The sequence below is a fragment of the Embleya sp. NPDC008237 genome (genome assembly GCF_042956465.1).
Taxonomy (GTDB): Bacteria; Actinomycetota; Actinomycetes; order Streptomycetales; family Streptomycetaceae; genus Embleya.
The window spans coordinates 153,116-210,786 of the sequence record NZ_JBIBGL010000012.1 but is presented as its reverse complement, the minus strand read 5'-3'; the positions used below and the strand labels follow the sequence as shown (position 1 = coordinate 210,786).

Here is a 57,671-nt window from a genome sequence, read left to right as displayed (position 1 = left end):
CGCCTGGACGCGCTCGCCGAGGACTCGGTGGCGTCCTGGTGGCTGCCGGCCGAACCCGCCGTGGTCTCCCGCGCCCGGGAACTCGGCCGCAAGACCCTCTCCGAGTGGGGCCTGGACGCCCTGATCGACATCACCGAGCTGCTGGTCAGCGAACTGGTCACGAACGCACTTCGGTACGGCGCCGGCCCGATCCGACTCCGCCTGCTGCGCGGTCGGGCGCTCCTGTGCGAGGTCGCCGACGCGGGCACCACGCTGCCACGGATGCGCGAGGCGGAGGACACCGACGAGGGCGGCCGCGGCCTCCAACTGGTCAACCAACTCGCGGAACGCTGGGGCAGCCGAAAATCCGGCCACGGCAAGACGGTCTGGTTCGAACTGCCGCTGCCGGAGTAGGGGCCGCGCCGGGGTCGAACCGGGGCTCGGATTCACCGCCGACACGTCACCCCTGTGGGTCGCTCATCGATCTTCCGGCATGTCCCGATCCCCGCCACCAGGCGTCGCCAAAGCGAATCAGTGGGTTAGCATCGGGCTCGATCGGGGGGTCGGCGCAAGGGAGTTCGCCAGCGTCGGGGTCGCCGCGGAGTCGCGCGAGGGAGCCGGAACGTACCGATGCCTTATACAGCCGAGATCAGTCGGACCAATCCCGGGTGCTTTCTCTTTCTGGTCGATCAGTCGGCGTCGATGAGTGACTCCATCGGCGGTGACGCGACCGGGCGGCGTGCCGACGTCGTGTCGGACGCGATCAATCGGCTTCTGACCGAGTTGTCCGTCAAGTGCGCCAAGGAAGAGGGCGTGCGCGACTACTTTCACGTAGGTCTGATCGGCTATGGCCACGTCCATGTCGGGTCGGCGTTCGGAGGACCGCTCGCCGGGCGCGATCTCGTCCCGTTGAGCGAGGTGGCGAACGGTCCGGCACGAATCGAGAGCCGGACCAAGAAGATCCCGGACGGCGCCGGTGGTCTGGTCGAGAGCACCGTGCGGTTCCCGGTCTGGCTGGACCCGGTGGCGAACGGCGGCACGCCGATGACGCAGGCCCTCGCACACGCCGAGCGGCTGGTGGGTCGCTGGGTAGCCGAACATCCGGGCGGCTTCCCGCCGATCGTGCTCAATTTGACCGATGGCGAGTCCACGGACGGCGATCCGACGGCGGCCGCCGGCTCGTTGGCCTCGCATTTCACCGCCGACGGCTCGGCGCTGCTGTTCAATCTGCACGTCTCGGGTACCGACGGCCGAGCGGTGACCTTCCCGGACAGCGACCAGGGGCTGCCGGACGACTACGCGAAGCTGTTGTTCGGCATGTCCAGTGTGCTGCCGGGCCACATGCGCTCGTACGCGGCTTCCCAGGGCCATCGGATCGGCGAGGCGGCCCGTGGCTTCGTCTACAACGCGGACATCACCTCCATCGTCGAGTTCCTCGACATCGGCACCCGAGCAACGGAACTGCGCTGACCGGGCGCGCACTCCTGGTGCCTCCCGGGTCGGCGCCTGTGGAGATACGGACTTTCCTGGTCCCCAAGACCGGCAGCAGCGACACCGAGTGCGAGGACGCGGTGTGCGTCTGGTCCGCCGACGACGCGAGTGTCGGTCATTTCGCGGCGGTCTGCGACGGGGCGTCGGAGAGTCTTTTGGCCGGCGCGTGGGCCCGCGTGCTCGCGGGCGACGCGATCGAGTCGATGAGCCTCGCGGACCGCTGGTGGGAACATGTGGGGCTGTTCGCCGAAGACTTGGTATCCCGGGCCGGTCGGCACTGGGACACGTTCCTCGCCGACTATCAGGCCGATCGCACGGCCCGGGGCCGACCCATCGAGTGGTACGAACAACCCGGCCTGGACAAGGGCGCGTTCGCCACTGTGCTGGCCGTGCAACTGATCCCGCGCGGGCACGGCTGGACCTGGCGGGCCTTCGCCTTGGGCGACAGTTGTCTGTTTCAGCTTCGGGACCACGCCGTACTGCGCTCGTTCCCGATCCAGGATCCGGCGGCCTTCGGCACCACGCCGGCGCTGCTCGGCAGCCGAAACCGGGATGGCGTGCTCGTCGCCGACCGGCTCGAGCTGAACCGGGGTCGGGTCCGCCCCGGCGATGAACTGCTCCTGGTCACCGATGCGTTGGCAGCGTGGTTGCTCACCCCGGACGGTGGATCCGAAGCGAGTCTGCGGGGCCTGGCGGCGGTGTCCGAGCTGGGCGTGGACGACTTCGCCGAGTGGGTCGTGGATCAACGCGTCCGCGGCCGGATGCGCAACGACGACGTGGCCATGGTCCGGCTGCGGGTCGAGGCGGCGCGCTGATGGCGGGTGCTGCGGCCGGCGGGCCGAGGGCCGGCCGGCGATTCCCCACCGGCGGGAACTACGTGGAGGCACTCCAGCACCCCGACCTGTGCTTTCGCGACCCGGATCTGCGACACGGGACGGTGCAGCAGAGTGCGGTATTGGGCCCTCGGGCGATCTCGGGCAACTTCGCGAGCGTCTTCTCGGTGACCACGTCCGACGGTCGACGGTATGCGGTGAAGTGCTTCACCCGGGAGATCGAGGCTCAGGAGGTCCGCTACCGGGCGATCAGCGCCCACCTCGCGGGCTTGGACCCGACCGCGCTGTCCCAGCCGTGGCCGGTGGGCTTCGAGTACCTGCCCGACGGCGTCATGGTGAACGGCCGGTGGTATCCCGTCCTGAAGATGACCTGGGTCGACGGAATCGGATTGATCGACTGGGTCGACGATCACCGGCGGGATCGCACCGCGATGGCCGATCTCGCTCGGCGATTCGCCGCGCTGACCACGGACTTGGAGGCGCACGGCATCGGGCACGGCGACCTTCAGCACGGCAACCTGCTCGTCGCTGCCGACGGGACGTTCCGACTGGTCGACTACGACGGGATGTACGTCCCGGCACTGCGCGGGTACCTCGCCAATGAAAGCGGCCATCGCAATTACCAGTCGCCGAACCGGTCGGCGGCCGACTTCGGTCCCGCCATGGACCGGTTCTCCGCGTGGGTCGTCTACCTCGCGCTGGCCGCGACCGCTACGGATCCCGAGGTCTGGGAGCAACTGCACGACAGCAGAGGCGAGTACCTGCTCCTGAGCGAGCCGGATTTCGCCGATCCGACCGCCTCCTTCGCGTGGGCGACGCTGCTCGGTCATCGCGACCCTGCCCTGCGCGACCTCGCGATGCGGGTCCAGGCGCACCTGCGATCGGCTCCGGAGGTGATCCCCGCGCTCCGAGCCGAATCGGTGACGATCCCCGCTCCCCGCCCGGGTGGCGCGAGCGCTCCACGACCCGCGTCCGGCACCGCGAGCGCGCCGGGCGGCCACCCGCTGCCCGCGTGGGTGGCGGACCGGGTCGTGGCGCCCGCGGCCGGCAACGGCGCTGCCCGGCCGGCCGACCCGATACCGACCGGCGTCGGCTTCACCGGTCGCCGGCCGGGCGACCTGGTCGCCGCCGCGACCGCGATGCTGCTCGCACTCACTCCGATGCTGCTGCTCGTCCTCGGCCTCCTGTCCGCGCTGCTCGGAGCGATCACCGAAGTCGGGGCACTGGGCCTCGCGTTCGGCTGTGTCGAGGCGAGTCGCCGCCGCCGGGTCGAATCGCGCGCCGCGCGCCACCGGATCAGGACACTGCGCGTGCAGGCCGCCCCGCTTCGGGCCGCGGCCGTGCTGCTGCGCGATCTCGACTCGCGGGCCGAGCGATTGGACCACGAAGACCGGGATCGCGACGCCACCACCGCCGCCGCGTTGCGCAACCTGCACGCCGATCAGCAGCGCGAGCAGGACAAACTCGCCACAACTCTGCAACGACACCGGACCGACACCGAGGCCCGCCTACGCGGCCTGCCCGCCCGCGAGGCGACTCTGTTGGCCGAGGCGTCCCGCGCCCGGGTCGAGGCCGCCGTCCGGGAAGCCCTCCGCAATGTCTCGATCCGCGACGCCGAGAACCTGACCAACATGGGAACCAAGACGGTGGGAGCCCTGGTGCAGGCGGGCATCCGGACCGCAGCCGACTTCACCGGCGTCAGGTATGCGAGCGGTGGCAGCTACAACACGGTGACGGCCGAGTTTCGGCTGGCCGGCGGCCGGTACGTCCGGGTGCACGGGATCGGCGAGACCCGGGCACGGACGCTCGAAACCTGGCGCGACGGCCTGGCCGCGCGAGCCCGTCGAGCCGCCGAAAAGGCGGTCGACCCGAGCATTCGCGCCCATGTGCGGGACCGGATCGCCACCGAGCGCGCCACGCTGAAGCGTGGGCTCCAAGAGGCCGAGGCCAGGAACGCGCAGGCGCGGACCGCACTACTCGAACGGATCACGGCCGAGCGGGTACGACTCACCGACGCGCGGGAGGCCGGGCGGGTGGACACCGATCTTCGGCGGACCGGCATCCGCCGGGAGCGGGTTCGACACCAGGGTTCGGTGGACGCGCTGGAGCGGTTGGCCGCCGTGTTGGCGAGTGAGCGGGACGCGGCCCGGTACGGGCTCGGTCGACGACGCTATGTGGGCTTCGTGCTTCGGGGACGCTGATCCGTTCGGGGGCGGCGGTGGTCGAGGCGCCGGGGCGGGAGCCGGGGCGGTTAGCCTCTGGGGATGGCTCTTACGACTTCTGCGGATGCGCCCCTGCCCGTGGCCGAGATTTCTCGGTTGATCGGGGGGTGGATCGATCGGCTCGGGGATGTGTGGGTCGAGGGGCAGATCACCCAGCTCAGTCGGCGGCCGGGGGCCGGGGTGGTGTTCATGACGCTGCGCGATGCCGAGCAGGACGTGTCGATCTCGGTGACCTGCTACCGGAAGGTGTTCGACGCGGTCGGCGACATCGTGACCGAGGGCTCGCGGGTGGTCGTGCACGCGAAGGCGGATTGGTACCGGGCGCGCGGGACGTTGTCGTTGCGGGCCGCGGAGATTCGGCCGGTGGGGATCGGCGAGTTGTTGGCGCGGTTGGAGCAGCTCAAGCGTGCGCTCACCGCCGAGGGGTTGTTCGATCCGCGACACAAGCAGCCGCTGCCGTTTCTGCCGCACCGGGTCGGGCTGGTCTGCGGGCGTGCCTCGGCCGCCGAGCGGGACGTGTTGGAGAACGCCAAACGGCGGTGGCCGGCCGTGCGGTTCGCGGTGCGCAACGTCGCGGTGCAGGGGGTCGCCGCGGTGTCCCAGGTGGTCGCGGCGATCCGCGAGTTGGACGCCGACCCGGACGTCGACCTGATCGTGGTGGCCCGGGGCGGCGGCAGTGTGGAGGATCTGTTGCCGTTCTCCAGCGAGGAGTTGGTGCGGGTCGTCTTCGCGTGTACGACACCGGTGGTGAGCGCGATCGGGCACGAGCCGGACTCACCGCTGCTGGACCTGGTGGCCGACTATCGGGCGTCCACGCCCACCGACGCCGCGAAACGGATCGTGCCGGACATCCGCGAGGAGCTGCATCGGGTGCACCAGGTGCGCGATCGCGGACGGCTCGCGCTGGGGGCCCGGCTCGATCGGGAGTACCAGGGCCTGCGAGCCGCCCGTTCGCGGCCGGTACTGGCCGATCCGCAGCGCATGGTGGACCTGCGCGCGGAGGAGGTGGCCGGGCTCGTGGATCGATCCCGGCGCACCCTGCGGCACCTCCTGGACCGCGCCGCGAGCGACCTCGTGCACACGCGCGCACGGGTCGTCGCGCTCTCCCCCGCGGCCACCCTGGAGCGCGGCTACGCGGTGTTGCAGCGGGCGGACGGGCACGCGGTCCGCGACCCCGCGGAGGTGGCGGCAGGCGACCGGCTGACCGCCCGCGTGGCGGCCGGACGCTTCGACGTGGTCGTCCCGAAGGAATGAAGGAACGAAGGACGGCAGGACGGCAGGACGGCGGGACGGCGGGACGGGCGGGAACGATCGGCGCACCGGTCGAAGGATGGATTATTTGACCCGTTCGTATGACAAGCAGTGACGTCTCACCCGATCGGCGGCGAAAACGGCTTAGTTTGCGCGTGTGTTGCGTCATCTGCTCGCCGCGTCCGCGTTGTTGCTCACCGGCGTCGCCACGTCCTCCGTGGCCGCCGCCGAGGACTCGCCCGCGCGGTGGAATCCGTCAGCCGCCGACTCCTACGTCAACTACGTCGCGCCCCGGGATCCGTTGCCACCCGACGGGCCGCCGGGCGTCTCCCCCGAGGTGCGTGAGCACGCGCTCGCGGCCGAGCGGCGGGCCCGGCACTACGATCGCAAGTTCGCCGCGGGCAACCCGGCCCCCGCCCGCCGACTCGCCCGCGCCGAGGCGACCGCGGCCAGGACCGGCACGAGCCCGCGCGCGCAGGACGGCGCGGCGAAGCGGGACGCGCGGCTGCTGACCGTCCTGGTCGAGTTCGACGACCGGGCCGACGACGACTTCTCCGGCTTCCGGCGACCGACCAGTGTCGCCGACCCGACCTGCGTGACCGAGCCGCCCGGCACGGTCAAGAACGGCCCGCGGCACAACCTGCTGCCCGATCCGGCGGTCGGCGGACAGGACAACAACACGCTGTGGGTCAAGGACTTCGACCCGAACCACTACGCCCGCATGCTCTACTCCGAGGAGGGCCTCACCGAGCGGGTCCGGCCCGACCTGACCGGCCCGGACGGCAGGCCCGGTGTCGACCTCGCGGGCCTGACCATGCGCAACATGTACCGGGAGATGTCGCACGGCGCGTACACGATCGGCGGCGAGGCGGCCGGCTGGGTGAGCGTCCCGCACTCCGAGGCCTGGTACGCCGCCGGCCACTGCGGCGCGATCCGCCAGGACAACAGCGGCAGCCCGGACAACCCGCGCGGCGTAAGGCAGTTCGTCACCGACGCGGTGGACGCGCTGGCCGCCGCCCGGCCGGACTTCCCGTGGTCCGACTACGACCGGGAGGACCCGGGCGACGCCGACAACGACGGCGACACCCGGGAGCCGGACGGGGTGATCGACCACCTCGTGCTGGTGCACGCGGGCAAGGACAAGTCGGCCGGCGGCGGCGCCGAGGGCACCTACGCGATCTGGGCGCACGCGAGCACCGTGCTGCGCGGGCACCCCGTCCCGGGCACCGACCTCAGGGTCGCGAACTACATCGTGCAGCCCGAGGACTCCGGAGTGGGCGTGTTCGCCCACGAGTTCGGCCACGACCTGGGCCTGCCCGACCTGTACGACAACTTCAGCGGCGGCGAGACGGACGTCGACTTCTGGGACCTGATGTCCTCCGGCTCGCACGCCGGGCCGCTGTTCCAGACCATGCCCACCCACATGGGCGCGTGGTCGAAGTACGTGCTGGGCTGGATCGATCCCCCGGTGGTCCCGGTCGGCGGCAACGCGCGCACCGTACTGCTCGGCGCCGCCGCCGACCCGCGAGCCGGCACCCGGGACGCGGTCCGGGTGAACCTGCCGAACGAGCGCATCCGGATCGGCACCCCGCACAGCGGGACGAGCATGTGGTACTCGGAACGCGACCAGGAATGGTCCGACGGCCGGATCGTCCGGGACGTCGCGGTGCCCGCCGGCGGACCCGCGACCTTCTCGATGTGGAACGACTACACCATCGAAAAGGACTGGGACTTCGGCTTCGTCGAGGTGTCCGCCGACGACGGTGCGACCTGGACCCAGCTCGCCGTGCACGACGACGCGGGCACCCTGGTCAGCACCCCGCCCGACTACCCCGACCCCAACCGCAACCTCTCCGAACTGCGCAAGGTCAACGGCCTCACCGGCGGCACCGGAGGATGGCGGCACGACAACGTGGACCTGACCCCGTACGCGGGCCGGAACATCAAGCTGCGGCTGGACCTGAACACCGATGCCGCGCTCATGGAGAAGGGCTGGTTCGCCGACGACTTCACCCTCACCGGCGGCGCCGACGGCGGCACGGTGTGGTCGGACGACGTGGAGAGCGGCGACAACGGCTGGACCGCGGTCAGGGGCACGAGCACGGTGACCCGCGGGGCCGGTTGGGGCCGCAGCTCCGGCGAGGTCGAGCGCGAGCAGTACTACCTGATGGAGTGGCGGGCACCGGTCGGCTTCGATCGGGGCCTGAACTTCGCGTACACCGCGGAGCGCAGCGACCGGCACGGCGTGCGGGTGCGCCGGTTGGGCTACGACGTGCCCGGCATGCTGGTGTGGCTTCGCGATGCCGAGTATCAGAACAACGGCGTGAACTTCAATCTGAGCGCACCGCCCAGCTACGGCGCCAAGGGTCAGACGCTGCTCGTGGACGCCCATCCGGATCCGCGTCGATGGACCGGCGAGGCGGGTGAGCACTACCGGGTGGAGAGAAACCCCCGGAAGAATCTGGACAGCCGGGCGCAGTCCGCGGACGCCGCGTTCGGCTTCCTGCCCACGCCGGCGTTCGGTGCGTGCCACGGCAACGGCGCGTGGTGCCAGGACTTCGCGGCCCGCGAACCGGTCCGCGCGTTCGGCGACGACCGCGGCTGGGCCCCGGGCGTCGAGTACGTCGACGGCGCGCCGGTGGACCGCTTCACCGACGGGTCCACCGTGGTGCCCGCGCGCGGCCCGTACAGCACCAGGGTCGTCACGCCGGACGGTGCGCCCGATCCGGCGCACCACGGCGTGCCGTACAAGGGCTCCGTGCTCGGCACCGGCGATCCCGGCCCCGACCTCGCCTACGGCGCCTCGGCCACCCTGGTCGGACCGCTGTCGCGGGAGAATCCGGAGCACGGGGCCGCCGTGCGGGTCACCGCGGCCCGGCCTTGATCCGTGCCCGGGTCCGGTTCGGGTCGGACCGGTTCGGGGACCCCGGCCGCGCGGGACCCCGGCCGCGGGGGACCTAAGCTGGCGGCATGAGCGAGCAGACCGCACCCGCGCCGGACGAGGCACCGGCCTACGAGCAGGCCCGCGACGAGCTGATCGAGGTCGTGCGTCGCCTGGAGACCGGTGGCATCACCCTGGAGGAGTCGTTGGCCCTGTGGGAGCGCGGCGAGCAGCTCGCCGTGGTGTGCGAGCAGTGGCTCGACGGCGCCCGGGCCAGGCTGGACGCGGCGGTCCGCGCCGAGCGGGCCGGTGCCGGGTCGGACGAGCCCGGCGAGGACGACTGATCCGAGCACGGCGGTTCGGCGAACGACGAAAGGGGCGCTCCCGGATTCGGGAGCGCCCCTCGCGTTTCACCCGGCCCCGACCACACCGTCACCGGGTGGTCGGGGGTGGGGCACCTACTTCTGAGCCGGCAGGATCCAGACGACCGCACCGGAGTTGCCCGGCAGCGGGAGCACCGGCAGCACGGTCACGCCGTAGCCCTTGTCGAAGCCCGGGTTGCCCGTGCCCAGTTCGGAGCCGTGGAACAACTTGCCGAAGTTGTCCCGGTCCAGCGAACCGTCCGCCTTGGTGATCTTGGTGGTGTACGGCCCCTTCGCCGGCACCACGGTCGAGCCGTAGCGGTCCTTCGGCAGGACCCGGCCCTTGTAGACCTCGGTACCCGGTGCCCAGCCGAGGGTGTCGGTGAACAGCGTCACCGGCGCCTGCGCCTGGAACGAGGTGCAGTAGGCCGTGCCGGGGATGCAGTCCGTGAACGGCGACGTCTTGACGAAGCCGAACGCCGCGTTCGCAGCCTGCGGCCGGGTCGGGAGATTGGCGAAGACGTTCCGCTTCTCGATGTTCGACACATTCGGGTCGGGCTGCGGGAACTGCGCCTTGGCCTCGCCGGTGTAGCGCAGCGGGTCCGGGTGCGAGTCGACGATCAACAGCTCGCCCTTGGGGCCCCACGAGGGCCCGTTGTCGATGTTGAAGTTGACGCCGTTGTTCTGGTACTGGTTGTCGCGCAGCCAGACCAGCATGCCCGGGGCGTTGTACGGGACCCGGTTGGTCTTGCCGTTGGGACCGGAGGTGTACGCGTACTTCAGGCCCTCGTCGAAGCCGGACAGGTTGCGCCACTCCAGCAGGTAGTACTGCTCCCGCTCGAAGGTGCCGCTGGTCCGGCCCCAGCCCGCGCCGCTGGTGATCGCGTTGGTGCCCTTGATCGCGGTCCAGCCGTTGTCGCCGCTCTCCACGTCGTCCGACCACACCGTGGTGGTGCCGTTGGTGAGCGAGAAGTCGTCGGCGAACCAACCCTTCTCCATGAACGCGGCGTCGGTGTTCAGGTCCAGCCGCAGCTTGATGTTCTGGCCCGCGTACGGGGTGAGGTCGACGTTGTCGTGCCGCCACCCGCCACTGTCACCGGTCAGACCACTGGTCTTGCGGAACGTGGCCAGGTTCTTCGTCGGGTCCGGGTAGTCCGGCGGCGTGCTGACCAGCTTGCCGGACTCGTCCTTGACCGCCAGCTGCTTCCAGGTGGCGCCGTTGTCGGTGGACACCTCGACGAAGCCGAAGTCCCAGTCCTGCTCGATGACGTAGTCGTTCCACATCCAGAACTTCACGTCCGAGCCGGCGGGCACCGCGATGTTCCGCTCGATCCGGATGTCGGACCAGGCCTGGTCCTGGCCGGAGTACCACATGTTCTGGCCGCCGTGCGGCGTACCGACCTGGACCTGCTTGTTCGGCAGGTTCACCCGGATGCCGCGCGAGGTGCCCTTGGGCGTCTTGGCGGCCTGGCCCAGGGTGGCGACCTTGGCGCGGTCACCGACCTTGACCAGGTCCGGGGTCAGCCAACCGAGCGCGTACTTGTCCCAGATGCCCATGTGCGCGGGCTGCGACTGGAACAGCGGCCCGGCGTGCGAGCCGGAGGACATCAGGTCCCAGAAGTTCAGGTCCGTCTCGCCGGCGCTGAAGTTGTCGTACAGGTCGGGCAGGCCCAGGTCGTGGCCGAACTCGTGGGCGAACACGCCCACTCCGGAGTCCTCGGGCTGCACGATGTAGTTCGCGATCTTGATGTTGCTGCCGGGCACCTGGTGGCCGAAGAGCACGGTGCTCGCGTGCGCCCAGATCGAGTAGGTGCCCTCGGCGCCGCCGCCGGCGGACTTGTCCTTGCCCGCGTGCACCAGGACCAGGTGGTCCACCACGCCGTCGGACTCCTGGGTGTTGCCGTCGTGGTCGGCGTCGCCCGGGTCTTCCTTGTCGTAGTCGGCCCACGGGAAGTTCGGCTGCTGCTTGGCCAGCTCGTCGACCGCGTCGATGGCCAGCTTCTGCGCGCCGAGCGGGTTGTCCGGGCTGCCGCTGTTGTCCTGCCGCGCGTTGCCGCAGGCACCCGCGCCGTACCAGGCCTCGGAGTGCGGCGCCTTGATCCACGGCGTCGCCTCACCGGAAACCGAGTACTTTCCGGCCGACATCTCCTCGTACATGTTGCGCATGGTCTGGCCCGCGAGGCTGATGCCCGGCTTGCCGTCCGGCCCCGTGAGGTCGGTGCGCATGCGCTCGGTGATGCCCTCCTTGGAGTAGAGCATCTTGTTGAAGTGGGTCTGGTCGAAGTTCGGCACCCACTGCGAGTTGTTGTCGTTCGGGTTCAGCGCCGGGTTCGGGATCCGGTTGTGCAGCGGCCCGTTCTTGATGGTGCCGGGGGGCTCGGTGACACAGGTCGGGTCCGAAACGCTGGTCGGGCGCTTGAAGCCGGAGAAGTCGTCGTTGGCCTGGTCGTTGAACTCGACCAGGACGGTCAGCAACTTCGCGGTCTGCTTGGCGTCGACGGGCTTGCCGCTGCGCTCGGCCTTGATCTCGGCCGGGCTCTTGCCGGTACGTCCGGCCTCGGCCTCCAGTGCCTTGATCTGCGCGGCGGCGCGGGGGTTGCCGTCGGAGTTCTTGCGGTCGGCCGCGGCGTTCTTGGCCTTCAGCGACGCGGCCACGGCCGGGTCGCCGGGCAGCGCACTGGTGTCGATCGCCGCGTCGACGGAGTTGACGTAGTGGTCCTCGGGGCCCGGATTCCACACCGCGCGGGTCGTGTCGACGCGCGTAGGCGCGGCCGAGGTCGAGGGGGCGGTCGTGGCGGCAAGTCCGGTGATCGCTAGCGCGGATACGGACAGCAGTGCCACACGGCGTTTCACCCGCCGGACGCCGTTCGCAGGCGTCGGGCCCCTCCCGGGTATCGCTGGACTCAACGTGCTCCCCTTTCCGACCGGGGAACGATCCCCGGACGCAAAGCGACGTCGCGTGGGATCTGATCAAGCGCACACGACGTCGGGCCGACTCGGAAAGCCCGACGGACACGTGGCGGCAACCATCGGGTCACGACGGTGCCGACACACGTTCGACCGGGCTTCCGGACCCTAGGGGTGGGAGTAACGCGCGGGGCAGAGGAAGGCGTGTGGTCTTTGCAGAGTCTTTACAAGCCCCTGTACATCCTGTGCAGCCGGATGCCCGAATCACCCGGATAGGTCCGGCGGATCCGCCGGCTTTCGGCTCAGCCGGCGGCAGTTCGCAGGGATGCGGCGAGAACGGTCAAATCCTCGAAAGTCGCATTGCCGGTGACCATCGTGGTCACGCCGTCGCGGACCCGGACCAGCGAGCGGTACTTGGGGCCGTCGTACGCCTTCCACTGCTCGCCGGCCACGTCCCGGTTGCCGATCGGCTGCCCGCGCTTGCCCTTGTCCCGGACGAGTTCGTCGGTGAAGCCGTTGGTCTGCTCGACCGCGGCGTAGGTGTCGTTCGGGTTGATGAAGCCGATGTGCCACGTGGTCCGGTTGCGGTCGACCCCCTCGAAGTTCACCGAGGTGGCCCGCCAGCGCTCGCTCAGCCCCTGCGGGGCGAGCAGCGGATACGGCGAGACCCGGGCCGCCTGCCGGAAGGAGAGTTCGTAGGGCACCCGCTTCACCGGATCCGCGCCGCTGTGCGGTGCCACCAGAAACAGCGCACCGACCACCAGGCCGCACGCTCCCAGGGAAAGAACCATGTCCCGAACGGTCTCTCGACCCGACTTCCTCGCCACCCGTACATGGTCGCATTGCGCGCTGTCTCGTTTTGCACGGGCTACCTGCACCGATACCACCGCTCACCGATAACATCGGGGCAATCCCGTTGGAACCAGTCCGGACTCGGGGCCGCGCAATCGCCGTGCCACCCGCAGCGATGACGCACGGCTCCGGGGGATCAGGGCACCCCTCGTGGTTACGGACCGGTTCCCCTACAGGAAGGCCCGCCCAGATGACGGACCAATCTGTACCTCCGCAGCTCGAAGTCGCACCGGAAGCACCGGACCGCAACCTCGCACTCGAACTCGTCCGGGTCACCGAGGCCGCCGCGATGGCGGCCGGCCGCTGGGTCGGTCGAGGTGACAAGAACGGCGCGGACGGCGCCGCCGTGAAGGCGATGCGCAGCCTGATCCACACCGTGTCGATGAACGGTGTCGTCGTGATCGGCGAGGGCGAGAAGGACGACGCCCCGATGTTGTTCAACGGCGAACGGGTCGGTGACGGCTCCGGACCCGAGTGCGACGTCGCGGTCGACCCGGTGGACGGCACCACGCTGACCGCCAAGGGGATGAACAACGCGGTCGCGGTGATGGCCGTGTCCGAGCGCGGCAGCATGTACGACCCCTCGGCCGTGTTCTACATGGAGAAGCTGGTCACCGGCCCCGAGGCGGCCGACGTGGTGGACCTGACCGCGCCGATCGCGGAGAACATCCGCCGGGTGGCCAAGGCCAAGCACAGTGCCGTCGAGGACGTCACGGTCTGCATCCTGGACCGGCCCCGGCACGACTCGATGGTCAAGGAGATCCGCGAGGCGGGCGCCCGGATCAAGTTCATCACCGACGGCGACGTGGCCGGCGCGATCATGGCGGCCAAGGACGGCACCGGCGTCGACCTGCTGCTCGGCATCGGCGGCACCCCGGAGGGCATCATCGCCGCCGCCGCGATCAAGTGCATGGGCGGCGTGATCCAGGGCCGGCTGTGGCCCAAGGACGAGGCCGAGCGGGCGAAGGCGATCGACGCCGGGCACGACCTGTCCCGGGTGCTGCTGACCGACGACCTGGTCCGCGGCGACAACGTCTTCTTCGTCGCGACCGGCATCACCGACGGCGAACTCCTGCGCGGGGTGCGGTACCGCTCCAGCACCGCGCTCACCTCGTCGCTGGTGATGCGCTCCAAGAGCGGCACGATCCGGCAGATCGACAGCCAGCACCGGCTCGCGAAGCTGCGGGCGTACAGCGCGATCGACTTCGACCACGCTCGCTGACCATGCAGGTCGGCCGTGCAGGTCGGCCGTGCAGGTCGGCCGTGCGGCCGGGGGTGAGCCGACCCGGCCTTCGGCCGAGCCGGCCGTGACCGCCGGCCGGGCCGATTTCGGCTCGGCCGGCGGTCGGTCCCCGGCTGCGTGCGGTGCGCGTCCCACTAATAGGTGCGGATTTTGTACCTGTTTGTGGGGACCCTCCTTGAGCATCGATCGAGGAGGCCACCGGATGACCGCGCGGCACGGCAGACCTGGCAGCAGCCCGACGAAGGCCGAGGCGGCGCCCCGGCTCGGGCTGATCCTGACCGGGCTGATGCTCGGGATGCTGGTGGCCGCGCTCGATCAGACCATCGTCTCCACCGCGCTGCCGACCATCGTCGGCGACCTCGGCGGGCTCAACCACCTGTCCTGGGTGGTCACCGCGTACCTGCTCGCGTCGACCGTGAGCACTCCGCTGTGGGGCAAGCTCGGCGACCTGTTCGGGCGCAAGAAGCTCTACCAGGCGTCGATCGTGATCTTCCTGATCGGCTCGGTGCTGTGCGGCATCGCCCAGGGCATGTTCGAGCTGATCGCGTTCCGGGCGATCCAGGGGCTCGGCGGCGGCGGCCTGATGGTGTTGTCCCAGGCGATCATCGGCGACGTGGTGCCGCCGCGGGAGCGCGGGCGCTACCAGGGCCTGTTCGGCGCGGTGTTCGGGGTCACCTCGGTGGCCGGGCCGCTGCTCGGCGGGTTCTTCGTGGACCACCTCAGCTGGCGCTGGGTCTTCTACATCAACCTGCCGATCGGCGTGATCGCGCTGGTGGTGATCGCCGCCGCGCTGCACACCAAGGAGATGCACACCCGGCCGAGCATCGACTACCTCGGCATCACACTGCTCGCCGGCGGCACCACCTGCCTGGTCCTGCTCAGCACCTTCGGCGGCACCACCTACCCGTGGGCCTCCGCACAGATCGTCGGACTGGGCGTCGCCGCGGTGGTGTTGCTCGTCGGGTTCGTCGCGGTCGAGCGGCGCGCGCCGGAGCCGGTGCTGCCGCTGAAGCTGTTCCGCAACCGGATCTTCTCGGTGACCGCGGGCATCGGCTTCATCGTCGGCTTCGCGATGATGGGCGGGCTGAGCTTCCTGCCGCTGTTCATGCAGGTCGTCAACGGCACCACGCCCACCGAATCGGGCCTGCGCCTGCTGCCGATGATGGGCGGCCTGCTGATCACCTCGATCCTCAGCGGGCAACTGATCACCCGGACCGGCAGGTACAAGATCTACCCGATCCTGGGCACCGCCGTGATGGCCGTCGGCATGTTCCTGATGTCGCGGATGGACGAGTTCACCACCACGGCCGCCTCTTCGCTGTACATGCTGGTCTTCGGCATCGGTCTTGGTCTGGTCATGCAGGTGATCGTGCTCGCCGTGCAGAACTCGGTGCCCTATGCGGACCTGGGTGTGGCCACCGCCGGCGCGACCTTCTTCCGGTCCATCGGCGGCTCGTTCGGCGCGGCGATCTTCGGCACGATCTTCAACAACCGGCTCACGGTGCACCTGCGCGAGGCCGCGGCGCGCGGCGAGGGCATGCCGCCCGGCACGACTGCCGGGTCGTCGTCCGCGATCAACCCGGCCGACCTGAACAAGCTGCCGCCCGCGTCCAAGTCCGGCTTCATCCACGCCTACGCCCAGTCGTTGCAGACGGTGTTCCTGGCCGCCTCCTGCATCGTGCTGGTCGCGTTCGTGCTGTCCTTCCTGCTCAAGGAGGTCCCGCTGCGCGAGGCCACCCGCGAGACCGAGCGCACCCCGCTGATGTCGCCGACCGCGCGCAGTTCGGTGGACGAGATCGAGCGCGCGATGTCGCAGATGGTGCGCCGGGAGAACGGCTGGTCCCGCTACGAACGCATGATCCAGCGCTCCGGCGTGGACCTGTCGGTGCCGTGCGCGTACGGGCTCGTGCATCTCGACCAGCTGAGCCCGATCTCGATCCCCGACCTCGCGGCCCGGCTCCACGAGTCCGAGGACCGGGTCCGCCGCTACGCCGACGAGCTGACCTTCGCCGGCTACATCGAGCGCCTCGGCGAGGGCACGATGCAGCTCACCGCCAAGGGCCACGTGGCGCTGGAGGCGCTGGTCGAGGCCCGTCGGCAGATCCTCACCGAGGTGATGGCGGACTGGTCACCGGAGCAATCCGAGGAACTGACCGCGCTGTTGCGCAAGCTGGCCCGGCTGACCACGGACACCCCGCGCGACCACATCGTCGGCGAGGCCGACCGGCATGCGAGTTGACGCCGGCTCGATGACCGGCGGGCGATTCGCCCCCGACTCAGTGGTGGGCGCGGCGTCGACGCACCGCGCCGCGCTCGTTCGGGGTCAGGCCGCCGCGGACGCCGACCGGGGTGGTCTCGGCCAGGGCGCTCGCACGGCATTCGAGCAGGACGGAACAGCGCGCGCAGACGCGCTTGGCGTCCTCCTCACGCGCGAGACGGGCGACGACGGGTTCACCGGGATAACCGAGAAACAACTGCCGATCCGCGGTCGCACACGCGCCGGCCACCGGGGGCGTCCAGGTCGCGGTGCGGGTTCCGCGGACTATGTCGATCGGTTCCGTCACGCTGCTCTCCTCGGGTCGGGTGTGCCAGTCGCCTACCCGAGTCGAACCGACACATGCGCACATCACGACAAGGCGACGACAAGTAACCCCAAGGAAATGTGGTGGACATCCGGCGCACGCCAAGGTCGGCCGTCTGCCCTTCGCCGGCACACCGCGCGCGTTCCGCGGATGCTCCGGCGTTTCTGTTCCGCCGACGCTCGGCGTGCCCGCGTGATCGACACCCACCGCACCCGCCGCGCCGACGCTCGGTCGATTTCCGCTCGGAACCGGGATAATCGCCCAATGATCTTCGGCATCCTGGGACCGGTGGACGTTCGACTGCCCGACGGCAGCCCGGTTGCCGTCGGCGGACCCGGAGCGCGGGCGCTGCTCGCGCTGTTGTTGCTGGACGCGGGACACGTCGTGCCCACCGAGCGACTGATCGACGGGCTGTACGGCGAGGACCCGCCGGCAGGCGCGGCGAACGCGTTGCAGTCGCACGTGTCCCGGCTGCGCCGCGGACTCCGACCGCATACCGGCGATGTCGAGCCGATCGAGTTCCACACGACCGGCTACCGGCTCGCGGTGGATCCGGAGGCGGTGGACGCGCATCGGTTCGAGCGACTGGTCCGGACCGGTCGGCAGGCGCTCGCGGCGGGCGAACAGGCGGACGCCGCCGCGTTGCTCGGCGAGGCGGTCGCGTTGTGGCGCGGGCCGGCGCTGGCGGACGTGCCGTACGCGCGGGCGCGGGCCACCCGCCTGGAGGAGCTGCGGGTGACCGCGGCCGAGGACCGGATCGAGGCCGAGATCGCGCTCGGCGGACTGCGCGCGGCGATCCCGGAGCTGCGCGTCCTGGTCGACGCGCACCCGCTGCGCGAGCGTGCGCGCGAGCTGCTGATGCGGGCGCTGAGCGGCAGCGGCCGGCAGGCCGAGGCGCTGGAGGTATACGAGGACCTGCGCCGGGTGCTGGCCGAGGAGCTCGGCGCCGACCCCTCCCCCGAACTGGCCGCCGTGCACGTCGCGGTGCTGCGCGGCGAACTCGGCGGGCCGCCCGCGCCGATGCTGCCGACGCCGCGTGCGCCGCTGGCCGAGGCGCCGCTGCCGGTCCCCGAATTCGCCGCGCCGCCCGGTCGGCTCACCGGCTTCGTCGGCCGCGAACACGAACTGGCCCGGCTGACCGCGTCGGCCGGCGCGCGGCTGGTCACGCTGACCGGGCCCGGCGGTACCGGGAAGACCCGGCTCGCCGTGGAGACCGCCGCGCGCACCGTCGAGCAGGTGTGCTTCGTCGACCTCACCCGGGCCGCCGACGACGCGGCGCTGCCGCATGTGGTGGCGGCGGCGCTGGGCATCCGCGAGCCGGGCGGCGTGAGTGCGCGGACCGCGGAGAGCGATCCCGGTGCGCGGATCGTCGCGGTGCTCGCCGAACATCGACTGCTGCTGATCCTGGACAACTGTGAGCACGTGGTGGAGGGTGCGGCCGTGCTCGCGCACCGGGTCCTGGACGGCTGCCCGGGAGTGCGGATCCTGGCCACGAGCCGCGAACCGCTGGGCATCACCGGCGAGGTGTTGTGCCCGGTGCCGCAACTGGCGCTGCCCGCCGCCGACGCCGACCTGGACATGCTGCGCGCGGCGCCCGCGGTCGAGCTGTTCGCCGCACGCGCCGCGGCGGTGCGGCCCGACTTCGCGGTCACCGCCGACAACGCGCCGGACGTGGCGCGGATCTGCGCCGCGCTCGACGGACTGCCGCTGGCCATCGAACTCGCCGCCGCGCGGCTGCGCACACTGCCGTTGGCGGAGGTCGCCGCGCGGTTGGACGACCGGTTCCGACTGCTCTCGCGCGGGAGCCGGACCGCGGCCCCTCGGCATCGCACGCTGCACGCGGTCGTCGAGTGGAGCTGGGACCTGCTCGATCGCGACGAACGCGCGCTCGCCCGCCGGCTCACCGTGTTCGCCGGCGGTGCGACGTTGGCCGCGATCGCCGCGGTGTGCGGTTTCTCCGCGGACGAGGCCGACGACCTGCTCGCCGGGCTGGCCGAGAAGTCGCTGGTCACCGTGGCGGACGGGGACGGCGGCCGGTTCCGGATGCTGGAGACGATACGTGCCTTCGGCGTGGCCCGGCTCGCCGAGGCCGGCGAGGAGGAGCGGCTACGGCGCGCGCACGCCGAATACTTCCTGGCTCTGGCCGGCGAGGCGGACGCGGGCCTGCGCGGCCCGAACCAACTCACCCTGCTGCGCCGGCTCACCGCCGAACACGGCAACACCGACGCCGCGCTGCGCTGGGCCATCGGCGCGGACCCCGAACTCGCCCTGCGCCTGCATGCCGTCCTGACCTGGTCGTGGTGGCTCGGCGGTACCCGCGGCGCCAACTCGGCCCGCTCGGCCGAACTCTTCACGGCGGTGACAGGCGGCAACACGGCGGACGGCGGCACGGCGGACGGAGACTTCTCGGCGGACAGCGAGTTGGCCGAGGAGTACGTGTTGTGCGTGGTGAACGCGGCGGCCGCTCCCGGGGCGGGTGGCCACCTGCTGGACGCGGCGCTGGATCGGGCCGCGTCGATCATGAGCGGCATCCGTCGTCCGCTGCGGCATCCCGCGCTGATGGTGCAGTGGGCCCTGGTCGGCGGCCCCGACCGAACCGACTTGCAGACGCACGCCGCGCAGGCCGCCGACGACCCGTGGGCGCGTGCGGTCGGACTGCTCGGGACCGGCTATCTCGCCCTGTTCACCGGCGACACCGAGGCCGCGGCCGGCCCGCTGTCGACGGCGGCCGACGGGTTCCGGACGCTGGGCGACCGCTGGGGGCTGGCCAACGTGCTCGAACCGCTCGCGCAACTCGCCGACTGGCGCGGCGACTCCGCCGGATCGGCCGAACTGATCGACGAGGCGATCGCCCTGGCCTCGGAACTCGGCTCGATCGAGGACCTGGTCGACTTCCTCAACTGCCGCGCCGACCTGGATCTGCGGGCCGGTCGGACCGCGCCCGCCCGATTCGGATTCGCCCGGGCCGAGGAGCTCGCCCGCCGCACCGGCGCGCCGATGAAGGTCCGCGTGGCGCTGCGCGGCCTGGGCGACGTGGCCCGGCTGACGGGCGACCCGGTCACGGCGAACCGGCTGTACCGCCAGGCGATCCACAGCGACCCGGAAGTCGCGTTGTGGTACCTGGAGACGCGTGCGCTCGCCCGGGTCGGCCTGGGCCGGATCGCCGCCGCCGAGGGCGACCGCACGACCGCGCACGAGCACTACGGCGCGGCCCTGGACGCCGCGCTCACCCCGCCGGTCAGCGCGGTGGGCGCCGCGGCGGCCGTCCTGGGCCTGGCCGAGTCGGCCGCACACGCCGGGGACGAACGGCGGGCCGCGCTGCTGCTCGGCGCCGCCGCCGTACTGCGCGGCGGCAACCGGGTCGACACGGACGTCACCGCGACCGAGTCCGCGATCCGGGCCGCGGTGGCCGGACCCGAATTCACCGAGCACTACCACCGAGGCACGACTTTGACCCGCGACGAGGCGATCCGCGCGGCCCGCACGATCGAGTGACGCACCCGGCACCCAAGCCGGCCCGGAGCCTGGAGAGCGCGGGCGTGATCGAGCGCACCCGGGACGCGCCGGGCGATCCGAGCCGGGCGCCGGCCCGGAGAGAGGGGATCCCCGAGCCGGTCGGGCTCACGCGCGCCGGTTGATCCGGAACGTCGGCGTGGTCACGTCGGCGAAGAAGTCCTGGCCCTTGTCGTCGACCACGATGAAGGCCGGGAAGTCCTCGACCTCGATCTTCCAGACCGCCTCCATGCCCAGCTCCGGGTACTCCAGCACCTCGACCTTCTTGATGCAGTCCTGGGCCAGCCGCGCCGCCGGGCCGCCGATCGAGCCGAGGTAGAAGCCGCCGTGCGTCTTGCACGCGTCGGTGACCTGCTTGCTGCGGTTGCCCTTGGCCAGCATCACGAACGAGCCGCCCGCGGCCTGGAACTGCTCGACGTAGGAGTCCATCCTGCCCGCGGTGGTCGGGCCGAACGAGCCGGACGCGTAGCCCTCGGGGGTCTTGGCCGGGCCCGCGTAGTAGACCGCGTGGTCGCGCAGGTATTGCGGCATCGGCCGACCCGCGTCGAGCAGTTCCTTGATCTTCGCGTGCGCGATGTCGCGGGCGACGACGACCGGTCCGGTCAGCGACAGCCGGGTCTTCACCGGGTACTTGGACAACTCGGCGCGGATCTCGCTCATCGGCCGGTTGAGGTCGATCTGCACGACGGAGTCGTCCAGGTCCTCGTGGGTGGTGTCCGGGAGGTACTTGGCCGGGTCGGTCTCCAGCTCCTCCAGGAACACGCCCTCGGCGGTGATCTTGGCCAGCGCCTGGCGGTCGGCCGAGCAGGACACCGCGATCGCCACCGGGCAGGACGCGCCGTGCCGGGGCAGTCGGATCACCCGCACGTCGTGGCAGAAGTACTTGCCGCCGAACTGCGCGCCGATGCCCATCTGCTGGGTCAGCGCCAGCACCTCGGCCTCGAACTCGACGTCGCGGAAGCCGTGGCCCAGCGGCGAGCCCTGGCCGGGCAGCGTGTCGAGGTAACGGGTGGAGGCGTACTTCGCGGTCTTGAGCGCGTGCTCGGCGCTGGTGCCGCCGACCACGATGGCCAGGTGGTACGGCGGACAGGCCGCGGTGCCCAGCGAGCGGATCTTCTCGTCCAGGAAGCGCAGCATGCTCTGCGGGTTCAGGACGGCCTTGGTCTCCTGGTACAGGTACGACTTGTTGGCGCTGCCGCCGCCCTTGGCCATGAACAGGAACTTGTACGCCTCGCCGGGGGTCGCGTACAGCTCGATCTGGGCGGGCAGGTTGTTGCCGGTGTTCTTCTCGTCCCACATGGTCAGCGGGGCCATCTGCGAGTAGCGCAGGTTCAGCTCGGTGTACGCGTTGGAGATGCCGCGGGACAGGTGCTCCTCGTCCCGCCCGTCGGTGAGCACGTGCTGGCCGCGCTTGCCCATCACGATCGCGGTGCCGGTGTCCTGGCACATCGGCAGTACGCCGCCGGCCGCGATGTTGGCGTTCTTGAGCAGGTCGAGCGCGACGAAGCGGTCGTTGGCCGAGGCCTCGGGGTCCTCCAGGATCCGCGCCACCTGGGCCAGGTGGCCGGGCCGCAGCAGGTGCGAGATGTCGCGCATCGCGGTCCGCGCGAGCAGCGTCATCGCCTCGGGTTCGACGTTGAGGAACCGGCGCCCGCCCGCCTCGAACGTGGACACGCCGTCGGCGGTCAGCAGCCGGTACGGCGTGGTGTCCTCCCCCAGCGGCAGCAGATCCGTGTAGGCGCTGAAGGTGTTCTCAGGGGCGGGCATCGTGATCCTCATTCATGCGGTAACGGGGCCTGGTCCAGGGTAGAGCGGCCCGAACCGATCACCGCGCCGAGGTCGCCGGCGGGGTCGGCGAGTAGCGGTTCGTGGGCGGCGGGCCCACGATTGTCGCGGGCTGCGCGGAGATTTCCTCGGCCGACCCCCGCAATCGGTCCGTTCCCGGTACCACCGGTACCGGCGGGATCACCGATCCCGCGGATGCCGCCGGTGCCACCGGCTCCGCCGGGTCCTCCCGCTCGGCCCGCATGCCCAGGACCACGCCCACGCCGACCAGGAGCGCGCCGCCGAACTGCCCCACGGTCGGCGCACCGGTGCCCAGGACCAGACCGGACAGCGCCGCGGTCACCGGCACCAGGCCCATGAACAGCCCGGCCCGCTCCGGCTCGATCCGGGCCAGCGCCGAGTACCACAGCAGGAACGCCCCGGCGGTGAGCGGCAACGCCAGGTAGAGCAGCGCGGCGAGCTCCGTCCCGGACGGCATCCGGATCAGCTCGGCGCCGTCGGTGAACGCCCCGACCACCAACATCTGCGGGATCGCCATCGCGGTCGCGTACGCGGCGATCCGCCAGGCCCCCAGCCGCGGCAGCAGCGGCACCGCGATCAGCGTGAAGCCCATCTCGCACAGCGCCACCCCGCATGCGAAGAGCAACCCGAGCGCCGTACCGCCACCGAGCCCCTGCACCACGGCGGCCCCCGCGACCACCACGAGCGAGGCGAGCAGCACCGACCGGCTCGGCCGCCGCCCGCCCAGCACCGGCGCGGCCAGCACCAGCAGCAGCGGCGTGGCACCCAGGATGCTGCCCACCGTGGCCGGATCCGCCCGGTCCAGCGCGGCGAACAGGAACAGGTTGAACAGGGTCTGGCCGCACAACGCGAGCAACCCCAACCGGAGCAGTTCCCGCCGCGTCGGCCGCAACAACGGGATCCGGCGCAGCCGCAGCACCCCGAACAGCACGAGCGCGGCCACCGCGTAGCGCAGCATCTGGCCACCGGTCACCGGATAGTCCGACAACACCGCGGAGACCCCGGCGGCGGCACCGATCAGCCCCTGCGCGGACGCCGCACACACCAGGCCGATCGAGCGGGGAGACATCGAGGAGGACTTCATGTGACGTAACGTTAGGAAGCCGGTGGAGTCCCCGGCAGAGCCACTTCCGGGCCGAAAAACCGAACCAATTCCGGATCGCCGACGGATCGCCGACGGCCACCGAAAGATCACGGCCCAACCGCCGACGACCCACCCGGCCCCGACGAACCCCGAAGGCAGGTGTCCCGAGTGCGCGAACTCCTCGTCCACCTCGACCGATCGGCGGGCCGGCTCGGCGCCCAGGTGCAGGCCGGCCTGCGTGCCGCGATCCGCTCCGGCCGACTCCCGGCCGGCTTCCGGATGCCGTCCACCCGGGCGCTCGCGGAAGACCTGGGCGTCTCCCGCGGCATGGTCGTCGACGCGTACGAGCAACTGGTCGCCGAGGGGTATCTGTCCTCCCGGCACGGCTCCGGCACCCGGGTCACCGCGGCGTGCACGGCGCCGCGGCCCGCCGACCCGGCCGGCTGCGATCCGACGATCCCGATCACCCACGACCTCAAGCCCGGCGTGCCCGACCTGTCCGCGTTCCCTCGCGCCGCGTGGTCGACCGCGACCCGGCACGTGCTGCGCACCGCCCCGCACGCCGCGTTCGACTACCCCGGCCCGTCCGGCGCGAGCGAACTGCGCGTCGCACTGACCGACTACCTGGGCCGGGTCCGCGCCGCGCAGGCCCGCCCCGAACACATCGTGGTGGTCAACGGCGTGGCCCAGGGCCTGTCTCTGGTCTCCCAGGCGCTGCGCCGACTCGGCCTGGACGTACTCGCGGTGGAGGACCCCTCCAGCGATCGCCAACGCGGCATCTTCACCACCCACGGCCTCACCGTCGCCTACGCCCCCACCGACGCCGAGGGCATCGACGTCGATGCCCTCGCCCGCACCGGCGCCCGCGCCGTGCTGGTCACCCCGGCCCACCAGTACCCCACCGGCGTGGTCCTGTCGCCCCGCCGCCGCGCGGCCCTGGTCGACTGGGCCCGCACGCACGACGGGCTGATCGTGGAGGACGACTACGACGCCGAGTTCCGCTACGACCGCGACCCGGTCGGCTGCCTCCAGGGTCTGGCTCCGGACCGGGTGGTGCACCTGGGTTCGACCAGCAAGGCCCTGGCACCGGGGATGCGACTGGGCTGGGCCGTGCTGCCCGCCGAACTCATCGAGCGGATCCACGACCTCAAGACCAACGCCGACCTCGGCTCGGCCACCCTCCCCCAACTGACCCTGGTGCGGATGCTGGCCACCGGGGCGTACGAGCGCCACCTGCGCACCATGCGCGCGCACTACCGGACCCGCCGCGACGCGGTGGCCGAGGCCCTCGCCGAGCACCTGCCGGCGGCCCGCGTGCACGGCATCGCCGCGGGCATCCACCTCTACGTCGAACTCCCGCCCGGCTCCGACGAATCGGCCACCGTGCGACGGGCCCGCGAGCACGGCGTACGGGTCGAGCCGATGGCCGGGATGCGCGCGTTCGCGACCGGCCCGCCCGCGGTGATCATCGGTTACGCCGGACTCTCGCCCGACCGGCTGCGCGAAGCGGTCCGACTGCTCGCCCGGTCCGTACTCCCGGCCGTTGCACCCCCGGGCCAGTGCCGCGGCGCTAGATTTACCTCGTGGACAACAGCCCAGAGCGTCGAGCCCAGCCGCCCACCCCCGAGCTGCGCGCCTCCGACGCCGACCGCGACCGCTACGTGAACGTGCTGCGGGACGCGCTCGCGGAGGGCCGGCTGACCGCCGACGAACACGCGGAGCGGGTGGACGCGGCGCTGGCCGCGAAGACGCTCCGCCAACTCGAACCGCTGATCGCCGACCTCCCGGCGCCCGGGCCGATCGGCTACGAGCCCGCGGCGGCCAACGCGGTGCCGCCCCGCCCGGCCCGGTCGAACATGTTCGCGTTCTGGAGCAGTTCCGTCCGCAAGGGTCGCTGGCGTGCGGGTTCGAAGCTGAACGCGGTCGCGGTGATGGGCGGCGTGGAGATCGACCTCACCGACGCGGTGTTCGACGAACCCGAGTTGGTGATCAACGTGTTCACGCTCTGGGGCGGCATCGACATCCGGATCCCGGAGGGGGTCACCGTCCGCGATCACGGGTTCGGCTTCATGGGCGGCTTCGAGGTGCACGAGCAGTACACCGACGATCCGCGCGCACCCGTCGTGGTGGTCAAGGGTCTGGCGATCATGGGTGGCGTGGTGGTCAAGGCGAAGCGCCGCAAGGAGCAGCGCCGCCGCGAGTTCGGCGACGATCCCCGCTTCCGCTCGGGCGCGGACCGACCGGAGGGCGACCGCTTCCGCAAGGCCCCGGAGCAGCCGGAGTACGACCGCTTCCGCAAGGACTCGGACTGACCCGTACGCGGCGGCTTCCGCGCTCCTGCGGCCCGAACCGGCGGCCCGTGCCCGCCCGTTCGCGATGTGCGCCGCGATGACGTGGGCATCCTCGGGCTGAACCGGGCGCACCGCGGCCCCCGCCCGTGCTCGGGGCGGGGGCCGGGTATGCGACCTGCGGATCAGTAGGCGTCGTACGGAATCACCGAGTACGGCAGCGGCACCGAGGCGCCCGCCGTCCACTGTTGCGTGGCCGAGGCGCCGGCCGGCTGCTGGGTGATCGCCCCGTTGCCCGCGGTCGGCGCGGTTGCGACCAGCCCGGAGACCCGGCTGATCAGTCGGCCGTCCGCACCCACGTCGAAGCGCAGGTTGTTCAGGTACGCGCCGTGCGCGTCGTCACAGCGCCAGATGCCCATGGCGCTGCCCGCCGCCGTGGCCCCGCGGTTGTCGAGGCAGAACGCCGGGTCCGCCAGGCTGTGCACCTGGCCCGTGGCGGCGTTGCGCCACCACTTCTGGTTGCCGTTGCCCGTGCAGTCCCAGGCCAGCACGCCGCGCCCGGAGGTCATCGTGCCGCCGTCCACGTCCAGGCACTTGCCGGTGCCCCCGGACTTCAGCTCGGCGAACCGCACCGCCTGCCCGGGCTCCTTCACCCAGCGCTGCGCCGCCGATCCGTCGCATCCGGCCAGCACGAGCCCGGCCCCCAGGGTCGAATCCACCGCCGCCGGCGCGACGCACAGGGACTGCGTGTCGGCCGGTCGCAGCGTGCCCGCGACCTCGACGAAGCGCTGGTTGCCGCCGCCGTTGCAGTTCCACAACACCAGCGCGGTGCCCGAACCGCGCCCGCCGCCCTGCGGATCCACACATCGGTCCTGGCTCAGCTCGGTGTGCAGCGACTGGTTCGCGGCGTCGTACCAGAAGCCCTGATTGCGTCCGCCGTGACAGGGCCACAGGTCGACCGGGGTTTGGTTGCGCGAGGAGAAGCCGTACGCGTCGGCGCACAACCCGGTGCCCTCGTTGCGCAGTTGCCTGAAGTCGGCACTGGGCACGCCGCGGTACAGCGTGACCGCTCCCGTGCTTGCCGAGTCCGCACAACCGGCTTGGTTCCAGCCGGAGTCGTACAGCTGGGTCAGGCAGGACGCGAAGGCCAGGTGGCCGCGGGCGTTGGGGTGGAAGCTCTGCCGGGTGGTGTTCGGGTCGAGGATGTCCGGCCCGGCGAACCACAACCCGCGCGCCCAGGTGTTGTCGGTACAGACCTCGTGGCCGTGGAACAGCCGCGAGTTGTCCAGGTAGATCGCGCCGGTGTTCGCCGCGGCCTGCCGCTCGGCCCGCTCGAAGATCGGCACCGCCTCGTTGCGTCCCCACGCCGCGTCGCGCAGGTAGCCGAGGCACCCGCCCGCGTACCAGCCGGGGAAGTCGGGGTTGTCCTCGACGTCCGGGGCGATCGGCGACGGGTAGCCCATCACCACGAGCTTGTAGTCGCCGCTCCGGTAGCCCGCGTCCGCCATCGTGGTCTTCAGATCGCGAACGGTCTGCTCGACCTTGGGCCGCATCGCGTCCGCGCGCGCCTGCCAGCCGGGCTGGTAGGTGCCGTAGCACTCGCCCTGGAAGAACACCCGCCTGGTCACGCAGTCGGTCATGGTCGGGCCGAACTGGATGTCGTCGTTGGCGCCCGCCACCAGCAGGATCAGTTGCACCCGCGTGTTGCGCGCCTTGATCGCCAGGTTGTCCGACTGCACGAGTTCGTCGGCGTACTGCTTGCTGCCGCCGATCCGGATGTTCACGGTGGACGCCCCGGAGCACGCGACGTTGTACGTCACGTCGGCCGGGATCCCGGTCCGGTGGATGGCCGCGTCGGGCGACCGGTGACACCAGTTGTCCGGGCCGTCCGTGCCGGGTTCGTACACGCCGACGCCCTCACCGGCGATCTCGCTGTCGCCGAGCGAGATCAGCGAGGTCTTGCGCTCGGCCAACGGCTTGACCCCGGTGCTCCCGTACAGCGCCTGGGCCTCGCTCTGCCGGATCGCCTCCAGTTGCGGGGACAGCGCGGTGGCCGCGGGGCCGGCCGCGGTGGTGCCCGCCGCCCGGCCCGGCAGGCCGCCGGTGAGGCCGATCAGGGTCGCCATCAGCGCCACCGGTAGGACCTTGTCGCGCACACGCTCGAATGTGGACATGCACCCTCGCCTTCGTGGCATGGAAGGAACACGCACGAGCCGCCCAAAGGGGACTTGGGCACTGTGAAGCGAATGAAAGCTACCGGTGGGTAGACAGGAAATGAAGGCATTTACCTGACAACCCTGGCCGCACCGACAGGCCACGAGCGCGCATCCGAACCGACCGAACCGGTTGCCCTATCGTGGAAGAACGGTGGGATGGACCGTCCGCACGCATTCGACAGGTGATGTACATCAGCACTCGCACGCCGACGTTGTCGCAGCTCAGGGCCTTTTCCGCAGTCGCCGACCACCTGCATTTCCGCGACGCGGCCGCCGCGGTGGGCACCAGCCAGCCCGCACTCTCCGGAGCGATCGCCGCGCTGGAGGAGGCGCTGGGCACCCAGTTGGTGGAGCGCACCACGCGCCGGGTCCTGCTCACTCCGGCCGGCGAGCGGGTCGCCCGGCACGCGCGCCGCGTGCTCGACGCGCTCGCCGACCTGGTCGACGAGGCGGAATCCGCCCGCCGCCCGTTCACCGGCCCGCTGCACCTGGGGGTGATCCCCACGGTCGCCCCGTACGTGCTGCCGGCGCTGCTGCGACTGGTCCGCGAGGAGTATCCGGAGCTGCGGCTGTACGTGCACGAGGAGCAGACCGGCTCGCTGCTGGACGGCCTCACCAGCGGTCGGCTGGACCTGCTGCTGCTCGCGCTGCCCTCCGGCATCTCGGGCGTCGAGGAGATCCCGCTCTACGAGGAGGACTTCACCCTGGTCGTGCCCGAGGGACACGAGCTGGCGGACCGCTCCGACGTGCCGCGCTCCGCGCTGCGTGGCCTGGACGTACTACTCCTGGACGAGGGCCACTGCCTGCGCGACCAGGCCCTGGACGTGTGCCGCGAGGTGGGGGCGGGCGAGGCGGGGGCGACCCGCGCGGCGAGCCTGCCCACCCTGGTGCAGCTGGTCGCGGGCGGCCTGGGCGTCACCCTGCTGCCGCAGACCGCGATCGACGTGGAGACCCGACCGGGCTCACAACTGGCGGTGTCCCGCTTCGCCGCCCCCGCCCCGTACCGGCGCATCGGTCTGGTGATGCGCTCCAGCACGGGACGAAGCGAGGAGTTCGCCGACCTGGCGATCGCCCTGCGCCGCGCGGTCGACGCCCTGCCGGTGCGAGTGGTGCGTTAGGCCGTGTCCGGCGGATCCTGGGGAGCCGCGCCGCCCCGCCTCCTGCCGGACGAGAACGACCGACCGGATCGGAGCTCAGGAAGCTGCGGCTGAGCACGGTCTTGGCATACGCGTCCAGGTTCGGCGGAGCACGAAAACACGTCGGGCCCGACCGGGGTCGGGCCCGAGTTCCTGCGGAAGCGGCTACGCGATCCGGACGTTGTCCGCCCAGTCGTCCGGGAGTTGCGGCAGCGGCCAGGCCGGGTCCGGGCGCCAGTTCTCCCAGCCCTGGTCGAACGGCGCGCCCCAGGCCCGGATCGCCTCGACCGCGGCCCGCCCCTCGGCCTCGATCGCCTCGACCTGCTCGTCGGTGAGCCGACCCGCCTCCCGGGAGGCGGCCAGTTCGTCCTGGTCCTTGTACTCCCAGCGCCGGTCCGGGGTGACCCACACGTCCAGCACGTGGTCCTCGGTGTCCACTCCGCCGGACCACCGGGTGCGCGGGCGTTCGAGGTTGACGTACCAGCCGGAGAAGCGCCAGTCGGCCTGCCAGAACAGCCAGACCGACCACGGTTCGCCGGGTCGGGCCAGCATCAGCACCCCGGTACCGGTCCACTCGACGATCGAGGGGATCCGGCCGAGCCGGAATCTGCGTTCGATCGGCGCCGTACGGATGTCGGACCCGTCCGGCAACATCGGCTTGACCCGGGACGTCCCCCCGGCCAGCCAGACCGCGAGTTGGTCCGGGTCGTCGCGAACGACGGTCACCGGACGGCAGTCCAGGACCTGGTCGCCGCGCAGATAGCGCCACAACACCTGGTCGCCGGGAGACCAGGTGCCGGGCGCGGAGCGGGGATCCTCGAAGTGCTCGTGCATGCGCAGGATGTTAGACATGACGTTGATTTACCCAGCGCCCGTAACACCTGACCGTGAGTCATGTTACGGGTGGGTCATCATGCGAAGAACATCACGGGTGTGTGCGTACGCACCTGTCACCCTGCGTACGCGCCGACCGCCGTGCACCCGCCCGCTCCCACCGCCGTGCACACGCCGCCGTGCGCCCACCGCCCGCCGGCCGGCGCACCGTGTCACGGGTGGGTCATCCCGAGCACGTCCAGCGCCGCGTCGAGTTCGGCCTCGGTCAGCCGGCCCGCCGACACGTGTCCGCGCTCGATCACCACCTGCCGGATCGTCTTGCGCTCGGCCAGCGACTGCTTGGCGATCCTCGCCGCCTCCTCGTAGCCGAGGAAGCGGTTCAGCGGGGTGACCACCGAGGGGGACGATTCGGCGTACTCGCGCATGCGTTCCACGTCCGCCTCGATGCCGGCCACCGTGCGATCGGCCAGCACCCGCGTCGCGTTGCCCAGCAGCCGGATCGATTCGAGCAGGTTGCGGGCGATCACCGGCAACATCACGTTGAGTTCGAAGTTGCCCGCCGCGCCGCCGAAGGCCACCGCCGCGTCGTTGCCGATCACCTGCGCGACCACCTGGCCGACCGCCTCGGGGATCACCGGATTGACCTTGCCCGGCATGATCGAGCTACCCGGCTGCAGATCCGGCAGCCGGATCTCGGCCAGCCCGGTGCGCGGCCCCGATCCCATCCAGCGCAGGTCGTTGACGATCTTGTTCAGGCCGACCGCGATGGTGCGCAACTGGCCGGACAACTCGACCAGTCCGTCCCGCGCGCCCTGCGCCTCGAAGTGGTCGCGCGCCTCGGTGAAGCCCAGCCCGGTGGAGGCCGCGATCTCCGCGATCACCCGCGCCGAGAAACCCGGCGGGGTATTGATGCCGGTGCCCACCGCGGTGCCGCCCAACGGTAGTTCGACCACACGCGGCAGGCTCGCCTGCAACCGCTCGACGCCGTAACGCACCTGCGCCGCATAGCCGCCGAACTCCTGACCCAGGGTCACCGGTGTGGCGTCCATCAGGTGGGTGCGCCCGGACTTGACCACGTCGGCGAACTCGACCGCCTTCGATTCCAGGGTGGAGGCGAGGTGGTCGAGCGAGGGGATCAGCCGGTGGGTGACCGCGAGCGCCGCCGCGATGTGGATCGAGGACGGGAACACGTCGTTGGACGACTGGGACGCGTTGACGTGGTCGTTGGGGTGCACGTCCCGCCCCAGGCGCTCGGTGGCCAGGGTGGCGAGCACCTCGTTCATGTTCATGTTCGAGGAGGTGCCCGAACCGGTCTGGAACACGTCCACCGGGAACTGGTCGGCCCATCGGCCGGTCACGACCTCGGCCGCGGCCTGCTCGATCGCCTCCGCGGTGTCCTTGTCCAGTACGCCCAGTTCGGCGTTCACCCGCGCTGCCGCGCCCTTGATCCGGGCCAGCGCCTCCACGTGCGCGGGTTCCAGGCGCTGCCCGGAGATCGGGAAGTTCTCGACGGCGCGCTGGGTCTGCGCCCGCCACTTGGCGGCGACGGGCACCCGCACCTCGCCCATCGAGTCGTGCTCGATGCGGAACTCGCCGGTCGAATCTGCGGACGGTGCTGCCTCGGACATCGCTGTCGCCTCCTGGATGAGCGTTCCAAGGCCACAACGGCCCGCCGGCCCGGCCTGTTCCTGAGGGATGCCCCGCACGCTCGGGGCTACCCGATCAGCAGGACGTGCAACGTGCGCGGCCCGTGTACGCCCCCCACCCGCGCCAGTTCGATGTCGCTGGTCGCCGACGGGCCGGAGATCCAGGTCTGCGGGCGGCGCGGATCCAGCCGGGCGATCGCCTCCGGCACGGTGCCCACGATCTGGTCGGCGCGCACCACGCACAGGTGGTAGTCGGGCAGCAGGGTGAGCACCCGGCGACCCTGGTCCGGGCCGGTGTCCAGGACGATCGTGCCGGTCTCGGCGATGGCCAGCGCACATCCGGTGGCCACCGCGTCGATCTCGCCGAGCGTGTCGCGGTCCAGCGCGGGCGAGTCCGCCACCAGTTCGACGCCGAGCCGGGCCAGCCAGGCGAGCTTCTTCCCGGGCGGCACCGCCATGCGGGTCACGCCGGCTTCGCGCAGCAGGTCGCTCGTGGCCGGAAGCAGATCCCGGGTGTCGTGCACGCGCAGCACGGTGGCCTCGTAGTCGGCGACCCGTTCGGCGAACCGGCCGGCCACGTCCAGGCCCGCCGGGCGTTCGCGCCGGTACGCCCGACGCACCGGCGGCGGCTTGGGCCGGTCGTCCAGGGCCGTGCGCAGCCGGTCCAGGATCACCGTACGAGCGTCGCGGTCCGCCTCGTAGCGTTCCACCGTCATTCCTCCAGACCGCCGTCGGTGCGCTTGAACCAGGAGCGGAACGACTCGGCCGGCGGCGCGGGCGCGTCCCGGTCGCCGAACCACACGCCGAGCGGACCGGTGAACCGCTTCGGCAGCGGGACCCGGCCGATCACCCCGTGCCGGACGAACCGCGCGCCGACCCCGGCCACGTGCTGCGCGAAGCCGATCCGCCATGGCTTCTCGAAGGCCCACCGCACGGCCGTCATGCCGGCTTCCTCGGCCCGGTCGTGCGGTCCCCGCTCGCCGTCCACAACCTGTGCACGAAGGTGGACGAGCACCTCGGGGATGTCGATCCGCACCGGGCACGCGTCGAAGCACGCGCCGCACAGCGAGGACGCGAACGGCAACGACGCGGTCTGCGCGTCCACCCGGTGTGCCGCGATACCGCGCAGCTGCGGGGTGAGGATCGCGCCGATCGGCCCGGGATACACCGACCCGTACGCGTGGCCGCCGGTGCGCTCGTACACCGGACACACGTTCAGGCAGGCCGAGCAGCGGATGCAGCGCAGCGCCTGCCGGCCCACCGGGTCGGCCAGCACGTCCGAGCGGCCGTTGTCGAGCAGGATCAGGTGGAACTCCTGCGGGCCGTCGCCGGGGGTGACGCCGGTCCACATCGAGGTGTACGGGTTCATCCGCTCGCCGGTCGCACTGCGCGGGAGCAGTTGCAGGAACACCTCCAGGTCGCCCCACGTGGGCAGCAGCTTCTCCACGCCGAGCACGGTGATCAGCGTCTCGGGCAGGGTCAGGCACATCCGCCCGTTGCCCTCGGACTCGACCACGCACACCGTGCCGGTGTCGGCGATCGCGAAGTTGCCGCCGGAGACCGCGACCCTGGCGCGCAGGAACTTCTCCCGCAGATGCCGGCGGGCGGCGGCGGCCAGCGCGGCCGGGTCGTCGCTCAGGTGCTCGGGCGCCGGTCGGCCGACCCGACCCATCTCGCGGACGAAGATGTCCCGGATCTCGGCCCGGTTGCGGTGGATCGCGGGCACCAGGATGTGCGACGGCAGATCCTCGCCGAGCTGCACGATCAGCTGTGCCAGGTCGGTCTCCCACGCGTGGATGCCCGCCTCGGCCAGCGCGTTGTTCAGCTCGATCTCCTCGGTGACCATCGACTTGACCTTGACCACCTCGTCCACGCCCGCGGCCCGGGCGATCGCGACCACGATCGCGTTCGCCTCGGCCGCGTCCCGGGCCCAGTGCACCACGCCGCCGGCCGCGCGCACCGCGACCTCCAGGCGTTCGAGGTGGTCGGGCAGTCGGGCCAGCACGTCGTCCTTGATCGCCGCGCCGGCGCGCCGCAGCAGCTCCCAGTCGGGCAGCTCGGCGACCACCTCGTCGCGCCTGGCCCGGATGGTGTGCGTGGCCGCGCGCAGGTTGGCCCGCTGTACGTCGTTCGCCAGCTCCGCGTGCGCGGCCTCCGGGAACGGCGGCATGCCGACGAAGGTGGGTTCCCTGCGTACGGACGCGGTCATCGCGTCACCTCCGGTCCCGAGGTCTGCGCGGCGAGGAACCCCGAGCCGGTGTCCAGGCCCGGCCCGTACGGCGGCACGTCCGGCAGCGCCTCGGTGCAGGCCAGGATGTCCGCGAGGTGCAGCACCCGGATGCCCGCCTGTTGTCGCGAGATCAGTCCGCCGATGTGGGTCAGGCACGAGTTGTCGCCCGCGCACAACACCTGAGCGCCCGATTCCAGCGCGGCGCTCACCTTGTCGGCGCCCATCGCCACCGAGGTGTCCACGTTCTTGACCGCGAACGTGCCGCCGAATCCGCAACATTCGTCCGCGCGCGGCAGGTCCACCAGGGTGAGGCCGCGGACCGCGCGCAGCAGCCGGGTCGGCCGGTCGCCCACCCGCAGCAGCCGCAGCGAGTGGCAGGTGGGGTGGTAGGCGACGCTGTGCGGGAAGTAGGCGCCCACGTCGGTCACGCCGAGCACGTCGACCAGGAACTCGCCGAACTCGAACACCTTCGGCGCGACCCGGGCGACGCCGGCCGGCAGCGTGCCGCCGGCCTGCCGGGCAACGCTCGCGTGGTACTCGCGCACCATCGCGGTGCACGACCCGGACGGCACGACCACCGCGTCGTAGCCCTCGAAGGCGTCGACGAAGGAGCGCACCAGCGGCACCGCGTCCTCGCGGTAGCCGGAGTTGAAGTGCATCTGCCCGCAGCACACCTGGCCGTACGGGAACTCCACCTCGTGTCCGAGGCGCCGCAACACCCGAACCACGGACTTGCCGGTCTCCGGGAAGAGCGTGTCGTTGAAGCACGTGATGAAAAGGGCAAGGCGCACAATTGACCTCCTCGATCGACTGTACGGATGTCCTCCGGCGGGCGCCCGGCCAAACCTGCCGCACGCGTCCGGTCGTGTGACGCCGGGCCGGCGAGGGATCGGGCGGGACGGCCCGGCGGGGGCCTGGGCGTGTCTGCGGCTTTGCACCACGTAGGGTCGGCCCATGAGCCTCCGGACGGCACTCGGCCGCCCCTTTGCCGTTGCGCGTTCGCGGTTGACCACGCGTCGATCACGTGTCCTGGCCGGTGTCTTGGCCCTCGTGGTGGTGATCATCGCGGTACTGGGGATCGGCGCTCTGGTTCGGGACGACCCGGCGCCGCCGGTATCGGCCACCGAGCAGCGCATCGACGTCGCCGCCGGGCCGGGCGATCCGGCCCGGATCGGCATCGACACCACGCTGTTCCTGCCGCCGGGAGTGCGCGAGCGGGCGCCCGCCGTACTGCTCGCGCACGGATTCGGCGGCAGCAAGGCCGAGTTGCGCCGGGACGCGGAGGCGCTGGCCCGTTCGGGGTATGTGGTGCTGACCTATTCGGCACGCGGCTTCGGCGGCTCGGCCGGGCAGATCATGCTGGACCAGCCGGACTACGAGGTGGCCGACGCGCGGGCACTGATCGACTGGCTGGCGACCCGGCCCGAGGTGCGTCTGGACGGGCCGGGCGACCCGCGCGTGGGTGTCGCGGGCGCCTCCTACGGCGGTGCGCTCGCGCTGCTGACCGCGGCCTACGACCCGCGGGTGGACACGATCGCGCCGCAGATCACCTGGCACGACCTCGCCGGCGCGCTGCTGCCGAACGCGGCGGGCGGCGGGCCCGCCGACGGGGTGTTCAAGAAGATGTGGGCCGGGCTGTTCTTCTCCTCCGGCACCGCTCCGCTGGGCGCGCTCGCCCCGATAGACGCGAACACCGGCTGCGGCCGGTTCGCCGAGCGGGTGTGCACGATCTACCGCGAGGTGGCCGTCGGGGGCAAGTCCACGCCACAGGCGGTCGACCTGCTTCGGCGGGCCAGTCCGGCGTCGGTCGCGGACCGGATCGCGGTGCCCACGCTGCTGATCCAGGGCCAGAACGACTCGCTGTTCCCGCTCGACCAGGCCGACCGCAATGCCGCCGCGATCGCGCACAACGGCGCGCCGGTGGAGGTGGTGTGGACGGCGGGCGGGCACGACGGCGGCCGGCCGCAGAGCGCGATGGTGCGCGATCGGGTCACCGGATGGTTCGACCGGTGGCTGAAGCCGGTCGAGGCCGCGCCGAAGGCGGGCGCGCCGACCGCCGCCGGGGAGTTTCGGGTGACCCGCTCGGGCGGGGTGGACAGCGCCACGCGTGAGCAGCGGCTGCGGGTCGCCGACGCCGCCCGCTATCCCGGCCTCGACGGCACCCGGCGGCGTGCGGTCGCGCTGGCCGGGCCGGAGCAGACGGTGGCCAATCCGCCGGGGGGTGCGCCGACCTCGGTGTCCGGGCTGCCCGGGCTGGGTTTGCTGGCCGGCGCCGGCAGCCTGGGCGCGCTCGCGTCGGGGGCGGGCGACCTGGGCGGGATCGCGTTCGACCTGCCGGGGCAGAGCGCGTTCTTCCAGAGCGAGCGCTTCGACCAGAGCACCTGGATCACCGGCTCGCCGACCGCACGGGTGCGGGTCTCCGGCGCCGACGACGTCGTGCTGTTCGCGAAGCTGTACGACGTCGCACCGGGCGGCGGCACCGTGTTGCCGCACCAGCTCGCGGCGCCGATCCGGGTGACCGGTGCGGCGGCCGGGCGGGACGTGGAGATCCGGTTGCCGGCGATCGACCATCAGGTCGACTCGGGCCACCGGCTGCGGCTCGTGCTCACCGCGACCGACCTGGGCTTCGCGTCGCCGAACGTGCCCGCGAGCTATCGGGTCGCGCTCGCCGGCCCGTTGACCGTGCCGTCGGTGCCGCAGTTGCACGTGGCCTCGACCGGCTACCCGTGGTGGACGTGGGGCCTGCCGCTGATCGCGGTGCTCGTCGCGCTCGCGTTGCTGCTCACCGGGCGGCGCCGCGCGGCGGCGGCCGCACCGGATCCGGCCCTGGCCGAGGTGCCACTGCAGATCCGGAACCTGACCAAGCGCTACAAGGGCGGCAAGCTCGCCGTCGACGACCTGTCCTTCCAGGTGGAGGCGGGCCAGGTGCTCGGCCTGCTCGGCCCCAACGGCGCGGGCAAGACCACGACGCTGCGGATGCTGATGGGGCTGATCCACCCGGACGGCGGCGGGATAAGGATCTTCGGCCGGATGGTCGGACCCGGTGCGCCGGTGTTGTCCCGGCTCGGCTCGTTCGTCGAGGGTCCCGGCTTCCTGCCGCACCTGTCCGGGCGGGAGAACCTGTCGCTGTACTGGCGCGCCACCGGCCGCCCGCACGCCGACGCGCACTTCGACGAGGCGTTGGAGATCGCCGGGTTGGGCGAGGCGCTGGACCGCAACGTGCGCACCTACTCGCAGGGCATGCGGCAGCGGCTCGCCATCGCGCAGGCGATGCTCGGCCTGCCGGACCTGCTCGTGCTGGACGAGCCGACCAACGGGCTCGACCCGCCGCAGATCCGGGCGATGCGCGATGTGCTGATCGGCTACGCGGCCACCGGCCGCACCGTGGTGGTCTCCAGCCACCTGCTGGCCGAAGTCGAACAGACCTGTACGCACGTCGTGGTGATGCACCGCGGCCGGCTGATCGCCTCCGGCCCGGTCGCCGAGATCGTCGGCAACGGCAACACGCTGGTGATCGGAACTCCCGTGCCGGACCTGGCGATCGCAACCCTGAAGGATCTGCCGGGCGTGGGCTCGGTGGAGCCCGAGGAGGGCGGCGTACTCGTGCACCTCGCGGGTGCGCGGACCTCCGCCCTGGTGGCCGAACTCGTCGGCGCGGGCGTCGCGGTGGACCGGGTGACCGCGCGCCGCCGCCTGGAAGACGCGTTCCTGACGCTCATCGGGGAGTCCTGATGACCCGCACGCTCATTGGGGAGTTCCGATGACCCGTACGCTCCCCGATCTGCCGACCGACGAGGGTGCGCACCCGATCCCGGGCGCGGCACACGCGCACGGCTATCGACCCCGGCACACGCTGCCGATGTGGGTCGAGACCGTGCGCCAGTTCCGGCGCCGGCGCACCCTGTTCATGATCGGCCTGCTGCTCGCGCTGCCGTGGATCCTGGTCGCCGCGTTCAAGATCGGCGGCGATCCGTCGGCGGACGCGGTACCGACACTGGTGGACGTGGCGACCAAGAGCGCGCTGAACTTCACCGCGTTCACGCTGTTCGTCTCGACCGGCTTCCTGCTGGTCGTGGCGGTGGCGCTGTTCTGCGGCGACACCGTTGCCAGTGAGGCGAGTTGGTCCTCGCTGCGCTATCTGCTGGCCGCGCCGGTGCCGCGGGCGCGGCTGCTGCGGGTCAAGCTCGTGGTCGCGCTCGGCTACAGCGTGCTGGCCCTGGTGCTGCTGCCGCTGATGGCGATGATCGCGGGCACGATCGCGTTCGGCTGGGGCCCGTTGGACCTACCGGTGGGGGCGTCGCTGCCCACCGGCGAGGCGCTCGGGCGCATGTCGGTCGTGGTCGTCTACGGCGTGGTGGCGCAACTGGTGGTGATGGGCATGGCGTTCTGGCTGTCCACGGTCACCGACGCACCACTGGGCGCGGTGGGCGGCGCCGTCGGCCTGGTGGTGGTCTCCAACATCGTCGACGCGGTCACGGCGCTCGGTTCGTGGCGGGACTACCTGCCCACCCACTGGCAGTTCGCGTGGGTCGACGTACTCCAGACCGACCCCCAATGGGACGGCATGATCAAGGGCAGCGCGGTCTCGTTCGCCTACGCGGTGGTCTTCCTCGCCCTGGCCTTCCGCCACTTCGGCCGCAAGGACATCGTGTCCTGAGCCGGATGGGCACCAGCGGCATTCCACCGCCTGGCTCCCGTCGGCGTCACCCCGCGACACCGACCGACCCACCGCCCTGCCCAGTGGCCCCCGACCCGAACCGCCCTCTGCGGACAGACGGATGGGTTGCCATATGTGTCAGCCGTATCTGGCGGACCACTATGGCACCTGCCCCGGGCCCGCAGTCGGCGGCGGTACGGGTGCTCATGAACCCGGCGCGGTCCCACTCGACCACCCCGCGTGCCGTGCCGTCGGTGTCCTTGTCGGCCGTGACGATCACCCGCATCCGAGCCGGGCGCCACGGAGTTCGGCGAGCATCTGTCGGTGGTTATCGGCCCCCTTGCACGCCTACCGGATTTCCGGCATCGACGAGCGCGGCCACCCCGCAACAGCCCCCGCGGCGGGGAGTTCCGCGCCGCACGCCTCGGCGGAGCGGCCGGGCTGCGATGAATCGGAGGTTCCGGAACACAGGGCCGGGCCGGACCGAGCCGAACCGGCCCGGCCCGAACCGAGCCGAGTCGGGCCTTGAGCCGACATCGACCACGAGCCGTAACTGCCGCCGTCACCCACTCGGCTCCACCCCACCCCGCACGCCACGTCGATCGCCACCGGACAGGCGCGATCGCAAGATCATCCCAATGTCCCGATTCGGTGTTCGACGCAACGGCGCGTAGGCTCCTCGTCCGCCTGCCGTTCGCCACACATCGCGCGATCGAACCGGTGAGCGTGGCGCTGAGCTGGGCACATTCCGCCCTCGCCCACTGATAGGTGATCACGATCAATGGTTGAGCCGTTGCTTATTTCATCTATCAATTCCGCTGTGGCATCGTGATCAACGTACGTCCGACCGGGATGGTGAACCTGCCTTCCCGGCCCCTTCGCGGAGGAGACCCAGTGCTTACTGTCGGTAACCAGTTCCCCGAGTACGACCTCACCGGCGTTGTGTCGCTGGAGGCGGACAAGGCCTTCGAGCAGATCACCAACAAGTCCTACGACGGCAAGTGGCGCGTCGTGTTCTTCTGGCCGAAGGACTTCACCTTCGTCTGTCCGACCGAGATCGCCGCCTTCGGCCGGCTCAACGAGGACTTCCAGGACCGTGACGCGCAGCTGCTCGGCGTGTCCGTGGACTCCGAGTTCGTGCACCTGGCCTGGCGCAAGGACCACCCGGACCTGACCGACCTGCCCTTCCCGATGTTGTCCGACCTCAAGCGCGAGCTGTCCTCGGCCGCCGGCGTGCTCAACGCCGACGGTGTCGCGGACCGCGCGGTCTTCATCATCGACCCGAACAACGAGATCCAGTTCGTCATGGTCACCGCCGGCTCGGTGGGCCGCAACCCCGACGAGGTCCTGCGGGTCCTCGACGCGCTGCAGACCGACGAACTGTGCCCGTGCAACTGGCAGAAGGGCGGCGAGACCCTCGACGCCGCCAAGCTGATGGACGCCTGATCCATGGGTCTCGACGTCCTGAAGGCCGCACTGCCCGAGTACGCCAAGGACCTCAAGCTCAACCTGGGCTCGGTCGTGGGCAACTCGAAGCTCGCCGAACAAACGCTCTGGGGCACGGTGCTCGCCTGCGCGATCGCCACGCGTAGCCCCAAGGTGCTCGCCGAACTCGAGCCGGAGGCCAAGAGCCGGCTGTCCGACGAGGCGTTCACCGCCGCCAAGGCCGCTGCCGCGATCATGGCGATGAACAACGTCTACTACCGCTCGATGCACCTCATCGGCGACCCGGAATACAGCAACCTCCGGGCCGGCCTACGGATGAACGTGATGGCCAACCCGGGTGCCCCGAAGGCCGACTTCGAGCTGTGGTCGCTGGCGGTCTCGGCGATCAACGGTTGCGGCCGGTGCCTGGAGTCGCACGAGCAGGTCCTGCGCAAGGAGGGCGTGTCGCGCGAGACGATCCAGGAGGCGATCAAGATCGCCGCCGTGATCCACGCGGTCGGCGTGACGCTGGAGACCGACCAGGGCTGAGCACGCCCTGATCGCCCACCGGCGCACTCCCCGCGACACCCCGCGACGCACGAGAGCCCGTCCCCACTCCCGGGGACGGGCTCTCGTGCGTTCATCGAACCGACCACCACCACCGCAACCGCCGTACCCGAAGCCGGCAACCGCGACCAATCACCGTCGCCCGCGCGCGCGAACCACCGGGCGGGAGCGGATCGCCCACCGCGAGCGAGTCACCCACAACGCACACGTCGCCCACCACAGTCGAGTCAGGCCGTACAACCGGGTCACCCGCCGCAGCCGAACCGACCCCGGCCGACGGCCGAACGCCGACACGCCGTGCCGCGGGCTCACCGCGCCGCCCTCATCCCGACCAGCGCGACCTCCCGGTACAGCCCCACCGCGTCCCGCACGCCCATCCCGCGATATATCCGACTCCCCGTCGAGATCGCCGTGCGCAACACCCGCTGGGTGAACACCGGGTCCAGGTCCGGGTGGAAGTCGCCGGAGCGGATGCCGCCGGCCAGCGCCCGGGTCCAGGTGTCGGAGACCTTGGCACGCTGCGCGGCCAGCCGGCTCGCCGGGAGTTCGTCGCCACGCACCTCGTTTATCGCCAGAACCGTGGAGACCCCGTGGTAGGCGTGCGCCTCCACGGTCCGCCCGATCAAACCGGCCAGGCGCTCCACCGGCGTCGGTTGCGCGGCGGCGTCCTTGTCGAACGCGGTGCGCAGGTCGCCGAGGAACTCGCCGAGCAGTTCGGCGAGCAACTGCTCCTTGGAGCCGATGTGATGGGCAAGGCTGCCGACCGGCACACCGGCCAGGTCGGCGATCCGACGCACCGTGGTGCCCGCGTACCCGTCCTGCTCGAAGAGCAGGTTGGAGGCGATCCGAATCCGGGTGCGCGCGTCGGCCTGGCGGGGCACCCGGGCCATCCGCCGCTCCGCCTCGACCCTGGCGTCCTCGACCGGGCCGACCCTTCGCAGGGTGGGCATGGCATAGCGGGCGGGCCCGAGCAGGTTGCAGATCCGCTGCGAGGCGTAGCGCCCGGGCCGCACGATGCCGCGCACGAACACGTCCACCAGGCGTCCCGCGGCCGCGTCCGGGTCGTAGCGGCCGCTCGGTCGATACCACTGGGCCATCCCCCACACCGCCGATTGCAACATCAGCGACAACAACACGGGGTGCAGATCGCGGCGCAGGCTGCCGTCCTCGATCCCCCGGCGCAGCACCCGCCCCCACAGGGTGGACGCCTCGGCGGTGCGGTCGGACAACCAGACGAAGCCCTCGGTGCGGGAGAGCCGACGCGATTCGCCGACCACCACGACCGCCGCGTCGGGGCTGTTGCCGATCACTTCGAGGCTGTCCCGCAACAGGCCGCGCAGTGTGGCGATCGGTTCCTCGCCGCGCTCGACCGTGGCCCGCTGCCGACTCATGATGTCCGCGAAGAAGGTGTCGAGCACTTCGAGCAACATCGCTTCCTTGGACGGGAAGTGGTGGTACAGGCTGCCCGAGAGCATGTCCGCGGATTCGGCGATCTGACGGACCGTCGTGGCGCCGTAGCCCCGCTTGGCGAACAGCGCACAGGCGTGTCTGATGATCTCCGCGCGTCGATCCGCTCGCGGCCTGATGTGACGCTCCGCACCCGCTCGATCGCTCAACACGCGCCAAGCGTAGTACGCCTGGGAATCCCATGCGGAATCTCACGTTCCGGTAGTCCCTACCCGTCCCACCAACCCCACCCGAACCATCCGCGAGTGGACCCGGGTCGTAGTGCGAACGAGCGCGAAGCGCACATGGATGCGCACGACCGCGGAGCACGCGGGACACGAGGCGAGGCGCCGACCGAAACGGCACCCGGCACCCGGGGCACCGGCGGAATCCGAGCCGGCGGACGCGCTACGACCCGAGGCGACGGCCGCAGCCAGGACCCGAGACGCCCCGAACCGGGACGAGACAGGTTCGACCCCATGACATCATATCCTTGACTTAGTCATACACCTGGGGCAGGGTGAGATCAGGCTGGATCAATGCGTCGCCATCCGTGGCCCGGCCCCGAGGACCGGCCACTCAGGACTCGCTAGGAGCGACCCCATGGGCAACCCCGTCATCGTCGAAGCCGTGCGCACCCCCATCGGCAAGCGCAACGGCCGGCTCGCCGGCCTGCACCCGGTGCAGTTGTTGTCGGCCGTCCAGCGCGGGCTGATCGAGCGGGCCGGGATCGACCCCGAACTGGTGGACCAGGTGATCGGCGGCTGTGTCACCCAGGCCGGCGAGCAGTCCGGCGACATCGTCAAGCACGCGTGGTTGTACGCCGGCCTGCCGCATCGCACCGGCGGCACCACGATCGACTGCCAGTGCGGATCCGCCCAGCAGTCGGTGCACCTGATCGCCGGACTGATCGCGACCGGGGCCATCGATGCGGGAGTTGCATGCGGCATCGAGTCGATGAGCCGCAACCCGCTCGGGCACACCGCCAAGCCCGGCCAGAAGTCCAAGCCGGAGGACTGGGCGATCGACCTGCCCGACCAGTTCACCGCCGCCGAGCGGATCGCCCGCAACCGCGGCATCACCCGCGCCGACGTGGACGCCCTGGGCGTGCGCTCGCAGGCCAACGCGAAACGCGCGTGGGACGAGGGCCGGTTCACCTCCCAGGTGGTCCCGGTCGAGGCCCCCGTACTGGACGCCGACGGCAAGCCCACCGGCGAGACCGTGCTGGTCGATCGCGACCAGGGCCTGCGCGACACCACGATCGAGAGCCTGACCCGGCTCAAGCCGGTCCTGCCCGACGGCATCCACACCGCCGGCAACTCGTCGCAGATCTCCGACGGTGCCGCGGCACTGCTGATCATGGACGAGGACAAGGCGCGTGCGCTCGGCCTGCGTCCGCGCGCGCGGATCGTCGCGCAGGCGATGGTCGGCGCCGACCCGCACTACCACCTGGACGGCCCGAACGACGCGACCGAGCGGCTGTTCGCCCGCTCCGGGATGTCGATGTCCGACATCGACCTGTTCGAGGTCAACGAGGCGTTCGCGTCCGTCGTGCTCTCCTGGGCCCAGGTGCAGAAGGCCGACCTGGACCGGGTCAACGTCAACGGCGGCGCGATCGCCCTCGGCCACCCGGTCGGCTCCACCGGCGGCCGGCTGCTGACCACCGCGCTCTACGAACTGGAGCGCACCGACAAGCAGTTCGCTCTCGTGACGATGTGCGCGGGCGGCGCCAACGCGTCCGGCACGATCATCGAGCGGATCTGACCCGGGGGAGGCACCGAAAGCACCGAACCCGAAGGCGCCGAACACGATCGAGCCCCGTACACCGAACGGTGCACGGGGCTCGATCAGGTTCGAGGGCGAGTCGGGGACTCGCGGTCGACTCAGTACCAGTGGTGGCTCTGCCAGAACGTCCACGCCTGGCACGGGCTGCCGTAGCGCTCGTTCATGTAGCTCAGGCCCCACTTGATCTGGGTCGCGGGGTTGGTCCGCCAGTCCGCGCCGGCCGAGGCCATCTTGCTCGCGGGCAGTGCCTGTACCAGACCGTACGCGCCGGAGGAGGCGTTGGTGGCGTTGACCCGCCAGCCGCTCTCCCGCTCGACGATGTTGCTGAAGCACGTGTACTGGGTCGAGCTCATCATCGACTTGGCGATCGCCTGGGCGTCGGCGGCGGACGCCGACACCTTCTCCACGGCGCCGCGGTTGTCGGAGCGCGCCGCGCGTTCCTGGGCCGCCTTGCGGTCGGCGGCCGCCTTCTCCTCGGCGGCCTTGTCCGCTGCGGCCTTGTCGGCCGCGGCCTTCTCCGCGGCGGCCTTCTCGGCCGCGTCGCGCTCGGCCTTGACCCGGGCGGCCTCTTCGGCCTGCACACGCTGCGCCTCGTCGTAGGCGGCGGTCTGCGCGTCTGCCTGCTGGGTGATCCCGGTGCTCAGTTGCTGCGCCTGGGGGGCGGCAGGAACCTCGAGAAGCTTCGTGGTGCTCGCTTCGTCTACCGTCTGGGCGTCGGCGGACGCGGAAACGCCCGTTCCACTGAATCCGACGACGGCGCCAACGGCCGTGACAGCGGTGGCGGATGCCACGGCTATCCCCCGAACCGAGATCCGGCTCACACACGTTCCTTCCGACAGGCGCGCACCGCGGTCGAAGCGGTGTACGAGTCCAACCCCCGGTCTCCCCATGCTCCCGGAGGGAGCATTTCGGCCCGCGTACCGAACCGATTCGTCGGTGCGTGTGTGGGCGGCGTACAGCAGGTCGAGTGTCGAATTGTCGGGCAGCGCTGTACGCGAGGGTCTTACAAGTCCAGCAGCCTGCCTCAGCCAAACATTCGGAAGCAATTTTCGAAGGCGTGGCGAACATCACAACTCCAGGAAACGCAAAGCTTTTTCCCTTTCCGCCCTCGACCGTTTCCACCCGGAATATGCGGACACGGGTGCGCGGCGGCAATCGTGCGGGCGCGGAGGTGCGGGCCGGAAACCCGACGGCCCGGGGCGCGGGCGCGCGCAGGCGCAGTGGCGCCCACGGGAAAGCCCCGCCGGGAACGTCTCGAAGCAGTCGAGGCGTTCGCCGGCGGGGCCGGATCGATCGATTTCCCGTAGGCCCCTCACGGGGCATCCGTCACCCCGGCAGGTCCTCCAACATTTCGGTCACCAGGGCCGCGATCGGCGACCGTTCGGACCGGGTGAGCGTCACGTGCGCGAACAGCGGATGCCCCTTGAGCTTTTCCACCACCGCGACCACGCCGTCGTGTCGACCGACCCGCAGGTTGTCCCGCTGTGCGACATCGTGGGTGAGCACCACCCGCGAGTTGCTGCCGATCCGCGACAGCACGGTCAGCAGCACATTGCGCTCCAGCGACTGTGCCTCGTCCACGATCACGAACGCGTCGTGCAACGACCGGCCGCGAATGTGGGTGAGCGGCAGGACCTCCAACATCCCGCGCGCCACGACCTCCTCGATCACGTCGGACGTGGTGACCGCCGACAGCGTGTCGAAGACCGCCTGGGCCCAGGGGCTCATCTTCTCGTTCTCGGTGCCGGGCAGGTAGCCGAGCTCCTGACCGCCGACCGCGTAGAGAGGACGGAAGACCATCACCTTGCGGTGCTGGTTGCGCTCCAACACCGCCTCCAGACCCGCGCACATCGCCAGCGCCGACTTGCCGGTGCCCGCCCGGCCGCCCATCGACACGATGCCGATGTCCGGGTCGAGCAGCAGATCCAGCGCTATCCGCTGCTCGGCACTGCGCCCGTGCAGGCCGAACACGTCCCGGTCGCCGCGCACCAGCCGGACCTGCTTGTCCGCGGTGACCCGACCGAGCGCCTTGCCGCGCTCGGAGACCAGCACCAGTCCGGTGTGACAGGGCAGGTCGGCGGCCTGCTCGATGTGGGTGCGATCGTGCTCGAACAGGGCGTCGATGTCCGCCGAGTCGACGGTGAGTTCGGCCATCCCGGTCCAACCCGAGGTGTTCACCAGTTCGGCGCGGTACTCCTCCGCGCTCAGCCCCACCGCGGAGGCCTTGACCCGCATCGGCACGTCCTTGGACACCAGCGTCACATCGTGTCCCTCGGCCATGAGGTGCCTGGCCACCGCCAGGATCCGCGAGTCGTTGTCCCCCAGCCGGAATCCGGGCGGGAGCACGGTCGCGTCGATGTGATTGAGCTCCACCCGCAGGGTGCCGCCGGAGTCCCCGATCGGCACCGGGGCGTCCAGCCGCCCGTACTGCGTGCGAAGTTCGTCCAGCATCCGCAGCGCGTGTCGGGCGAAGTAGCCCAGTTCCGGGTGGTGCCGTTTGGCCTCCAACTCGGTGATCACGACGACGGGCAGAACCACCTCGTGCTCGTCGAACTTCAAGAGCGCCGACGGATCGGCAAGGAGCACGCTGGTGTCGAGGACATACGTCCGGTGCTGCGGAGCACGGCGTTGGATCGTGGCCACGGAGTGCCTCGCCCCCTCTCAGGGCACGCGCACCGTGCGCCCTGATCGCTCGGAGTCCGGGCCCCGGCCCGAAGGCCGGGTGCCCGGCCCTCCTGTCGCCGTGAACTGTGGAGCATGTAGTGCACGGAAGGGCCTCCCGGGCAGGTGACGGGGTGTCACCCACATATCGCACCGGCCCACATGGATGTGCGCCGGCCCGACGGGGTTATTCCCGTCCAGGGCACGGTCAACACAAAACGGATGATCACATGCCGATGGAAACCCCGCCGTGAGCAGGAGCGGTGACGAGGCGTCAGGCCCCGTAGCGGCGGTGGCGGGCGGAGTAGTCGCGCAGGGCCCGGAGAAAATCGACCTTGCGGAAGTCCGGCCAGAAGGCCTCGCAGAAGTAGAACTCCGAATGTGCGCTCTGCCACAACAGGAAACCGGACAGCCGCTGTTCACCCGACGTTCGGATGACCAGGTCCGGGTCGGGCTGGCCGCGGGTGTACAGGTGCTCGGCGATGTGCTCGACGTCCAGTACCTCGGCCAGTTCCTCGATCGAGGTGCCCTTGCCGGCGTGCTCCACGAGCAGCGAGCGGACCGCGTCGGCGATCTCGTGCCGGCCGCCGTAACCGACCGCGACGTTGACGAACACGCCGGTCAGGTCCGCGGTCTCGGTCTCGGAGCGCTTGAGCACTTCGCGGGTGTGTTCGGGCAGCAGGTCCAGTGCGCCGACCGGGTGCACCCGCCAGCGGCGCGCGGCGGCCAGGTCGGTGACCGCATTCTCGATGATCACCATCAGATCGGCCAGTTCTTCCGGCGGCCGATTGAGGTTGTCGGTGGACAGCAGCCACAGCGTGACCACCTCGACGCCGACCTCTTCACACCAGGTGAGCAGCTCGTGGATCTTGTCGGCACCCTTGCGGTGGCCCTCGGCGACCTGTTCGCCGTACGCCTTCGCCCAGCGGCGGTTGCCGTCCAGGATGACGCCGACGTGACGCGGTATCACCGTACGGTCGAGCGACGCCTCGATGCGCTTGCCGTATGCGCCGTATGCGAGGTCCCGCAGGCCCATGTCCACCTGCTCCTCCGTCCGTGATCACCCGCGCCGAAAACCCTACTCCCGTCCGACACCCGCTCGACGTCACGTGGCGGAGGGCAGGCGTGAAGATGCGGTGAAGGTCGGCTCGCGGACGGCGTGTCGCGCGCTCGTCCGAGGGTGGCTTTCCGAACGCCGAGGGCCCGGCGGGAGGGATCCCGCCGGGCCCGGAGCGTACCGGTATTTTGACGTCGAGTCAGCTTCAGCCGTCGAGTCGCGAGACCAGCTTGTTGTACTCGTCCCACAGGCCCTGCGGGGTGTGCGAACCGAACTTCTCCAGGTGCTCGGGGACCAGCGCGGCCTCCTGCTTCCAGATCTCCCGGTCCACGGTCAGGAGCAGGTCCAGCTCCGCGTCGGTGAGGTCCAGGCCCTTGAGGTCCAGGGATTCACGCGTCGGCAGTACGCCGATCGGGGAGTCCACGCCGTCGGCGAGCCCTTCCAGGCGCTCGACGATCCACTTGAGCACCCGGCTGTTCTCGCCGAAGCCCGGCCAGACGAACTTTCCGTCCGCGTCCTTGCGGAACCAGTTCACGTAGTAGATCTTCGGCAGCTTGTCCGCCGAGGTGGCCTGGCCGATGTCCAGCCAGTGCGCCATGTAGTCGCCCATGTTGTAACCGCAGAACGGCAGCATGGCGAACGGGTCGCGACGCAGCTCGCCGACCGTGCCCTCGGCGGCGGCGGTCTTCTCCGAGGCGACGTTCGCGCCCAGGAAGACACCGTGCTGCCAGTCGAAGGACTCGGTCACCAGCGGCACCGCACTGGCCCGCCGACCACCGAAGAGGATGGCCGAGATCGGCACACCCTTCGGGTCCTCCCACTCGGGCGCGATCGTCGGGCACTGTGCGGCCGGGACGGTGAAGCGCGCGTTGGGGTGGGCGGCGGGGGTCTCCGACTCGGGAGTCCAGTCGTTGCCCTTCCAGTCGATCAGGTGCGCGGGCTTGTCCTCCGTCATGCCCTCCCACCAGACGTCGTTGTCGTCGGTGAGCGCGACGTTGGTGAAGACCGAGTTGCCCCACATGGTCTTCATCGCGTTGGCGTTGGTGTGCTCGCCGGTGCCCGGCGCGACACCGAAGAAGCCCGCCTCGGGGTTGATCGCGTACAGCCGGCCGTCCTCGCCGAACCGCATCCACGCGATGTCGTCGCCGACGGTCTCCACCTTCCAGCCCGGAATGGTCGGCTGGAGCATCGCGAGGTTGGTCTTGCCACACGCGGAGGGGAAGGCGGCGGCGATGAACTTCGGCTCGGCGCCCGAGGGAGGCGTGAGCTTCAGGATCAGCATGTGCTCGGCCATCCAGCCCTCGTCGCGCGCCATGACCGACGCGATCCGGAGCGCGTAGCACTTCTTGCCGAGCAGGGCGTTGCCGCCGTAGCCCGAACCGTAGGACCAGATCTCCCGGTCCTCGGGGAAGTGCGTGATGTACTTCTCGCTGTTGCACGGCCACGGCACGTCCGCCTCGCCCTCGGCGAGCGGGGCCCCGACGGTGTGCACGGCCTTGACGAACTCGCCGTCGGTGCCCAGGAAGTCCAGCACCGCTTGGCCCATTCGGGTCATCGTGCGCATCGAGACCGCGACATAGGCGGAGTCGGTGATCTCGACCCCGTAGGCGGCCAGCGACGAGCCGATCGGCCCCATGCAGAACGGCACCACATACATCGTGCGGCCACGCATCGAGCCGGCGAACAGGCCGCCGAGCTTGGTGCGCATCTCGGCCGGGGCTATCCAGTTGTTGGTCGGACCCGCGTCCTCCTCCTTCTCGGAGCAGATGAAGGTCCGGTCCTCGACGCGCGCGACATCCCGAGGGTCGGAGGTCGCGTAGTAGCTGTTGGGGCGCTTGTTCTCGTCGAGCTTGCGGAAGGTGCCCTTGTCGACGAGGAGGTCGGCGAGGCGCTGGTACTCCTCGTCCGAACCGTCACACCATTCGATCCGGTCGGGCTGAGTCAGCCGGGCGATCTCGCTCACCCAGTCGAGCAGCTGCCTGTGTTTCGTCGGGACCTCGTTGGCCACGATCGCTCCATTTCGCGCCTGGGACGGCGAGTCCCCGGCGTCGGGGTTGAGGGTTGCGGGGATTTTATCCGGTCGGCCGGGCGCGGAACCGCCCGGGACAGGGCCCCACCTGGAAGTTGTGCCCCGTACCGGACCGAAAACCCCAAAGACGTGCGGTTTCGCGCCCCTCCGGGACAAGATCTCCCGTGATGCGTCTCACTTCGTACCTGCCAGTAACCTACGTGGGCGTAAGTACACTCGGCGACATGAGTGTGGACGCGCACGCCTTGACGGCGCCCTTGACGCCCATCAAACCCAAGCTGCGCGGATGGATCCACGCGGGGACATTTCCCCTCGCCGTGGCCTCCGGCATCGTCCTGGTCGCCCTGGCCGCGGATACCAAATCCCGCATCGCGTGCGGTGTGTTCGCGCTCACCGCGGCGATGCTCTTCGGCACGTCCGGGGTCTACCACCGAGGCAACTGGGGACCGCGCGGCGAGGCGGTGTTGCGCCGGCTGGATCACGCCAACATCTTCCTGATCATCGCGGGCACCTACACCCCGTTGACCATCCTATTGCTGGGCAAAAGCGACCAAATCCTGCTGTGGGTGGTGTGGATCGGGGCACTCGCCGGCATCGGTTTCCGGGTCTTCTGGATCGGCGCACCACGCTGGCTCTACACCCCGATCTATGTCGCGCTGGGCTGGGCCGCGGTGTTCTACCTGCCCGAGTTCATGCGCGAGGGCGGCGTCGCGGTGGTGGTTTTGGTGATCGTCGGCGGCGTGCTCTACAGCCTCGGCGCGGTGGTCTACGGGATCAAGCGGCCCAACCCCTCACCGCAGTGGTTCGGCTTCCACGAGGTCTTCCACGCCTTCACACTGCTCGCGTTCGCGAGCCACTTCATCGCCGTCGCCCTGGTGGCAGTGGACTGATCCACCGCCTCACTCGTCGGCCCGAAGGCCCGCCGCTCCGTTCGGAGTTGCGGGCCTTCGGGCTTTTCCGGGTTTTCCCCCGAGCTTGGGCTGCTCTTTGCCGAGCGTTTTGACAGTCGCAGGATTTTGAGAGCTACTGTCATAAGACAGAGACAATCAATAGATGGGGACTGTCATGGGCGCGACGAAGCAGGAGCCGGACCGGGCGAACGAGGCGGACGGGCCGCCCGACCCGAGGCGGTGGTGGGCGCTGGGCGCGCTGGTGGTCGGGCTCCTGGTGATCGGCCTGGACACCACGATCGTCAACGTGGCGATGCCGACGATGAGCGAACAGCTCGGCGCGAGCACGGGCGATCTCCAGTGGATCGCCGACTCGTACATCGTGGTGTTCGCGGCCCTGATGCTCCCGGCCGGACTGATCGGCGACCGCTACGACCGGCGGCTCTTCCTGCTGGTGGGGCTCGCGATATTCGGCGTCGGCTCGGTGGTCGGCGCGCTGGTCGGCTCGGTCGAGGGAGTGATCGCGGCGCGCGCGCTGATGGGCGTAGGCGGGGCGTTCGTCATGCCGCTGTCGTTGTCCATCCTGCCCTCGCTCTTCCCGGCCGCCGAGCGCGGCAAGGCGATCTCGGTCTGGGCCGCGAGCACGGCCCTGGGCATCCCGCTCGGGCCGATCCTGGGCGGGCTGCTGCTGGAGCACTTCTGGTGGGGGTCGGTGTTCCTGATCAACATCCCGATGGTCGGGTTGGCCCTGCTCGTGTGCGGGTTCCTGCTCCCGGTGTCGCGCTCGGCCGATGCCCCCAAGGTGGACGTCACGGTCACCGTCCTGGTCGTCGCGGGGCTGACCACGCTGATCTTCGCGCTGATCGAGGCGCCCGAATGGGGCTGGGCCGACGCGCGCGTGCTCGCCTTGTTCGGCGCGGCCGCACTGCTCATCGCGAGCGTGGCGGTGCGCGAGAGCAGGGCCCGGCACCCGATGATCGACTTCGGGCTGTTCCGCGACCGCAACTTCCTGTGGGGCACGGTCGCCGCCCTGGTGCCGTCCTTCGCCATGGCGGGCGTCCTGTTCGTGGTCCCGCAGCGGTTCCAGGGCGTGGACGGACACGACGCGTTCGGGACCGGTCTGCGGCTGCTGCCGCTGCTCGGCGGGTTGTTCGTGACCGCACTGGCCAGTGACAGGCTCGTGCCCCGGCTGGGCTACAAGGTGGTCATCCCGACCGGCCTGTTCGTGCTCGCCGGCGGGCTGTTGACGGGAGCGAGCGGCTCGGTGCACGACGGGTACGCCCGGACGGCCGCCTGGCTGGCCGTGAGCGGCCTGGGGCTGGGGCTCTCCATGGTGCCCGCGATGGACGCGGTGATGGCCAACCTGACACCGGAGCGCGCCGGGATGGGGTCGGCCCTGGTGCAGACCCTGCGTCAGGTGGCGGGCGCGCTCGGGGTGGCGATCCTGGGCAGCGTGCTCGCGTCCGCGTACCTGGACCGGATCGACACGAGCGGACGCCCGGACGGGGTCGCCGACACCGCGCGTGACTCGATCGGCGGCGCGGTCGCTGCGGCGGGCCGCAGCGGGGACCCGGCGCTGCTGGACTCGGCCCGGGACGCGTTCGTGCACGGTATGGACCTGAGTCTGCTGATCTGCGGCCTCGCGTCGTCGGCCGTCGCCATCGCGGTGGCCGTCTTCCTGCCCCGCCGCACCGCCGCCGACCCTCGGCCTGTGCCGACCCCGACCGGACCGGGAGAATCGGGGCATGACCGCGAAGGAGCCCTCCATCCCTGACCTGCCCGGCTCGCCCGTGGGGCTGCGCGAGCGCAAGAAGATCAAGACCCGCCAGGCGATCCGCCGGGAGGCCTATCGGCTCTTTCGCGAGCACGGCTACGACGCGACCACCGTCGACCGGATCGCCGAGGCCGCGGAGATCTCGCCCAGCACGTTCTTCCGCTACTTCCCGACCAAGGAGGACATCGTGCTCACCGACGAGTACGACCCCATCCTGGTGGAGGTCATCCGGACGGCGCCCAAGGGCCTGAGCCTGCTCCGGGTGTTGCGCACCGGCCTGCTGGACGCGCTGCGCGAGATCATCCGGGTGGACGGCGAGGAGATGGCCACCCGGATGACGCTGGTGCTCAGCGTGCCGGCCCTGCGGCGCCGCACCTACGAGCAACAGATGCAGTCCTGGAGCCTGATCGCCGAGACGTTCGCCGCCCGCAACGGACGCTCCACGGACGACCTGGAACTGCGGGTGGCCGCCGCCGCGATCAACGCGGCGATGTCCGAGGCGATCATGGCCTGGGCGCGGCGCGACTGCGCCGAGGACCTGGTCGAACTGGTCGACCGGGCCCTGGGACTGCTGGAGACGGGTCTACGGGACAGGCCGTGACTCCGCGCCCGCCCGACCGGTCGCGCGGGCGTGGGGCGACCGGTCGCGCGGGAGCGAACCCTCAGGCTCGGGCCACCGCCTTGGCCAGGACCTGGGCGGCCAGGTGTTCCGGGTCGGTCACCGGCGCATCGCACGTGAAGTGCCGACACACGTACGCCGCCGGTCGGCCGCCCACCAGCGGTCGGTCGCGCAGCAGCGGCACCGGCGACTCCTCGGCCGGGTCGCCCATCGCGACCACCGCGCCGGGGGCGGTGGACATCAGCGCGGTCAGGTAGAGCGCCCAGGTCGCGTCGTCGTCGCGCGGGCCGACCACGGCGATCTCGCGCGGCCCGTCCAACCACGCCTCTGCGACCGCCAGGCCCCAGCCGATCTGCCGCGGGGCCCGGTCCGCCAGCACCCGGACCAGGCCGAGCGCGCGGCCGGCGGCCTCGCGGTGGTCCTCCGAGCCCAGGTGCGCCGCATAGCCGAGCAGGGCGCCGGCGGCACCGGTCCAGCCGGACGGGGTGACCCCGTCGGTGGGGTCCTGCGGCCGACGGAACAGCTCCTCCGCGTCGTCCGCGGTGTCGTACAGCGCGCCGTCCTCGTCCACGAAGTGCCCCAGCACCACGTCCACGAGCACGCCGGCGAAGGTCAGCCACGCATCGTCCGAGGTCACCGCGTACAGCGCGAGGAAACCCTCGGCCACGTCCGCGTAGTCCTCCAGGACGCCCGCGTTCGGCCCGGGTCGGCCGTCGCGCGAGGTGCGCACCAGCCGGTCGCCGAGTTCGTCGTCCTCGTCGCCGCCCAGGTGCACCGCGAGCAGCAGGTCGGCCGCCGCGAGCGCGGCGTCGAGCAGGTCGGGGCGGGAGAACAGGGTGCCGGCCTCGGCCAGCGCCGCGATGGCGAGCCCGTTCCAGGCGGCCACCACCTTGTCGTCCCGGCCCGGCCGGGGCCGCTCCGCGCGCGCGGCCAGCAACTTCGCCCGGACGTCGGTCAGTCGCTCGATGTCCTCGGGGTCGTCGAGCAGTTGCAGTACGGACATGCCGTGCTCGAAGGTGCCCTCCTCGGTCACCGCGAACACGTCGGCCGCCCACGCGCCGTCCTGTTCGCCGAGCACCTCGATCAACTGCGCCCGGGTCCAGGCGTAGAACGCGCCCTCGACCGAGCGGCCCTGCGCGTCCAGGCTGTCCGCGTCCAGCGCGGAGGCGAACGCGCCCTCGGGGGTGCGCAGTTCGCGCACCACGAAGTCGGCCGTCTCCAGCGCGATCCGGCGGGCGAACTCGCTTCCGGTGGTCCGCCACAGGTGGGTGTACACCCGGATCAACTGGGCGTTGTCGTAGAGCATCTTCTCGAAGTGCGGCACCACCCACGCGGCATCCACCGAGTAGCGGGCGAAGCCGCCGCCGAGTTGGTCGTAGATGCCGCCCCGGGCCATCGCCTCGCAGGTCTCCTGGGCGATCTCCAAGGCCGCCTCGGACTCGGTCCGGGCGTGGTGGCGCAGCAGGAACTCCAGCACCATCGACGGCGGGAACTTGGGCGCGTCGCCGAACCCGCCGTGCACGCCGTCGTACTCGCGCGCGAGCAGAGTCAGCGCCGCGTCCAGATCCTCGGCGGTCGGCGTCTCGCCGCCGGTGTGCAGGTCGCGCGGGGCGGCCAGGGAGGCGGCGACCTGGAGGCCGGTGCGGCGCACCTCGTCGTTGCGGTCGACCCAGGCCTTGTTGATCTCGTACATCACCTGCCGGAACGAGGGCATCCCGCGGCGGGCCTCGCTCGGGTAGTAGGTGCCGCAGTAGAACGGCTCCCCGTCGGGCGTGGCGAACACGGTCATCGGCCAGCCGCCCTGGCCGTGGTTCATCGCGACCGTGGCCTCCATGTAGACCGCGTCCACGTCCGGGCGTTCCTCGCGGTCGACCTTGATCGCGACGAAGTTCGCGTTGACGATCGCGGCGGTGGCCTCGTCCTCGAAGGACTCGTGGGCCATCACGTGGCACCAGTGGCACGCGCTGTACCCGACGCTGAGCAGGATCGGGACATCACGGCGGCGGGCCTCGGCGAACGCCTCCTCACCCCACGGCCACCAGTCGACCGGGTTGTCGACGTGTTGGAGGAGGTACGGCGATGTGGACCCAGCGAGACGATTCGGCATGGGGCCATCCTCGCGCGCCGGCTCCGGAAATCCCGGGAGGCCCCTCCCGAGGGTCGATCGGATGCGGCCCGCAGGACCGTCATCCGGCCTGGCTCGGCCTGGCGGCGCCTGGCGTGAGGGGCGAACTCTGGACTTGCCGGTCCAATTTCGGCGACCTACGGTGCCTGCATTCCCAACCACTGCGCCCACTCACCCAGAGAGGTTTAACCCATGCATGCGATCCGCATCGAGGAGCACGGCGGCCCCGAGGTCATGCGCTGGACCGAGCTGCCGGACCCGTCGCCCGGACCCGGCGAGGTGCTGGTACGGCTTGGCGCCGCCGGGGTGAACTACATGGACATCGGTGCCCGCAGGGAGGGCGGCCCGGGCTGGGCCGCCCCGGTGATCCTCGGCGCCGAGGGGATGGGCTACGTCACCGCTCTCGGCGAAGGGGTTCGGGACCCGGCCGTCGGCGACCGGGTGGCCTGGTTCTACCACCCGGGCAGCTACGCCGAGTTGCTTGTCGTACCTGCGGATTCGCTCGTCAAGGTGCCGGACGGCATCGGTGACGAGACGGCCGCCGCCGTGATGATGCAGGGCCTGACCGCGAGCCACCTGAGCACCGAGACCTACCCCATCGGCCCCGGCGACACGGCCGTGATCCACGCGGCGGCGGGCGGGGTGGGTCTGTTGCTCACCGGGATGATCCGGGCCCGCGGCGGCCGGGTGATCGGCCTGGTTTCCCGCGAGGAGAAAGCCGTCGTCGCGAAGGAGGCCGGCGCCGACCACGTCCTGGTCCACTCCGGTGGTGGGTTCGACGAGCGGATCAGGGAGCTGACCGACGGACGGGGAGCCGACGTCGTGTACGACGGCGGCGGCACCGACACCTTCCACTCCTCCCAACTGGCCCTGCGTCCGCACGGGGTGCACGCCTACTACGGCCCCTTCATGGGCGTCCCGACGCTGCGGCCCACCGACCTGCCCAACAGCATCCTGCTGACCTACCCCGTGGTGCACCACCACGTCGCCACCCGCGAAGCCCTGCTTCGGCGCACCGGCGAGATGTTCGACCTGCTCCTGGACGGGCGGCTCGCCCCGCGCGTCACGGGCCGCTACGCCCTCGCCGACGCGGCCCGGGCCCACACGGACCTCGAGTCACGCCGAACCACCGGCAAACTGCTGCTTCTGCCCTGAGCCGGGGCGGGACGGGCCGGGCGGCCCGGAGCCGACCCGCTTCAATGGGACGAACAGCTCGCACCGGGAGGACACGTGCCGTTGACCCGCAAGGGCGCCGCGACCAGACAGCGCATCGTCGAGGGTGCCGCCGAACAGATCCGCGCACAGGGTGTGTTCTCACTGCGGCTCGAGGACGTGATGGCCCGCACCGCGACCAGCAAGAGCCAGCTCTTCCACTACTTCCCCGACGGGAAGGACGAACTGCTTCTCGCCGTCGCCCGGCAGGAGGCGGCCCGGGTGATCGACGACCAGCAGCCGGAGCTGGGCTCCCTCACCTCGTGGGCCGCCTGGTACCGGTGGCGCGACAAGGTCCTCGCGCGCTATCGCGAACAGGGCGTGGACTGTCCCCTGCACGTGGCGCTCTCCGAGATGGGGACGGCCACGGACGCCGCGCGGTCCGTGGCCGGCGAGCTGTTGCAGGTGTGGCAGCAGCGGCTGACCGCAGGCATCCGTCACATGCAGAACAGCGGTGAGATCGCCCCCGAACGGGATGCCGAGCGCGAGGCCGCGGCCCTGCTGGCCGGCATCCAGGGCGGCGTGCTGATCCTGCTGACCACGGGCCGCATCGCCCATCTGGAGGCCGCGCTCGACCTGGGCATCGCCCACATGCGCAGCCCCGACCCCCGCAACCGGTGCCATGAGCCGAGTGGTGACAACGCTCGCACGTCGACGGCGCGGTGACGCCCACAGCCCCGCACCCGAAGGTGGGTGGCTGGGCAGCGTTCTCGGGCGACGGGGGCCGTTGCCTACCTTGCGCTTGGCGGTGTCGGACTTCGGCAGTGACCTCGCCGTCGCGCCGGCGGGCCGGTCAGGAGCCGGGGGTGTCCTCGGTGTCCTTCGGCGTCTCCCGGGCGGCGCGGGAGGGGCGGGGGGTGTCGGTCGGCCAGTTGCTCTGGTTGGCGTCCACCCGCTTGAGCTGCTTGTTCATCGACTTGATCAGGAACCAGGTGGCGACAGCGATCGCGGCGACGACCACGAACCCGAGCAGGCCGGGCGTGACCTTGCTCTCCTCGACCGCGAGCTGGAGCGCGAGCGGTGTCATGACGAACTACCTCCTGGATCGGAACCCCTTGTGAACAAGAGTGACATCCGATCGGCGGGACGTACGCACCGAGGGCCCGGAGAGATGCTCTCCGGGCCCTCTTTCGCGTCGTCCCGGGTCATCCCCGAGGCACCGGCTAGCGCCGCACGCCCACCCGGACGCCCGCGAACAGGTCGTCCTCCGGCAGGTCGGTGTCCACCAGCGAGCGGACAAGTTCGTAGTCCTCGGTCGGCCACACCTCGCGCTGCACCGAGATCGGCACCCGGAACCAGAAGCCGTCCGGGTCCACCTGGGTGGCGTGCGCGATCAGCGCCCGATCGCGGGTCTCGAACCAGTCGGCGCACGGGATGCGCGTGGTGATGTCCCGCTCGTCGCGGTCGCCCCAGCGCTCCAGCCACTCGCCGTACGGCGACTCCAGACCGCGGCTGAGCATGCCCTCGTGCAGGGCCTCGATCCGGGCCCGGGAGATGCCCTGGTTGTAGTACAGCTTCAGCGGCTGCCACGGCTCGCCGGAGTCCGGGTACGCGTCCGGATCGCCCGCCGCGTCGAAGGCCACCATGGTGATCTTGTGCGTCTGGATGTGGTCGGGGTGCGGGTAGCCGCCGTTCTCGTCGTACGTGGTGATCACGTGCGGACGGAACTCGCGGATCAGCCGGACCAGCGGCTCGGCCGCCTTGTCCACATCGAGCACCGCGAAGCAGCCGTCCGGGAGCGGCGGCAGCGGGTCCCCCTCGGGCAGCCCCGAGTCCTCCCAGCCCAGCCACGCCTGCTGCACGCCGAGGATCTCGCGCGCCGCGTCCATCTCCTTGCGGCGCACCTCGTGGATGTTCGCCTCGATCTCCGGGTTGCCCTGGAGAGCGGGGTTGAGCACCGAGCCGCGTTCGCCGCCGGTACAGGTCGCGACGAGGACCTCGGCCCCCTCGGCGACATAGCGCGCCATGGTGGCCGCGCCCTTGCTCGACTCGTCGTCGGGGTGCGCATGCACCGCCATCAGCCTCAGCCGATCGTCACTCACCGGAACGTCGCTCCTCATCCGTGCCC

General features: G+C 71.0%; 42 protein-coding genes (1 of these 42 cut by a window edge). 23 read left to right on the top strand and 19 right to left on the bottom strand.

Annotation, left to right across the window (positions count from 1 at the left end; translation table 11 throughout):
- The 7 genes from ACFZBU_RS29615 to ACFZBU_RS29585 all read left to right on the top strand — a co-directional run.
- Positions 1-393: the 3' end of a SpoIIE family protein phosphatase gene (locus ACFZBU_RS29615; RefSeq protein ID WP_391586734.1), read on the top strand. The gene continues 2,061 nt to the left of window position 1, outside the view; the window shows 393 of its 2,454 coding nt (coding positions 2,062-2,454); the start codon falls outside the window, past its left edge; it ends in the stop codon at positions 391-393.
- 288 nt (positions 394-681) lie between these two features.
- Positions 682-1,449, top strand: coding sequence for a VWA domain-containing protein (locus ACFZBU_RS29610; RefSeq protein ID WP_391586733.1), 768 nt, complete (start codon positions 682-684; stop codon positions 1,447-1,449).
- Positions 1,450-1,487: 38 nt separating this feature from the next.
- A complete protein-coding gene (locus ACFZBU_RS29605; protein WP_391586732.1) occupies positions 1,488-2,285 on the top strand; it encodes a protein phosphatase 2C domain-containing protein in 798 nt (265 codons plus the stop codon).
- Positions 2,285-4,504: a hypothetical protein gene (locus ACFZBU_RS29600; RefSeq protein WP_391586731.1), complete on the top strand. Its 2,220-nt coding sequence runs from the start codon at positions 2,285-2,287 to the stop codon at positions 4,502-4,504. Before ACFZBU_RS29605 ends, ACFZBU_RS29600 begins: the two co-directional genes overlap by 1 nt.
- Positions 4,505-4,567: 63 nt before the next feature.
- Positions 4,568-5,779 (top strand): exodeoxyribonuclease VII large subunit, encoded by a 1,212-nt coding sequence (gene xseA / locus ACFZBU_RS29595; protein ID WP_391586730.1) that lies wholly within the window; start codon positions 4,568-4,570, stop codon positions 5,777-5,779.
- A gap of 154 nt (positions 5,780-5,933) precedes the next feature.
- A complete protein-coding gene (locus ACFZBU_RS29590) occupies positions 5,934-8,660 on the top strand; it encodes an immune inhibitor A domain-containing protein (RefSeq protein WP_391586729.1) in 2,727 nt (908 codons plus the stop codon).
- Positions 8,661-8,746: 86 nt separating this feature from the next.
- A complete protein-coding gene (locus ACFZBU_RS29585; protein ID WP_391586728.1) occupies positions 8,747-9,001 on the top strand; it encodes an exodeoxyribonuclease VII small subunit in 255 nt (84 codons plus the stop codon).
- Positions 9,002-9,115: 114 nt separating this feature from the next.
- Here the strand turns inward: ACFZBU_RS29585 and ACFZBU_RS29580 are convergent, their stop codons facing one another.
- Together ACFZBU_RS29580 and ACFZBU_RS29575 are read right to left on the bottom strand one after the other, a co-directional pair.
- A complete protein-coding gene (locus ACFZBU_RS29580; protein ID WP_391586727.1) occupies positions 9,116-11,872 on the bottom strand; it encodes an immune inhibitor A domain-containing protein in 2,757 nt (918 codons plus the stop codon).
- Between the two features lie 356 nt (positions 11,873-12,228).
- Positions 12,229-12,753 (bottom strand): DUF4245 domain-containing protein, encoded by a 525-nt coding sequence (locus ACFZBU_RS29575; RefSeq protein WP_391586726.1) that lies wholly within the window; start codon positions 12,751-12,753, stop codon positions 12,229-12,231.
- Between the two features lie 215 nt (positions 12,754-12,968).
- Between ACFZBU_RS29575 and glpX the strand changes: the two genes are divergently transcribed.
- The gene (gene glpX / locus ACFZBU_RS29570) at positions 12,969-14,000 is read left to right on the top strand and encodes a class II fructose-bisphosphatase (protein WP_020556582.1); all 1,032 of its coding nucleotides are present in this window, start codon (positions 12,969-12,971) and stop codon (positions 13,998-14,000) included.
- Positions 14,001-14,223: 223 nt separating this feature from the next.
- On the top strand, positions 14,224-16,260 hold the full coding sequence (locus tag ACFZBU_RS29565) for an MFS transporter (protein WP_391586725.1): 2,037 nt from the start codon (positions 14,224-14,226) through the stop codon (positions 16,258-16,260).
- Positions 16,261-16,297: 37 nt separating this feature from the next.
- Here the strand turns inward: ACFZBU_RS29565 and ACFZBU_RS29560 are convergent, their stop codons facing one another.
- Positions 16,298-16,585 (bottom strand): WhiB family transcriptional regulator, encoded by a 288-nt coding sequence (locus ACFZBU_RS29560; protein WP_391586724.1) that lies wholly within the window; start codon positions 16,583-16,585, stop codon positions 16,298-16,300.
- Between the two features lie 282 nt (positions 16,586-16,867).
- On the opposite strand from ACFZBU_RS29560, the gene ACFZBU_RS29555 reads away from it, so the two are divergent.
- Complete coding sequence (locus ACFZBU_RS29555; protein ID WP_391586723.1) at positions 16,868-20,098, top strand: BTAD domain-containing putative transcriptional regulator; 3,231 nt, start codon at positions 16,868-16,870, stop codon at positions 20,096-20,098.
- A 126-nt stretch (positions 20,099-20,224) separates the two neighbouring features.
- Here ACFZBU_RS29555 and ACFZBU_RS29550 read toward each other — a convergent pair whose 3' ends face one another.
- Together ACFZBU_RS29550 and ACFZBU_RS29545 are read right to left on the bottom strand one after the other, a co-directional pair.
- Positions 20,225-21,883 (bottom strand): fumarate hydratase, encoded by a 1,659-nt coding sequence (locus ACFZBU_RS29550; protein WP_391586722.1) that lies wholly within the window; start codon positions 21,881-21,883, stop codon positions 20,225-20,227.
- 58 nt (positions 21,884-21,941) lie between these two features.
- Positions 21,942-23,006, bottom strand: a complete 1,065-nt coding sequence (locus ACFZBU_RS29545; protein WP_391586721.1) for an EamA family transporter — start codon at positions 23,004-23,006, stop codon at positions 21,942-21,944.
- Positions 23,007-23,174: 168 nt separating this feature from the next.
- Here ACFZBU_RS29545 and ACFZBU_RS29540 point away from each other — a divergent pair, with 168 nt between their 5' ends.
- Positions 23,175-24,671 carry a PLP-dependent aminotransferase family protein gene (locus ACFZBU_RS29540; protein WP_391586720.1) on the top strand — a complete coding sequence of 499 codons (1,497 nt, stop codon included), beginning with the start codon at positions 23,175-23,177 and terminating at the stop codon, positions 24,669-24,671.
- Entirely contained in the window at positions 24,590-25,318 is a 729-nt protein-coding gene (locus tag ACFZBU_RS29535) for a DUF1707 domain-containing protein (RefSeq protein ID WP_391586719.1), read from the top strand. Before ACFZBU_RS29540 ends, ACFZBU_RS29535 begins: the two co-directional genes overlap by 82 nt.
- A gap of 161 nt (positions 25,319-25,479) precedes the next feature.
- On the opposite strand, the gene ACFZBU_RS29530 is transcribed toward ACFZBU_RS29535, so the two are convergent.
- Positions 25,480-27,468: a ricin-type beta-trefoil lectin domain protein gene (locus ACFZBU_RS29530; protein WP_391586718.1), complete on the bottom strand. Its 1,989-nt coding sequence runs from the start codon at positions 27,466-27,468 to the stop codon at positions 25,480-25,482.
- 227 nt (positions 27,469-27,695) lie between these two features.
- Between ACFZBU_RS29530 and ACFZBU_RS29525 the strand changes: the two genes are divergently transcribed.
- On the top strand, positions 27,696-28,628 hold the full coding sequence (locus ACFZBU_RS29525) for a LysR substrate-binding domain-containing protein (protein ID WP_391586717.1): 933 nt from the start codon (positions 27,696-27,698) through the stop codon (positions 28,626-28,628).
- A gap of 183 nt (positions 28,629-28,811) precedes the next feature.
- Here the strand turns inward: ACFZBU_RS29525 and ACFZBU_RS29520 are convergent, their stop codons facing one another.
- The 5 genes from ACFZBU_RS29520 to ACFZBU_RS29500 form a co-directional block, all read right to left on the bottom strand.
- A complete protein-coding gene (locus ACFZBU_RS29520; protein WP_391586716.1) occupies positions 28,812-29,498 on the bottom strand; it encodes a DUF402 domain-containing protein in 687 nt (228 codons plus the stop codon).
- A 194-nt stretch (positions 29,499-29,692) separates the two neighbouring features.
- The gene (locus ACFZBU_RS29515) at positions 29,693-31,108 is read right to left on the bottom strand and encodes a class II fumarate hydratase (RefSeq protein WP_391586715.1); all 1,416 of its coding nucleotides are present in this window, start codon (positions 31,106-31,108) and stop codon (positions 29,693-29,695) included.
- Between the two features lie 86 nt (positions 31,109-31,194).
- Entirely contained in the window at positions 31,195-31,842 is a 648-nt protein-coding gene (locus tag ACFZBU_RS29510; protein ID WP_391586714.1) for a lactate utilization protein C, read from the bottom strand.
- Positions 31,839-33,335 (bottom strand): lactate utilization protein B, encoded by a 1,497-nt coding sequence (locus ACFZBU_RS29505; RefSeq protein WP_391586713.1) that lies wholly within the window; start codon positions 33,333-33,335, stop codon positions 31,839-31,841. The genes ACFZBU_RS29510 and ACFZBU_RS29505 overlap by 4 nt, the downstream gene beginning before the upstream one ends.
- On the bottom strand, positions 33,332-34,147 hold the full coding sequence (locus tag ACFZBU_RS29500; RefSeq protein WP_391586712.1) for a (Fe-S)-binding protein: 816 nt from the start codon (positions 34,145-34,147) through the stop codon (positions 33,332-33,334). The genes ACFZBU_RS29505 and ACFZBU_RS29500 overlap by 4 nt, the downstream gene beginning before the upstream one ends.
- 163 nt (positions 34,148-34,310) lie before the next feature.
- Here ACFZBU_RS29500 and ACFZBU_RS29495 point away from each other — a divergent pair, with 163 nt between their 5' ends.
- From ACFZBU_RS29495 to ACFZBU_RS29480, 4 genes are all read left to right on the top strand, one after another.
- Positions 34,311-37,088, top strand: a complete 2,778-nt coding sequence (locus ACFZBU_RS29495; RefSeq protein WP_391586711.1) for an alpha/beta fold hydrolase — start codon at positions 34,311-34,313, stop codon at positions 37,086-37,088.
- A gap of 28 nt (positions 37,089-37,116) precedes the next feature.
- Positions 37,117-38,013 (top strand): ABC transporter permease, encoded by an 897-nt coding sequence (locus tag ACFZBU_RS29490; RefSeq protein ID WP_391586710.1) that lies wholly within the window; start codon positions 37,117-37,119, stop codon positions 38,011-38,013.
- Positions 38,014-38,907: 894 nt separating this feature from the next.
- Positions 38,908-39,459: a peroxiredoxin gene (locus ACFZBU_RS29485; RefSeq protein WP_078976832.1), complete on the top strand. Its 552-nt coding sequence runs from the start codon at positions 38,908-38,910 to the stop codon at positions 39,457-39,459.
- A gap of 3 nt (positions 39,460-39,462) precedes the next feature.
- Positions 39,463-39,987 carry a carboxymuconolactone decarboxylase family protein gene (locus tag ACFZBU_RS29480; RefSeq protein WP_391586709.1) on the top strand — a complete coding sequence of 175 codons (525 nt, stop codon included), beginning with the start codon at positions 39,463-39,465 and terminating at the stop codon, positions 39,985-39,987.
- 326 nt (positions 39,988-40,313) lie between these two features.
- On the opposite strand, the gene ACFZBU_RS29475 is transcribed toward ACFZBU_RS29480, so the two are convergent.
- Positions 40,314-41,624: a TetR/AcrR family transcriptional regulator gene (locus ACFZBU_RS29475; protein WP_391586708.1), complete on the bottom strand. Its 1,311-nt coding sequence runs from the start codon at positions 41,622-41,624 to the stop codon at positions 40,314-40,316.
- A gap of 430 nt (positions 41,625-42,054) precedes the next feature.
- Between ACFZBU_RS29475 and ACFZBU_RS29470 the strand changes: the two genes are divergently transcribed.
- A complete protein-coding gene (locus ACFZBU_RS29470; protein WP_391586707.1) occupies positions 42,055-43,215 on the top strand; it encodes a steroid 3-ketoacyl-CoA thiolase in 1,161 nt (386 codons plus the stop codon).
- Between the two features lie 119 nt (positions 43,216-43,334).
- Here the strand turns inward: ACFZBU_RS29470 and ACFZBU_RS29465 are convergent, their stop codons facing one another.
- The 4 genes from ACFZBU_RS29465 to ACFZBU_RS29450 all read right to left on the bottom strand — a co-directional run bounded on the left by ACFZBU_RS29465 (position 43,335) and on the right by ACFZBU_RS29450 (position 48,962).
- Positions 43,335-44,057 carry a transglycosylase SLT domain-containing protein gene (locus ACFZBU_RS29465; RefSeq protein ID WP_391586706.1) on the bottom strand — a complete coding sequence of 241 codons (723 nt, stop codon included), beginning with the start codon at positions 44,055-44,057 and terminating at the stop codon, positions 43,335-43,337.
- Positions 44,058-44,562: 505 nt separating this feature from the next.
- The gene (locus tag ACFZBU_RS29460; RefSeq protein ID WP_391586705.1) at positions 44,563-45,879 is read right to left on the bottom strand and encodes a PhoH family protein; all 1,317 of its coding nucleotides are present in this window, start codon (positions 45,877-45,879) and stop codon (positions 44,563-44,565) included.
- A 292-nt stretch (positions 45,880-46,171) separates the two neighbouring features.
- Complete coding sequence (locus tag ACFZBU_RS29455; protein WP_360311901.1) at positions 46,172-46,933, bottom strand: isoprenyl transferase; 762 nt, start codon at positions 46,931-46,933, stop codon at positions 46,172-46,174.
- Positions 46,934-47,159: 226 nt separating this feature from the next.
- Complete coding sequence (locus tag ACFZBU_RS29450; protein ID WP_391586704.1) at positions 47,160-48,962, bottom strand: phosphoenolpyruvate carboxykinase (GTP); 1,803 nt, start codon at positions 48,960-48,962, stop codon at positions 47,160-47,162.
- A gap of 245 nt (positions 48,963-49,207) precedes the next feature.
- Here ACFZBU_RS29450 and ACFZBU_RS29445 point away from each other — a divergent pair, with 245 nt between their 5' ends.
- The 3 genes from ACFZBU_RS29445 (at position 49,208) to ACFZBU_RS29435 (ending at position 52,248) form a co-directional block, all read left to right on the top strand.
- Positions 49,208-49,873 (top strand): hemolysin III family protein, encoded by a 666-nt coding sequence (locus ACFZBU_RS29445; RefSeq protein WP_391586703.1) that lies wholly within the window; start codon positions 49,208-49,210, stop codon positions 49,871-49,873.
- 163 nt (positions 49,874-50,036) lie between these two features.
- Complete coding sequence (locus ACFZBU_RS29440; RefSeq protein ID WP_391586702.1) at positions 50,037-51,647, top strand: MFS transporter; 1,611 nt, start codon at positions 50,037-50,039, stop codon at positions 51,645-51,647.
- A complete protein-coding gene (locus ACFZBU_RS29435; RefSeq protein WP_391586701.1) occupies positions 51,619-52,248 on the top strand; it encodes a TetR family transcriptional regulator in 630 nt (209 codons plus the stop codon). Before ACFZBU_RS29440 ends, ACFZBU_RS29435 begins: the two co-directional genes overlap by 29 nt.
- 61 nt (positions 52,249-52,309) lie before the next feature.
- On the opposite strand, the gene ACFZBU_RS29430 is transcribed toward ACFZBU_RS29435, so the two are convergent.
- On the bottom strand, positions 52,310-54,373 hold the full coding sequence (locus ACFZBU_RS29430) for a thioredoxin domain-containing protein (RefSeq protein WP_391586700.1): 2,064 nt from the start codon (positions 54,371-54,373) through the stop codon (positions 52,310-52,312).
- A 210-nt stretch (positions 54,374-54,583) separates the two neighbouring features.
- Here ACFZBU_RS29430 and ACFZBU_RS29425 point away from each other — a divergent pair, with 210 nt between their 5' ends.
- On the top strand, positions 54,584-55,546 hold the full coding sequence (locus ACFZBU_RS29425; RefSeq protein WP_391586699.1) for a quinone oxidoreductase family protein: 963 nt from the start codon (positions 54,584-54,586) through the stop codon (positions 55,544-55,546).
- A gap of 75 nt (positions 55,547-55,621) precedes the next feature.
- Entirely contained in the window at positions 55,622-56,269 is a 648-nt protein-coding gene (locus ACFZBU_RS29420) for a TetR/AcrR family transcriptional regulator (RefSeq protein ID WP_391586698.1), read from the top strand.
- Positions 56,270-56,396: 127 nt separating this feature from the next.
- On the opposite strand, the gene ACFZBU_RS29415 is transcribed toward ACFZBU_RS29420, so the two are convergent.
- A complete protein-coding gene (locus tag ACFZBU_RS29415) occupies positions 56,397-56,630 on the bottom strand; it encodes a hypothetical protein (RefSeq protein ID WP_391586697.1) in 234 nt (77 codons plus the stop codon).
- A 136-nt stretch (positions 56,631-56,766) separates the two neighbouring features.
- Positions 56,767-57,621, bottom strand: a complete 855-nt coding sequence (gene mca / locus ACFZBU_RS29410) for a mycothiol conjugate amidase Mca (RefSeq protein WP_391586874.1) — start codon at positions 57,619-57,621, stop codon at positions 56,767-56,769.
- Between the last annotated feature and the right edge of the window lie 50 nt (positions 57,622-57,671).

What these genes read in the sequence shown, in the direction of transcription:
- ACFZBU_RS29610 (WP_391586733.1), top strand. Translation starts at nt 682, where the DNA reads ATGAGTGACTCCATCGGCGGTGACGCGACCGGGCGGCGTGCCGACGTC.
- ACFZBU_RS29480 (WP_391586709.1), top strand. Translation starts at nt 39,463, where the DNA reads ATGGGTCTCGACGTCCTGAAGGCCGCACTGCCCGAGTACGCCAAGGAC.
- ACFZBU_RS29495 (WP_391586711.1), top strand. Translation starts at nt 34,311, where the DNA reads ATGAGCCTCCGGACGGCACTCGGCCGCCCCTTTGCCGTTGCGCGTTCG.
- ACFZBU_RS29530 (WP_391586718.1), bottom strand. Translation starts at nt 27,468, where the DNA reads ATGTCCACATTCGAGCGTGTGCGCGACAAGGTCCTACCGGTGGCGCTG.
- ACFZBU_RS29600 (WP_391586731.1), top strand. Translation starts at nt 2,285, where the DNA reads ATGGCGGGTGCTGCGGCCGGCGGGCCGAGGGCCGGCCGGCGATTCCCC.
- ACFZBU_RS29565 (WP_391586725.1), top strand. Translation starts at nt 14,224, where the DNA reads ATGACCGCGCGGCACGGCAGACCTGGCAGCAGCCCGACGAAGGCCGAG.
- ACFZBU_RS29455 (WP_360311901.1), bottom strand. Translation starts at nt 46,933, where the DNA reads ATGGGCCTGCGGGACCTCGCATACGGCGCATACGGCAAGCGCATCGAG.
- ACFZBU_RS29520 (WP_391586716.1), bottom strand. Translation starts at nt 29,498, where the DNA reads ATGTCTAACATCCTGCGCATGCACGAGCACTTCGAGGATCCCCGCTCC.
- ACFZBU_RS29585 (WP_391586728.1), top strand. Translation starts at nt 8,747, where the DNA reads ATGAGCGAGCAGACCGCACCCGCGCCGGACGAGGCACCGGCCTACGAG.
- glpX (WP_020556582.1), top strand. Translation starts at nt 12,969, where the DNA reads ATGACGGACCAATCTGTACCTCCGCAGCTCGAAGTCGCACCGGAAGCA.
- ACFZBU_RS29415 (WP_391586697.1), bottom strand. Translation starts at nt 56,630, where the DNA reads ATGACACCGCTCGCGCTCCAGCTCGCGGTCGAGGAGAGCAAGGTCACG.
- ACFZBU_RS29445 (WP_391586703.1), top strand. Translation starts at nt 49,208, where the DNA reads ATGAGTGTGGACGCGCACGCCTTGACGGCGCCCTTGACGCCCATCAAA.
- ACFZBU_RS29505 (WP_391586713.1), bottom strand. Translation starts at nt 33,335, where the DNA reads ATGACCGCGTCCGTACGCAGGGAACCCACCTTCGTCGGCATGCCGCCG.
- ACFZBU_RS29550 (WP_391586722.1), bottom strand. Translation starts at nt 21,883, where the DNA reads ATGCCCGCCCCTGAGAACACCTTCAGCGCCTACACGGATCTGCTGCCG.
- mca (WP_391586874.1), bottom strand. Translation starts at nt 57,621, where the DNA reads ATGGCGGTGCATGCGCACCCCGACGACGAGTCGAGCAAGGGCGCGGCC.
- ACFZBU_RS29490 (WP_391586710.1), top strand. Translation starts at nt 37,117, where the DNA reads ATGACCCGTACGCTCCCCGATCTGCCGACCGACGAGGGTGCGCACCCG.
- ACFZBU_RS29430 (WP_391586700.1), bottom strand. Translation starts at nt 54,373, where the DNA reads ATGCCGAATCGTCTCGCTGGGTCCACATCGCCGTACCTCCTCCAACAC.
- ACFZBU_RS29435 (WP_391586701.1), top strand. Translation starts at nt 51,619, where the DNA reads ATGACCGCGAAGGAGCCCTCCATCCCTGACCTGCCCGGCTCGCCCGTG.
- ACFZBU_RS29515 (WP_391586715.1), bottom strand. Translation starts at nt 31,108, where the DNA reads ATGTCCGAGGCAGCACCGTCCGCAGATTCGACCGGCGAGTTCCGCATC.
- ACFZBU_RS29425 (WP_391586699.1), top strand. Translation starts at nt 54,584, where the DNA reads ATGCATGCGATCCGCATCGAGGAGCACGGCGGCCCCGAGGTCATGCGC.
- ACFZBU_RS29545 (WP_391586721.1), bottom strand. Translation starts at nt 23,006, where the DNA reads ATGAAGTCCTCCTCGATGTCTCCCCGCTCGATCGGCCTGGTGTGTGCG.
- ACFZBU_RS29555 (WP_391586723.1), top strand. Translation starts at nt 16,868, where the DNA reads ATGATCTTCGGCATCCTGGGACCGGTGGACGTTCGACTGCCCGACGGC.
- xseA (WP_391586730.1), top strand. Translation starts at nt 4,568, where the DNA reads ATGGCTCTTACGACTTCTGCGGATGCGCCCCTGCCCGTGGCCGAGATT.
- ACFZBU_RS29470 (WP_391586707.1), top strand. Translation starts at nt 42,055, where the DNA reads ATGGGCAACCCCGTCATCGTCGAAGCCGTGCGCACCCCCATCGGCAAG.
- ACFZBU_RS29440 (WP_391586702.1), top strand. Translation starts at nt 50,037, where the DNA reads ATGGGGACTGTCATGGGCGCGACGAAGCAGGAGCCGGACCGGGCGAAC.
- ACFZBU_RS29525 (WP_391586717.1), top strand. Translation starts at nt 27,696, where the DNA reads ATGTACATCAGCACTCGCACGCCGACGTTGTCGCAGCTCAGGGCCTTT.
- ACFZBU_RS29510 (WP_391586714.1), bottom strand. Translation starts at nt 31,842, where the DNA reads ATGACGGTGGAACGCTACGAGGCGGACCGCGACGCTCGTACGGTGATC.